This is a genomic window from Saccharopolyspora shandongensis (genome assembly GCF_900106995.1).
Lineage (GTDB): Bacteria > Actinomycetota > Actinomycetes > Mycobacteriales > Pseudonocardiaceae > Saccharopolyspora > Saccharopolyspora shandongensis.
Genome location: NZ_FNOK01000017.1, coordinates 108,623 through 159,442, shown reverse-complemented (window position 1 = coordinate 159,442; position 50,820 = coordinate 108,623). Strand labels below are relative to the sequence as shown.

The window sequence follows — 50,820 nt, the reverse complement described above, 5'->3', positions numbered from 1 at the left end:
TTCGTGATCCTGCGCGGCGGCATCGACGACTCCGCCAGCGGCGAGGCCGCACTCAAGGAGCTGCGCGAGCACGTCTCCCACGAGATCGGCCCGATCGCCAAGCCCCGCCAGATCATGGTCGTGCCCGAGCTGCCCAAGACCCGCTCCGGCAAGATCATGCGGCGGTTGCTGCGCGACATCGCGGAGAACCGCGAGGTCGGCGACGTCACCACGCTCGCCGACTCGTCCGTCATGTCGCTGATCTCCAAGGGCCTGAACAAGTCCAGCGACGACTGATCGACACGTCCGACGCACCAGGGGCGCCCTCCCGCACGGAGGGCGCCCTGCTGTTCCCGACGGGCTCTTCGATTCGCATGCGGCGCCTTGACCTGGGAAAACCCCGCCTCGATCTTGATTGCGCCGACAACCACGCGCGCCGCGGATGTTAGGATCCCGACAAAGGTGTGCCGGGAAGACTGGTCGGCGTCGCAGTTCGTGCTATCCGCGATCGGAGCCGCCAGTGTCGAAAGCCGCCCGCCACCAGTCCGCCAAGTCGGCTCGAACCTTCGACTTCGGCGCCTACCTGCGGACCGAAACCGTCGGCGGCCTGGTCCTGCTGGCCGCGACCGCACTCGCGCTGCTGCTGGCGAACTCCCCTGCGGCCGGGCTCTACCACGCGGTCCGCGATTTCGAGATCGGGCCGCAGTTCCTGCACCTGAGCCTGTCCGTCGGCGACTGGGCCAAGGACGGCCTGCTCGCGATCTTCTTCTTCGTCGCCGGGCTGGAGCTCAAGCGCGAGCTCGTGGTCGGCGAGCTCTCCAACGTCAAGAGCGCTCTGCTGCCCGTGATCGCCGCGATCGGCGGCATGATCGTGCCCGCGGCGCTCGCCTTCGCGATCGGCCACGGCGCTCCCGGCGCGCACGCCGCGTGGGCGATCCCGGTCGCGACCGACATCGCCTTCGCCCTGGGCGTGCTGTCGCTGACCGGCTCCTGGATGCCCACCGCGGCGCGGGTGTTCCTGCTCAGCCTCGCCGTCGTCGACGACCTCGGCGCGATCGTCGTGATCGCCGTGCTGTTCACCGACGGGCTCAGCGTGCTCGCGCTGATCGCGGCGGTCGTGCTCTGCGTCGTCTACTGGTACCTGCAGCGCAAGCGGGTCACCACGCCGTGGCTGTACGTGCCGCTGGCCGTGGCCACCTGGATCGCGGTGCACACCAGCGGCATCCACGCGACGATCGCCGGCGTGGCGCTCGGGCTGCTCACCCGCGTCCGGCGCGACCCGTACGAGCCGGCTTCGCCGGCGATGCGCCTGGAGCACCGGCTGCAGCCCTGGTCGGCCGGGCTGATCGTGCCGGTGTTCGCGTTCTTCGCCGCCGGCGTGCCCGTGGACGGCGAGTCGCTGGCCGCGATCCGCGAGGACCGGGTCGCGATCGCGGTGATCGTCGGCCTGGTGGTCGGCAAGCTGATCGGCATCTTCGGCAGCTCCTTCCTCGCGGTGAAGCTGGGCATCGGCGCGAAGCCTGAATCGGTGCATTGGCGCGACATGGCGGCGCTGGCGATGCTCGGCGGCGTCGGCTTCACGGTCAGCCTGCTGATCGCCGACCTGTCGCTGACCGGCGTGGCCGCGGAACGGGCCAAGGCCGCGGTGCTGATCGCCTCCGCCATCGCATCGCTGCTGGCAGCGGCGGTGCTGCTGCGCCGCGGCCGCAAGATCAAGAACGGCGACGGCACCGACGACGCCTGAACTCCACGCCCAGCCCCGGGAGACCGCAGTTTCAATTGAAACTGCGGGCCCGAGGTCCGGCACGAGGTTTCAATTGAAACTGCGGAACACCTGGCGCCGCGGGTCACTCGCGGGTAACGCACCGCGAGTCGCCCGGTGGCGTGCTGATCGCGCGTGGCACGATGGGGCACGTGAACAGCGCCCAGAAGAGCACCAACGGCAGCCGTGACGGTGCGGGGTGGACCGCGGTCACGTCCATCCCGCTGTCCGAAGAGGGCACTGCTCCCGACGGGCAGTCCATCGGAGCGTTGGTGCGCGATGCCACGACGCACCTGTCCACTTTGGTCAGGTCCGAGGTCGAGCTGGCCAAGACCGAGCTCGCCGGTGAGGTCAAGAAGGCCGTCAAGGGCAGCGTCTACTTCATCCTCGCGCTGACCGTGCTCGGCTTCAGCCTGTTCTTCCTGTTCTTCACGCTGGCCGAGGGGCTGGCCCAGCTCGGCCTGTGGCGCTGGGCGGCCTTCGGCATCGTGTTCCTGGTGATGCTGCTGGTCGCGGGCCTGCTGGCGCTGCTCGGCTACACGCGGGTGCGCAAGATCAAGGCGCCGAAGCGCACCATCGAAACGCTCAAGGACACCACGAAGATCGCCAAGCGCCACCACGACGAGGAAACCCCGGCCGCGTCCTGACGCTTCCGCTGATCACGGAGCCTTGACCGTCCACTCCGGCCGCTCCGGATGAGGCGCGGGCTGCCGCCCTTCGATGCCGCGGTGCCGATGTCGAAATCGGCGCAAGCCGGAGGTCCCGAGGGACCCGCGGATCAGCTGGTGCAGGGGCCGGTGTCGACCTCCGTGGTCAACTTCGGCGCCGCCGTCACCTCGTCCGCCACTTCCTCCGCCGTGAGCGCGAAGCCCGTTTCCGGGTCGTCCACCGCCGCGCCGAAGACCACGCCCACGACCTTGCCGGACGGGTCGATCAGCGGCCCGCCGGAGTTCCCGCTCTGTACCCGGCCGCGCACCGTGTAGACGTCGCGGACCACGGTGTTCGCGTCGTAGATGTCCGGGCCGCGCAACCTGATCCGCTCCCGGATGCGGCCCGCCGACGCCGTGTAGGGCCCGTCCAGCGGGTAGCCCAGGGCGATCACGTCGCTGCCCGGGCTGACCGGTCCCGGCACGAAGGTCATCGCGTCCGCGTCCAGATCCGGCACCGCCAGGATCGCGACGTCCACGTCCGGCTTGTAGAGCACGACCTTCGCGTCGAACTCGCCGCGACCGATCTCGATCGCCACCCGGTCGGTACCCGCGACCACGTGCGCGTTCGTCATCACCCGGTGCGGCGAGATCACGAAACCGGTGCCCTCCAGTGCCCGCGCGCAGGACGTGGCCCGGCCCCGGACCTTCACCACGCTGGTCCGCGCGTTGCGCACCGCCTGGCTGTTGGCCAGCGCCGGATCCGGCGGCGCGATCTCCGCGACCGGGGTCTCCGAGAAGGGCTCCAGCGCCTGCGGAAAACCGGACACCCCGAGCATTTCGCGCAGATCGTCGGGCAGCGCCTTGGCCGAGGCGGGCATCACCGAGTTCACCGCGGTCAGCACCTTCGACCGGCTTATCGCGGCCGCCAGGCCGGGCATCGCCGACGCCGACGTGAACGGCAGCGCGATCAGCCACGCCACCACGAGCACCGCGACGAACTGCAGGACCGCGCCCAGCGCGTTGTCCACGCCGGTCAGCTTCGGGGAGGTGATCCGGTCCCGCAGCTCCCGGCCGGCCCACATGCCGAAGGTCTCGCCGAAGGCGACCAGCAGCACCACGATCCCGACGCCGAAGGCGAGGCGGGCGACCGGGCTGTCCAGGCGGTCCAGGATCAGCGGCGCGACCTTGAGTCCCACCACCGCGCCGACGAACACGCCCAGGAACGAGAACAGCGCGGTGACCAGGCCGCTGCGAGCCCCCGACACCGCGGCGAGCAGCGCCAGCAGCACCACCAGCAGGTCGACCCAGTTCACCCGCTCACCTCAATCTCGCCGACGATCGGCGGCGCCCCACGGTCCCACAACCCGGCCTCGAAGCGATCCCGCGCGTGCTGGCAGACGAGAACAGGTTCTCAAACCGTTCACGAACGCCCGAAGCCGATGTCCTCAGCCTCCTCCGCGGCCCGCCACGCCTCGTCGAGTTCTCGCACGTCGGAGCGGTTCCATCGACGAGACCAGCCGGCCAGGTCCAGCAGCCCCGACAGCAGGCCGCCGGTGAAACCCCACACCAGCATCCCGGGCACCAGGAACGCCGGGCTCGCGTGCCGACCGGTCAGCTCCACCCGCAGCCGGTTCGCCGGATCGGTGAGCCAGGAGATCGGCACCCGGGCCACCGCCGCCGTCTCGCCGGGATCCACCGGCGAGACCGGGGACGGCTCGGCCCAGTGCGCCAGCACCGGGGTCACCCGGAAACCGCTGTGCGCCACGTGCAGTTCCGGCAGCGTCGCCACCGGGCGGACGCCCTCCGGCCGCAACCCCACCTCCTCGACGGCTTCCCGCAGCGCGGCGTCGACCGGCCCGCGATCGACATCGTCGAGCGAGCCACCCGGGAAAGCAACCTGGCCGGGATGCGAGCTCAGCCCGTCGGCGCGGCGCAGCAGCAGCACGTCCGGGCCGTCGGCGCCCTCGCCGAAGAGCACCAGCACCGCGGCCGGGCGGGCCTCCGCAGGCGGGTTCTCACGCGGCCAGCCGAAGTGCCCCGGATCGAGGTCGGCGGACCGCTCGACCAGGCCGCGCAGCCAGTCGGGCAGCTCCGCCGGGTCGACCAGCGGGCCCGTACGCCGGTTCACCTGGCGCTCCCCAAGGTCCGGTCGACGGCGGCGCGGATCTCCTCCGGGCTCTTGAACGCGACCGGCGGATCGATGCGGCGCACCTCGCCGGAGGCGGTCACCACGTAGCTGATCGGCAGCACGTTCGGCGCCTTCAGCGCGGCTCTGATGCGGTTGTCCCCGTCATGCACGTTGGGGAAGTGAACGCCCAGCTGGGTCAGAAGGTCAAGACCGTCCGCCGGATCGCTCTGCACTTGGACGCCCAGCACCCGGATCGCGCCCGGCTGCTCGGCGTAGGCCTGCAGCGCGGGCAGCTCGGTGCGGCAGGGCGCGCACCACGTCGCCCAGAGGTTGATCAGCGTCGGGCCACCCGCGACGGCGGAGCCCACGTCGGCGGGCCGCCCGTCGGCCAGGCAGCTGCCGGTGATCCCGGCCAGCTCCGCCGGGCCGCCTTCGGCCGCCGGGCAGGGCTGGAGCGCCGCCGCCGCTCGCTGCGCGGGGTCGATCGCGCGGGCCGCCGGCGGCGGAGTGGGCGCGGCGGTCTGCTCCTGCTGCTGGTCGGCTCCGCGCGGCCAGAGCGCGATCACGCCCACCACGGCGAGCACGACCACCACGATCGTCCAGCGGATCTCGTTGCCGTAGGCGCGCAGGTTCACGCCACCGGCTCCTTCGCCGCGGCCTGTTCGACGGTGCTCTCCGGGACCTCGTCGACGACCCCGGCCAGCGCCAGCAGCCGCGGCGTCTCCGGGCCGCGGACCAGCTTGGCCGCCGGGGCGGGTTCGGTCGGGCCCAGCCCGTACGACGGGCAGTCCTTGGCCAGCAGGCAGGCGCCGCAGGCGGGCTTGCGGGCGTGGCAGACGCGGCGGCCGTGGAAGATCACCCGGTGCGAGAGCATCGTCCACTCCTTGCGCGGGATCAGCTCACCGATGGCGTGCTCGACCTTGACCGGGTCCTCCTCCGCGGTCCAGCCCCAGCGCCGGACCAGCCGACCGAAGTGGGTGTCCACCGTGATGCCCGGGACGTCGAAGGCGTTGCCGAGGATCACGTTGGCCGTCTTGCGGCCGATGCCCGGCAGCTTGACCAGCTGCTCCAGCTTCCGCGGCACCTCGCCGTCGTACTTCTCCACCAGCGCCGCGCCCAGGCCCATCAGCGACGCGGCCTTGTTCCGGTAGAAGCCGGTGGAGCGGATCATCTCCTCCAGCTCGGTGCGGTCCGCCCCGGCGTAGGCGGCGGCCGTCGGGTACCGCCGGAACAGGGCCGGGGTGACCTCGTTGACCCGCTTGTCGGTGCACTGGGCGGACAGGATCGTGGCGACCGCCAGTTCCAGGGGCGTCTCGAAGTCCAGCTCGCAGTGCGCGTCCGGGTACGCGTCGGCCAGCGCCCGCAGCATCCGGCGAGCCCGCCGGACCAGCCGCAACCGGGTCTCACCGCCCGAGCCGGCGGCGGCCTTCTTGCGCTTGTTCCGAGCCAGGTCTGACACCCCACCAGACTACGGATCCGATCGCTTCCGGAAGCGGCCGCACCGGCACGGTGCCCGACTCACCGGGGTGTGTCGGGCGCCGGGGGTCTTGCGCGCCCGGATAGGCTGCGCTGCGACACGGTCCGGGCACCCCACCGGATCATGCGAATCGATCGTCACGAAAGGTGGCCGCATCGTCACGCTCGCCGGGAACCCGACCCCGGTTGCACCAGCCCCGAAGGTATGAGCGAGGATTTAAATCATGATGGCTGCCTGGTTCGTCATCGTCGTGCCGCTCGTGATCATGTTCTTCACCCTCTTCATGGAGCGCGTGGAGGCCCGCCTGCGGCACGTAGCGGTGCAGGAGAACGAGGTGGAGGAGCTGCTGGAGAACGCTCGCCCCGACGAGGTGCGTGCGTTGTTCCGGCAAGGTATTGGACGCGCGCTGGAGTTGTTCCAGCTTCGCAGGGTGGGACGCGCCGGTAGGCTGCGTACTCGCCGTTCCCGCGACCAGTCTTAGAATTTAACTGGTAGTGATCGGCGGCACACCGCTAGATTCGCACTCGCGGGTCCGGCACCACAGACAGCCGCCGCGTCTCAACATGGAGGGACGAGGTGGACGAGACACTGGCCCGGGCCGGCATCTTCCAGGGCGTTGAGCCGGCCGCGGCAGAGGCACTGGCCCAGTCGCTGGAACCGGTCGAGTTCCCGCGAGGACACGTGATCTTCGCCGAGGGCGAGCCGGGAGACCGGCTTTACATCATTCAGTCCGGCAAGGTGAAGCTCGGACGCAAGTCGCCGGACGGCAGGGAGAACCTGCTGGCGATCATGGGCCCGTCGGACATGTTCGGCGAGCTGTCCATCTTCGATCCGGGGCCGCGCACCTCGACGGCGACCACCGTCACCGAGGTCCGCGCGCTGAGCATGGACCGCACGGCGCTGCGGCAGTGGATCGCCACTCGCCCGGAGATCGCCGAGCAGCTGCTGCGCGTGGTCGCCCGTAGGCTGCGCCGGACCAACGGCATGCTGGCCGACCTCATCTTCACCGACGTGCCGGGCCGGGTCGCCAAGGCGCTGCTGCAGCTCGCGCAGCGATTCGGCAGCCAGGAGGCCGGCCTGCTGCGGGTCACCCACGACCTGACGCAGGAAGAGATCGCGCAGTACGTCGGCGCATCGCGGGAGACCGTGAACAAGGCGCTGGCGGACTTCGCGCACCGCGGTTGGCTGCGGCTCGAGGGCAAGAGCGTGCTCATCCTCGACCCGGAGCGGTTGGCCCGCCGCGCCCGCTGACGACAGCGACGCCGCGAACTGACGCGCGTCGGCCGACGGGCCCGGGTTCGTTCCCGGGCCCCTCAGTCGACGCGCGTTTTTTCGTGTCCGAAAGCAACCCACCGGACACCTGCCCCGTGTAAACCTTGATCGGTTGACCGACGAGTTGGGGGCGACATGCACTGGATCGGCTACGTCGGGGCGGCGATGCTGCTGCTCCTGGGGATCGCGATCATCCGGGACCGGATCAAACGCCGGCCCTCGCGGCGCCGCGCGCGCATGCAGCGCAACCGCGACTACGCCGCGCGCCGGCGGCTCAGCTCGACGAGCAGCAGCGGCTACGTCGATTCCGGCGGCACCTCACACCACCACCATCACCACCACGGCGACTCGGGTTGGGGGCACGACTCTGGCGGCGGCTGGGACTCCGGCGGCGGCAGCGACTCCGGTGGGGGTGGCGACTCCGGCGGAGGTGGCGACTCCGGCGGCGGCGGTGGCGACTGAGATTCCTTCACTTTTCGTGTCCGGGTCGCAACCCAGAGGTGGCGCCGCGCGTCCCACCTCGGACCGGGGACCGGACCGAACTGAGGGGATCGAAGAGGTGGAACCGGCCTTGATCCAAGCATTGGTCCTGCTCGCCGTGGCCGCGGGCGCCGGACTGGTCATGGCGGTGATCATCGCCTCCACGTCGGGCAAGGACGGTGGGCCTCGTCGTTCTTCCGGCGCGACCGTCACCTCCGCGAGCTACGTCGACGCGAGCAGCGATTACGGCAGCAGCGGGAGCGGCGTAAGCGGTGAAAGCGGCTTCAGCGGCGACAGCGGGAGCGGCTTCGGCGGCGACAGCGGGGGTGGCGGCTTCAGCGGTGGCGGTGACGCCGGTGGGGGCGGTGGCGGCTTCTGACGCCCGCGCCTGCTCCGGGCGCATGTGAAGGGGCTGGGCGCCGCCCCCGACGCGGCGCTCCAGCCCCTTCACATGTGCGTGGTTCGTCCCCCGACGACCAACCACGCTCCCCCGATCCTCCGATGCGTCGGCCCCGAATCCTTGGCACCAGAGGAAAGTCCTCTTGTCGAAGATGCTGGACGGCCGATGCCACCAGCAACCCCTCTCACCTTCCAGGACGCGGCTGCGCCCACGCCGGTTGCAGAGTTCACCCGGATTGCGTAGCCGCTCTAATTTGAGTGTGCCCTGTTTCGGCGCCGGGCGAACCGGGTAGAAGGTCCTTTCCTGGCTCGCGTGAGGCGGATTACCCGAAACCGAGTTGGTACTGTCGTACCAAAATTGGAATACTGGTTCGCGTGTCCCAATCCATGTCCCTCACCGACTACCGCACCGCCCTGACCGCCCCCGGCGCCCGCGGGCCCGTCATCACCTCGTTGCTCGGCCGCCTGCCGATCGCGATGGTCGGCCTCGCCCTGATGCTGTACGTGCAGCGCCAGACCGGGTCGTTCGCGGCGGCCGGACTGGTGTCGGCGGGCGCGCTGATCGGCGTCGCCTGCGGCTCGGTCGCGCAGGGCCGGGTGATGGACCGGGTGGGACCGACCATCCCGCTGTACGTGATGTCCGGCGTGTTCGCGGCGCTGGTGACCATCGAGGTGGTGGTCATCGAGCTGCACGCCCCGGTGGCGCTGATGACCGCGCTGGCGTTCCTGGTCGGGATCAGCGAGCCGATGGTGGGCCCGGCTTCGCGGGCGCTGTGGGGGCGGCTGCTGCCGCCCGGCCCGGCGCGGGACGCGGCCTACTCGTACGAGGCGATCAGCATGGAGGTCTTCTTCATCCTCGGGCCGGGCCTGGCCGGGCTCATGGTCGCGATGCCGTGGCCGGGGACCGGGGTCGTCGTCGGTGCCGCGTGCATGGTCGTCGGCAGCGTCGGCTTCGCCTCCACCCGCGCCGCGCGCAGCCACCGCCCGGAGCCCACGCCCGATGCCGGCGGGAGCCTGCTGGGGGCGATCGCCAGCCCGGGGATGCGGACCGTGGCGCTGGCCGCGCTGGGCTTCGGCATCCTGATCGGCTTCGTCGAGGTCGGCGTGCCCGCGGCCGCGGTGGCAGCGGGCCACCCGACGGCCGGTGGCCTGCTGCTGAGCCTGCTGTCGGTCAGCTCGGTGATCGTCGGCGTCGCCTACGGACTGCGGCCCTGGCCGCGGCCGATGCACCTGCGGCTGCCCGCGCTGCTGTTCGGCTTCGCCGTGCTGCTGACGCTGCTGGCCGTACCGTCGACGCTGTGGGGCCTGTGCCTGGCGCTGCTGGTTGCGGGCAGCCTGATCACGCCGCAGTCCACCGCGCACTCGGTGGCGATCGAGATCGCGGCGCCCGCGGGCACCGCCACCGAGGCGTTCGGCTGGGTGGTCACCTCGGTGACGCTGGGCGCGGCCATCGGCCAGTCCATCAGCGGGCAGCTGGTCGAGATCAGCGGCCCGACGGCCTCGTTCCTGACCGCGAGCGCGGTCGGCGTCGTCGTCGCCGGCATCCTCTGGCTGCGCCGCGGCACCCTGGTCCCGGCCACCTCCCGCGCCGACCTCTCCCTCGCCGGCAACTGACGTTTCAGATCTCGTGAGTGCTTTGGGGTGCTGTGGCGCTCCAAAGCACTCACGAGCCATCACCTGCGGAAACGTTGTGCGGGTCGGGTTGTCGGTGCGGCTGGCTAGCTTGCGCGCATGGAACTCGACCTCACGGCGCCGACCCGGACGCTCGCGCACGCCGCCAACGATCTCGTTCGCCTGCTACCCGGGCGGGTGCTCGACCCGGTGCTCAGCGGCATCGTTCTCGAAGCCACCGCGGATGGCGTCGTGCTCGCGGGCACCGACCGGGAGCGCAGCATCCGGCTCAGCCGCGGGGCGCGGACGCACGCCGAAGGCCGCGTGCTCGTGCCCGCCCGCCCCTTCGCCGAGACGCTGCGCAACATCGACAGCCCCGAAGTCCGGCTCGTCGTCGAGGGCCGCAAGCTCGCGCTGCGCACTCCGAACGCGCGCTTCGCGCTCCCCTTGCTCGACCTGCTGTCCCACCCCGGCGTCCGCGAGGCTCCGCCGCGCGTCGGCGTGCTCGACGCCGACTTCCTGCCGCTGGCCGCCGTCGCGGCGTCCACCGCGTCGCGCGACGACGCGTTGCCGGTGTTCACCGGCGTGCACGTCAGGCAGCTCGGCGAGCGGCTGGTGTTCGTCGGGACCGACCGGTTCCGGATGGCCGTGGCGAGCGCGCCGTGGCGGTCCGAGGTGGCCGAGCTCGACGTGCTGGTCCCGGCGAACCTGCTCGCCGAGATCGCCAAGCAGGCCGACGACGCCGAGATCGTGCTGCACGCCGACGCGGACCGGGTCGGCATGAGCTGGCCGGCGGCCGAAGTCAGCAGCACCGTGCTGGACGCGCCGTTCCCGAGCGAGGCGCGCCACCTCGCCGACGCCTTCGACGGCACCGTCGACGTCGCGGCCGCCGACCTCGCCGGGGCCGTCCGCCGGGTGACGCCGTTCGCCGGGGCGCAGGGCACGGTCCTGCTGGAAGTCGGCGACGCCGAGGTGCGCGTGCGCGCGGCGGACCAGCAGTTCGGCGACGCCGAGGAGGCGATCAAGGCCACCACCAGCGGCGATCGCATCACCACCGCCTACCAGCCCCGATACCTCTCGGATGCGCTGCAGGCGTTCGGCGCGCAGACCGTCCGCATCGGCCTCCGTGCGGGCAACCGCCGTTCGACGGTGATCACCGGCGCGGAGCCGGACCCGTCCGGCGCCGAACTGCACTACGTGCTGATGCCCAAGCGGACCTGACGGTCAATCCCGGAGCTCGCCCCGTTCTCGCAGGTAGGCGAGTTGGGCTTGGACGGTCCACTCCGCCGCGGGCCAGACCGACCGGTCGACGTCCGCGTAGACGACCTCCACCACCTGGCGCGGCGTGACCTCCGGGCCGTGGTCGCGGACTGCCGCGCGGACCTGGTCGAGGCGCTGTTCGCGGTGCTTCAGGTAGGCAATCGCGATCTCCTGGGCGTCGGGCAGCTCCGGGCCGTGGCCGGGCAGCACCCGCAGGCCCGGCGGCAGGTCGGCGAGCAGGCGCAGCGACGCGAGGTAGGAGCCGAGGTGGCCGTCCGGTTGCGCCACGACCGTCGTGCCCCGGCCCAGGATGCTGTCGCCGGTGAACACGGCCGGTTCGTCGTGGTCGGCGACGAAGCACACCGAGTCGGCCGTGTGGCCCGCCGTGGCGACCACGCGGAGCTCCGCGCCGCCGGCCTTGATGATCTCGCCGTCGCGGAACGCCTCCGCGCCCCGGCACAGCGCCGGGTCGAGCGCGCGCACCGGTGCCCCGGTGAGCTCGACGAACTGCTCGACGCCGTCGGTGTGGTCGCCGTGGTGGTGCGTGAGCAGCACCAGCGACACCGGGCCCTGGTCGGCGACTCGGCGCACGTGTTCGGCGTCGTCCGGGCCCGGGTCGATCACCACGCAGTCGCCCGCGCCCGGGGCTCGCACCACCCAGGTGTTGGTGCCCTCCAGCGTCATCGGCGACGGGTTGTGCGCGAGCAGCACCGACGCGTACGGGGTGACCTGGCGCAACGTTCCGTAGGCCGGGTGCTCCATCACTTCGCCTCCTCGAATCCGGGCTCGCCCGGCAGCACCGCATACCACCGGTCATTGCGGCGCACCAGCTTCGGCATGACCTTGCCGAGGGTGCGCTCCACGGCCAGCGCCGCGGGCAGACTGCCGCACTCGGCGAGCTCGCCGAGCGTGACGCGGGTCGGCGGGAGCAGGTGGCAGCGGCCCGCCTCGAAGTCCGCCAGCGCCTGCTGCGGGGTGGACCAGTACGCCTCGGACGCCTCCGAGGTGACCGCGTCGGCCCGCTGACCGGCGGGCATCGCGGCGAGGAAGAACCGCGTGTCGTAGCGGCGTGGCTCGCGCTCGGGCGTCACCCAGTTCGCCCACGGCCTCAGCAGGTCGGCGCGCAGCACCAGCCCCTCGTCGGCGAGGAACTTCGCCAGCGACATCTCGCGGGAGACCAGCGCGGCGCGGGCCCCGGCGTAGTGGCTCGTGTCGCCGACCACCGCCGTCGGGTCCGGACCGGCAAGCAGCACACCGGATTCCTCGAACGTCTCGCGCACGGCCGCGCACACCAGGGCGCGGGCCACGTCCGGCGTGCAGCCGAACCGGTCGGCCCACCAGTCCGCGTCGGGTCCGGTCCACGCCACCGACGCGTCCGCGTCGCGTTGATCGACGCCGCCGCCGGGGAACACCGTCATGCCGCCGGCGAACGCCATGCCCTTCACCCTGCGCTGCAGGAACACCTCCGGGCCCGCCGCGCCCTCCCGGAGCAGCATCACGGTGGCCGCGTCCTTGGGCGCGGCCGGCTGCGTGGGGAGCTCATCGGACACGAATCCCGTTGGCAGGACGCGATCTTCGGGCAGTTGCACCATGCGGGTCACCCTATGCCGGAAAACCACTAGAAGGTGATTCCAGAATTGATTTTTCGCACGGAGAGCGCAGCGCCCCGGTCACCCGCCCGTCGCGTTCGGACCCCCAACTGCTGTAACCGCGATGGATCAACGGCACCATTGCGGCATGGACGAAGCACTGCGAGTCGGCGTGGTCGGAGCGGGTCCCTGGGCGCACCGGGTGCACGGGCCCGGCCTGTCCGCGCACCCGGGAACGCGGTTGGCGGCGGTGTGGGCGCGACGACCGGACGCGGCCAAGACCTTCGCCGAGCCGTACGACGCGGCCGTCGTCGACGGCTTCGACGAGCTGCTCGAATCGGTCGATGCGGTGGCCTTCGCGGTACCGCCCGCGGTGCAGGCCGAGCTCGCGCCGCGAGCGGCTCGCGCGGGCAAGCACCTGGTGCTGGAGAAGCCGCTGGCCGCTGATCCGGCTGGTGCCCGCGAGATCGTCGAGGCGGTGGACGAGGCCGGGGTGGCCGCGCTGCTGATGCTCACCCGCCGGTTCGCGCCGGAAGTGCAGGAGTGGCTGGCCGGAGTGCGCGGGCTCGACGGTGTGCAGGGCGGCACGGGGCGGTGGCTCGCGGGCGGGCTGCTGGCGGGCGACTACGCCGCGTCGGAGTGGCGCCAGGAGCAGGACGGCGCGCTGATCGACGCGGGGCCGCACGCGATCGACCTGCTCGACGCGGCGCTCGGCGAGATCGAGCAGGTGCACTTCGCGCACCGCAGCAGCGACGGCCTCTGGCAGCTCGTGTTCGGCCACGCCGGCGACCTGACCAGCACGTTGACCCTGTCGCTGCGGATGCCGGTGCAGCCGGCGATGGTCGACTTCGCGGTGTACGGCGAGCACGGCCAGGCGCCGCTGCTCGGCCGCCGGACGGCCGCGCGCGAGTGCTACGCCCGGATGCTCGACGACCTCCTGGTGATGATCCGCGAGGAGCGCACGGAGCACCCCTGCGACGTCCGCCGGGGCCTGCACCTGCAGCAGATCCTCGCCGACGTCCTGGCCAGGCTGGGGTGAACGGACCGTTCGCCTCGATGGACGAGGTCAACGGGCCGTTCGCGCCATCCTCTCAGGACGAAACGGCGCTCCTGGCGGTGGGCTAGGAGCGCTGTTGCTGGGGCGTGTAGGCCTGGTTGTTGACCGGGGCCGCGCCGATCGGCGGGAAACCACCGGTGCCGCCCGGCATGGTGGACGTCCAGCCCTCCTCGCCGTTGCTCGCCCCGTTCTGCCGCCGCGAGCCGGACCGGTCCTGCTCGCGCTGCGCGAGCTCTTCGTGCAGCTTGCGCAGCAGGTTGCGCTCCCGGTCGGTCAGCTTCGCGTCGACCGCCGGCGGCACCCGCATGGCGCTCGCCTCGGCCTGCGCCTCGGCGGCTTGCGCCAGCGCCGGTTCGGGCTCCGGCCGGCTCACCGGCCGCGCCGGCTGCGGGATCGAGCGCTCCGGCTCCGCCGGCCGCTCCTCCACGACCCGGCGCGGCTGCTCTGCGGGACGCTCGGCCGGACGCTCCTCGCGAGCGGCCGGACGCTCTTCCCGGGCGGCGGGGCGCTCTTCCCGGGCGGCGGGGCGCTCCGCGGGCGGCGCGGACGGCGCGTCGAGGTGGACGCGGTGCGCGGCCGCGAGGGCGTCCCGGTGGTATTCGGGCAGCTCGGCGCCGCTGTCGAAGACGTCGACGGAGCAGTTGATGCCGGCCCGGCGCAGGGCTTCGATCAGCTGGTAGGCCACCGCCGTGGTGGAGCCGTCCGGGCTGACCTCGGCGAGCAGGATGCGCCGGGGCACCGCGCCGTAGCTGGCGCCCGCCGGCGTCGTCCGCGTGGCGCACCACAGCCCGCGCACGCCCTGGAGGCGCGCCGCGACCGGCGCGAGCGCCGCCAGCAGGTCTCCGTCGTCCTCGGCCGGTTCGCCGAACCGGTGCTCGTCGGCCGGCACCGAGTCGACCACGTTCACCCGGTCCGCGAGGACCTGCGTCGAGCGGGTCTCGTCGAGGATCCGGCGCAGGTGGTACTGCTCGCTGGCGTTCACCGGGATGCGGCCGGCCAGCAGGCAGCCGGTGAGGTATTCGGCGGCGGCGCCCGGCTGGCCGATGCCGAGCAGTTCGCGGGCCGAGTTGATCCCGTCGTCGTCCACCCGGCCCGTCATGGCCAGCAAGAGGTTGTGCAGCCGGTCCACCGGCCCGGCCCCCTCAGCCACGTCCACCACGCACGCCTCCTTCAGGATGTCGGCCGCTCAACCGCGGCGGCCGGCGAGTTCTTCGGCCCCCGTGCACACCAGCACCGACTCGGCGAGCGCGGCGTGGTGGTACGCGGCGGGTTCCAGGTCGGGCGGGAGCACCTCGACGCAGGGTTCGGGTTCGCCGAGCGCCCGCAGAACGCGCTGGATCTCCCCGGTCAGGCCGACGACGTCGGCGGACGCGGTCACCAGCACGACCAGCTTCGCCGCGACGCCGTCGGTGCGCCGCCAGCTGCTGCGCACCTCGCGGACGCCGGGGCGGCCGCGCAGCGTGGCACCGAGCACCAGCACCGCGGAGTCGCCGACGCTGTCCGTCGGCCGTTCGCCGCTGAAGGTGTAGTGCGGGGCTTCGGCCGGGTCGGCCGGGAGGACGGCGTTGACCATCGCGGGGTCGGCGCCCAGCGGGGCCAGCGCGTTGGCCAGCAGCTGGTGTTCGGCGTCGTCGAGCGCGATGCGCTCCCGGACGAGCGTGCCCGGCAACATCCTCGCGACCACGTCGGCGGCGTCTCCGGCCAGCCAGTCGCGGAAGCGCCACAGGTGCCGGTCGGGCAGTCGGCCGGCGAGCCGGAGAAGTAGTTCGTGGCACAGCAGATCGGTTTCGCGCACCGCCACGTCGGCCCCTCCCAAGGCTCGTACTCCATCGACGCGGGTGTCGCTCGCCGCCCCCCCGACCAGCTACACCCGTCCAGGTGAACTTTGGCCGCGATAACCGGATCAATCAAGCCCTTGAACGGTCTTTTCGCGACACACTGGAATCGATCTACCCCTATTCGGGTTACGCCAGATCTGACGAACCCGAGCAGGAGATGATCGCAGCGTACTGGTCGAAGGCGGCGCCGCGCGTCCGAGCCGCCGAAATCGGGGCCGGCGGTATTCGCCGACGACCCGCCGTGACGTGTACGAAACGCGGCGTCACCCGAAATCGGGCAACGCCGCGCAAATGACGTAGCGGACGGCCATTCGGCCGCACTCCGCCTATTCGACCTCGACGATCAGCTCCACCTCGACCGGGACGCCGAGCGGCAGTTCGGCGACGCCCACCGCCGAGCGGGCGTGCTGCCCGGCCTCGCCGAAGATCTCGCCCAGCAGCTCCGACGCGCCGTTGATCACCCCGGGCTGCCCGGTGAAGCCCTCTGCCGAGGCCACGAACCCGACGACCTTGACGATCCGCACCACCGAGTCCAGGCCGACCAGCGCGTCCACCGCGGCGAGCGCGTTGAGCGCGCAGATCGCGGCGTGCTGCTTGGCCTCTTCGGCGCTGATCTCCGCGCCGACCTTGCCGATCCCGGCGGGCTTGCCGGCGACCATCGGCACCTGGCCGGACGTGTAGACCAGCGAGCCGGTGCGCACCGCGGGCACGTAGGCCGCGACCGGCGGCACCACCTCCGGCAGCGGGACGCCCAGTTCCGCGAGACGATCCGTCCATCGACCCATGTCAGGCCCCCTTCGGTCGCTTCAGGTAGGCCACCATCTGCTCGCCGGTCGGGCCGGGCAGGACGGAGACCAGCTCCCAGCCGTCCTCGCCCCACTGGTCGAGGATCTGCTTGGTCGCGTGGATCAACAGTGGAACCGTCGCGTACTCCCACTTCTGCATGCGTGCAGCTTAGGAGACCGGCCCATCCGCCCTCCGCGCCGCCGCGCTCACGCTCCGGTCTTGACGGGCAAACCCGCCTCGACCCAGTCCTGGATGCCTTCGCGGTACTTGCGGACGCCGGTGTAGCCGAGCCGCTCCAACCTCGTGGCGACGGCCTGGCTGTTGCCGCAGGCGGCGTTCGAGCAGTAGACGGCGATGGCGGCGTCCTTGTCCGGCAGCAGCTCGCCCGCCTTCGCCGCAACGTGGTCCTCGGTCAGCGCGATGGCTCCGGGCAGGTGCTGCTGCTCGTAGTAGGACCCGCCGAGCGCGTCGACGACCGTCACCTCCCCGGCGTCGATCCCCCGCTTGAGCTCGTCCCTGCTGATCAGCTCGGTCATGACAACCTCCTCGATTTATCCGGACCACGGTCCGGTTACGTCGCTGAAGTTACCGGACCACGGTCCGGTTGTCGAGTACGATTGCCGCCGTGAACGATGCGACCGACGAGCTGCACCAGATCGCGAGCCGACCACCGCAGGAGCGCGCCGACGCCGCCCGCAACCGGCAGCGCGTGCTGTCCGCCGCCGCCGGCCTGTTCGCCGAGCACGGCGTGGACGGCGTGACGATGGACGCGGTCGCGCAGGCCGCGGGAGTCGGCAAGGGCACGGTGTTCCGCCGCTTCGGTGACAAGTCCGGGCTGGTGGCCGCGCTGCTCGACGAGCGGGAACGAGCGCTCCAGGACGCGGTGCTCACCGGACCGCCGCCGCTCGGGCCCGGCGCTGCCGATGCGGAACGCGTGCTGGCCTTCCTCGACGCCTACGTCGACTACCTGGCCGAGCACCTGGAACTGGTCCGGCTCTCGGAAACCGCCGCGCAGGGCGCCCGGTACCGCATCGGTTCCTACCGGTTCTGGCACCGGCACCTGACCCTCCACTGCGGCGCGGCAGCGGATCCGGAGCACCTCGCGCACGCGCTGCTGGCAGCGGTCGACGCGGACCTCAACTTCACCCTGCGGGAGGCGGACTACAGCTGGGAGCGGCTGCGCGCGGGCGTCCGCGACCTGGCGGAGCACGCCCTGCGCTGATCGGCGCCGATCCCGCGGCGTGGCGGGAGTACGCGGTCGGCAGACATCCGGGGAACGCGGCACTTACGCTGATCGTGTGACCGACTGGGACGGGGAACTGAATCACGCCCGACTGCACGTCGTCAGCGGCAAAGGCGGCACCGGCAAGACCACCGTCGCCGCCGCGTTGGCCCTCGCCCTGGCCACCGGCGGTCACAAGGTGCTGCTGATCGAGGTGGAGGGCAGGCAGGGCATCGCCCAGCTCTTCGACACCGCGCCGCTGCCCTACGCCGAGGAGTGGATCGCCGCGGCGCCCGGCGGCGGCGAGCTCCGCGCGCTGGCCATCGACGCCGAGGCGGCGCTGCTGGAGTACCTGTCGATGTTCTACAACCTCGGCTTCGCCGGCCGCACGCTGCGCAAGATGGGCGCGATCGAGTTCGCCACCACGCTCGCGCCGGGCCTTCGCGACGTGCTGTTCACCGGGAAGATCAAGGAATGCGTCGGCCGGACCGACGAGCGCGGCCGCTACGTCTACGACGCGGTCGTGGTCGACGCGCCACCGACCGGCCGGGTGGTCAAGTTCCTCGACGTCACCCGCGCGATGGCCGACCTCGCCAAGGTCGGGCCGATCCGCGACCACAGCGACGGCGTGGTGCGCCTGCTGCACTCCAGCGACACCGCCGTGCACCTGGTGACGCTGCTGGAGGAGCTGCCGGTGCGGGAAACCCTGGAGGCGGTCGCCGAACTCGACGCGGCCGACCTGCGACCGGGCGGCGTGGTGTGCAACCGCGTCCGGCCCAACCGGCTGCCGGCCCGCTCGGTCGCCGCGGCCGCGAGCGGCCGGGTGGACGCGGAGCGGGTGCGCGCCGGGCTGGCCACCGCCGGGCTCCAAGTCGACGACGAGACGCTGGACGGGCTGGTGCACGAGGCGGTCGAGCACGCCATCCGGACGCAGACCGAGGACGACGCCCGCGCGCAGCTCGCCGACACCGACCTGCCGACCGTCTCGCTGCCCGACCTCACCGGGATCGACGTCGCCGAGCTCTACGAACTCGCCGAGATACTCTACGAACACGGCATCCGGAGCCCACGATGAGCGAACCGCTGCGCCCCGCGCAGATCGACGTCGACGCGTTGCTGGACGACCCGAACACGAACATCGTCGTCTGCTGCGGCTCCGGCGGCGTGGGCAAGACGACCACGGCGGCGGCCCTCGCGGTGCGCGCCGCCGAGCGCGGCCGCAAGACCGTGGTGCTCACCATCGACCCCGCCAAGCGGCTGGCCCAGGCGCTCGGCCTGCGGGAACTCAGCAACCAGCCCAAGCAGGTCGTGCTGGAGGACTTCGAACCGGCCGGCGACCTCAACGCGATGATGCTGGACATGCGCCGCACCTTCGACGACATGGTGCTCGCGCACGCCGGCCGGGAACGCGCCGAGCAGATCCTGAACAACCCCTTCTACCAAACGATCTCCACGTCGTTCTCCGGCACGCAGGAGTACATGGCGATGGAGAAGCTCGGCCAGCTCTCCGCCACCGGCACCTGGGACCTGATCGTGGTGGACACGCCGCCGAGCCGGTCGGCGCTGGACTTCCTGGACGCGCCGCAGCGGCTGTCGACGGTGCTCGACGGGCGCCTGATCAAGATGCTGTCCAGCCCGGCACGGGTCGGCGGCAAGGGCCTGCGCAAGATCGTCGGCGCAGGGTTCGGGATGTTCGCGAAGGCGGTGTCGACCGTGATCGGCGGGCAGCTGCTGGCCGATGCCGCCGCGTTCGTGCAGGCCTTCGACTCGACCTTCGGCGGGTTCCGGGAGCGCGCCGACCAGACCTACCGGCTGCTGCGCTCCCCTGGCACCGCGTTCCTGGTGGTCGCCGCGCCGGAACCGGACGCGCTGCGGGAGGCCGCCTACTTCGTGGAGCGGCTGGCCGGGGAGGGGATGCCGCTGGTCGGCCTGGTCGCCAACCGCACCCACCCGGTGCTCGCCGGGCTCGCCGGTCCCCGGGCGGCCACCGCCGCCGAGGAGGTGGAGCAGGCCGGCTCGGCGCCGCTGGCCGCGGCGGTGCTGCGGGTGCACGCCGACCGCGTCGCGGTGGCCGAGCGGGAGAAGCGGATGCTCGCCCGGTTCACCCGGGCGCATCCGGAGGTGTCGCTGATCGGCGTCCCGGCGCTGCCGTCGGACGTGCACGACCTGGCCGGACTCCGGGAGATCGGCCGGCGACTGGCCGGTGAATAGCAAAAGTCGGTTCGGCCAATCCGCCGTGGCGAATTGACCGAACCGACCTCGAACGGACTAGCTCACTTGATACTCGGTGATATCGGCGTAATCCTGCCGGGCGGCTTCCAGCAATTCCCGCCAGTTCCGGACGTCGGGCCGGCGCCGCAACAACGCACGCCGCTCCCGCTCCGTCATTCCGCCCCACACACCGAATTCGATCTTGTTGTCTAGTGCCTCACTGAGGCACTCGGTACGGACCGGGCAGCCGAAGCAGACCATTCGCGCCTTGCGCTGCTCGGCACCCCGGACGAACAATTGGTCCGGATTCTGGTCACGGCATGCGGCGTTTACCCGCCAGTCCCCCTGCTCGAACATAGAGTTCCCCCAGCTCCTCACTGGATCGTCGGCGACCGTTTTCGTCCGGAGCCCCCCGGCACCGGATGTTGTGCTCAGAACTGCTTCAACCACAACAGTGCTGTCGCTGGACGTAGACGGACTGTAGAGCCCGCTGGTTCCACAACCAACCAACGGTTGTCGCTCCGTTATCTTTCTTGCTCATCACATCGGGCGGATCTACGCCGTAACACTCCGTCACGAAGCAACCCCGTTTTAGGCTGGCAAAGTGCGTGTCCGAGACGGCTTGTTGAAGTTGTTCGGCCTGTGTGTGCTGGCCGGAGTCCTGGTGGCCGGCCTGTTGTTCCCGGCGGCGGGATCACTCGGAGTGGTCTCCAACCGCGCCAGCGACGCGGTCAACAGCATCTCCACCGACCTGATGACCAAGGAACCGCCTCTTGTGACGACCGTCACAGACCGGGATGGGTTGCCCATCGCGTACCTATTCGACCAGAACCGGACACCGGCCCAGCCGGACCAGATCGCCGACACCATGAAGGCGGCGATCGTGGCGATCGAGGACCGGCGGTTCTTCGACCACCACGGCGTCGACTGGGCGGGCACCATCCGCGCCGCGGTGACCAACCAGATGTCCGGCGCGATCGCCCAGGGCGGCTCGACGCTGACCCAGCAGTACGTGAAGAACTACATGGTCCACGTCGTCGCCGGCGACGACCCGGTCAAGCAGGCCAAGGCCATCGAGCAGACCCCGGCGCGGAAACTCCGCGAGATCCGGATCGCGCTGCAGCTGGAGAAGCAGCTCAGCAAGGAGGACGTGCTCGCCCGGTACCTCAACGTGGTGCCCTACGGGAACCAGGCGTACGGGATCGCGGCCGCCTCGCGCACCTACTTCGACACCACTCCCGACCAGCTGACCATCGCGCAGGCCGCGCTGCTGGCCGGCATGGTCAACAGCCCGAGCGCGCTGAACCCGCAGAACAACCCCGGCGAAGCGCTCAACCGCCGCAACCTGGTGATCAAGGCGATGGAGGACCAGCGCCGGATCACGCCGCAGGCCGCGGAGGAGGCCCGCAACTCGCCGCTCGGCCTCGTGCAGCCGCTGAACAGCCCGCCCAACGGCTGCGTCGGCGCCGGGCCGTCGGACGGCTTCTTCTGCAAGTACGTGATCGACTACCTGGAACGCGCCGGGTTCACCGAAGAGCAGCTCAAGCGCGGCGGCTACACCATCCGCACCACCCTCGACCCGCGCGCCACCGACGCGGCGAAGGCCGCCGCCGAGCGCGGCGTGCCGAAGACGACCAAGGGCATCGCCAACGTGATGAGCGTGGTGGAGCCGGGCAAGGACAAGCACCGGGTCCGCGCGCTGGTCGCCAACCGCGACTTCGGGCTCGACGCGTCCAAGGGCCAGACCGCGTACGCGCTGCCCAGCGGCGTGGTCAAGTTCGGCGCGGGCTCGATCTACAAGGTGTTCACCTCGGCGGCGGCGCTGGAGAAGGGGATGGGCATCTACAACACCATCCAGGCGCCGGGTTCCTACACGTCGTCGGTGTACAAGAACGGCACCGCGCCCTACACCGTCGGCAACGCCGAAGGCGTGCGGCCCGGCCCGCGCACCCTGCAGATGGCGTTGGCGACGTCGCCGAACACCGGTTTCGTGGCGCTGCAGGAACGCGTCGGGCTCGCGCAGACGGTGGACATGGCGACCCGGCTCGGGATGCGCGAGACGCTGCTCAGCCACACCGCGGGCGGCGATCCGCTGGCACCCGGCGGCGCCAACGGGCTCTCCCAGGCCGACCAGGTCAAGCAGCGCAACATCGGCGCCTTCACGCTCGGCTACGCGCCGACCAGCCCGCTGGAGCTCAGCAACGTCGCCGCCACGCTCATGAGCGGCGGCGTGTGGTGCCCGCCGACGCCGATCGAGCAGATCCTGGACCGCAACGGCAACCCGATGTCGATCACCGAGGACCCGTGCGAACAGGCCGTGGACGAGGGCCTGGCGAACGCGATGGCCGTCGGGATGAGCCGCGACGACCAGCCGGGCGGCACCGCCTACGCGGCGGCCAACGGCGCCGGCTGGAACCGCCCGCTGGCCTCGAAGACCGGTACCACCGAGGCCCACCAGTCGGCCGGGTTCCTGGGCGCCACCCCGCAGTTCGCGGGCGCGGTGCTGACCTTCAGCGACGGAACCTCGCCGCAGGGCATCTGCGACTCCGACCCGCCGCGGTTGTGCGGGGTCAACGGCGGGAACATCTACGGCGGCAAGGTGCCGGCGCGGACCTTCTTCGACGCGATGAAGGTCATCCACGAGGGCCTGCCCGTGGTGCCGCTGCCGCCGACGACCAGCCGGTACGAGAACGGCGGCGACGAGTTCCAGGTGCCCAACGTCGTCGGCATGGACCGCACGCGGGCCTCCGAAACGCTGCAGAAGGCGGGCTACCAGGTCCAGGAGCGCTCGGTGAGCAGCACGCGCAAGCAGGGCACGGTGACCAGCCAGACGCCCCGCGGCTTCGCGCTGCCGGGCGAGCTCGTGACGATCTCGGTGAGCACCGGGTACGTGCCACCGCCGTCGCCGGAGAGGCCGCCGCCCGGCGCGCCGCAGCAACCACCGCCGCAGCCACCGGGCGACCGGCCACCGCAGCAGCCGGACCAACCCGTGCTGCCGCCGGGCATCTTCCCGCCGTGACCGACCGGTCCGGCCGCGAGTTCCATTGAGATTGGACCTTCGATTTCAAGGGAACTTGCGGATCACCGGCGGGAACTCCAGTTTCAATTGAGCGTTTTTCATCCTGGTCGGCCCGCAGTCGCGGGTCGCAAAGGTGCACGTCGATGGGGTGTCGCATGCGCCGCAGGCGCATAACCCACCTACGACACTTGCACCGCCGCGGGTTCTCAGAGGCTTCCTGGCGAGAACGGCCCTGACGCCGTGTATTGGACATACATAAGTCAGGGCACCCACAGACCAGGGAGCCTCTGAGGTTCCGCCACCCGCACCGCCACGCAAAACGAGGTTGGAAAAACCTCGATTGAAACTGCGGTCGCGCGATCGGCCGGGGCGGCGGTTCTTAGACTCGGAGGCGTGACGAACACGCAGGCGAGCACCAGGCGCGCGCGATCCCGATACCGGTTGCTGGACGTGCGGGCGACCGAGCGCATCACGCCTCGGATGGTGCGCGTCACGCTCGGCGGCTCGGAGCTCTCGGACTTCGTCAGCAACGGCAGCGACCAGCGCATCAAGCTGTGCCTGCCGCAGCCCGGCCAGCCGATGCCGCTGGGCCGGACCCGCGCCGAGGTGTTCGCGCTGCCCCGCGAGCAGCAGCCCCGGCAGCGCACCTACACCGTCCGCTGGTTCGACCCGCAGCGACAGGAGCTGGCGATCGACTTCGTCGTGCACGACCACGACGGGCCGGGCAGCACGTGGGCGACGCAGGCCGCGCCGGGCGAGCAGATCGTCACCGTCGGCCCCAGCCCCGCGTACCGGCCGCAGCCGGATGCCGATCCGCTGGTGCTGGTCGGCGACGAGACGGCGCTGCCGGCGATCGCGGCGATCCTGGAGGAGTTGCCCGCCGAGGCCCTCGTGCAGGTGTTCGCCGAGGTCGCCGATGCCGCGGAGGAGCAGTCGCTCGGTTCCGCCGCCGACGTCAGCTGGCACTGGCTGCACCGCGACGGCGTCCCGGCGACCGAGAGCACGCTGCTCGTGGATGCGCTGCGGTCCGCCGAGCTGGGCCCGGACCCGCACGTGTGGATCGGCGCGGAGGCCGACGTGGTGCACCAACTCCGCGAGCACTGCCAGCGGGAACTCGGCCTGGACCGGCGCCGCCTCTACGCCCTCGCCTACTGGCGCCGCGACGCCGCGGGCGACTGACGCTCGCCCGCACTTCGGGGGTTTTGCGGCTGGCTAGCCCGTTTCGGTGATCGCGGAGTTGACCCTGTTGTCCCGGGTTGCCTTCCGGGGCCGGGAGATCACCGGCCCTCGGCTGCTCGCCCTATTGGCGAGCGACCTCCGCAGTGCCCGAGCGGTGCGGGAACAGCCGCCGCCCGTCGACCTCGTACCGACGCGCCAGCGGTGGCGCGGCATCGCGACGGTTTCAGCCGGCCAGCTGGGCCTTGACCAGCGCCGCGACCTTGCCACCTTCCGCACGGCCCGCCACCTTGGCGTTCGCCGCCTTCATGACCTGGCCCATCTGCTTCATGCCCGGACGCTCGCCGAGCTCGCCCTCGACCTCCGCGACCGCGTCCCGCACGATCTGCGCCAGCTCGTCGTCGCCGAGCGGCTGCGGCAGGTAGCCCCGCAGGATCTCGGCCTCGCCGACCTCGGCGTCGGCCTGCTCCGCGCGACCGGCGCCGCGGAACGCCTCGGCGGCCTCGTCGCGCTTCTTCGCCTCCTTGTTCAGCACGCGCTGCACCTCTTCGTCGGTGAGCTCGCGCGCCTGCTTGCCCGCGACCTCCTCCTTGCCGACGGCGGCCAGCGCCATCCGCAGGACCCCGGTGACGACGGTGTCGCGTTGCTTCATCGCGGCGGAGAGGTCCGCCCGCAGCTTGTCCTTGAGCTCGGCCATGGGGTGATTATCCCGCTGCGCGCCGGGCCGCCCGGCGTCAGGCCGCAAGCCGCCCGGGGCGGTGTCGTCGTAGGGTTGGTGAGGTGAACAAGTTCGGGCGGATTCTGCTCAGCACGGGCGCCCTCGGCGCCGCCGCGGTCACCTACTCGGCCGCGATCGAACGGCGCCACTGGACGCTCCGGCAGGCGACGCTGCCGGTGCTCTCCGAGGACGCGGCACCGCTTCGCGTCCTGCACATCTCCGACCTGCACATGACCCCGAACCAGCGGTCCAAGCAGCGGTGGGTGTCCGAGCTCGCCGAGCTGGACCCGGATCTGGTGGTCAACACCGGCGACAACCTGGCGCACCCGCAGGCGGTGCCCGCCGCGCTGCGCGCGATGGGCCCGCTGCTGGACAAGCCCGGCGTGTTCGTCTTCGGCAGCAACGACTACTACGGGCCGACCAAGAAGAACCCGGCCCGCTACCTGGTGCCGTCGCGGAAGGCGAAGCGGATCCACGGGGAGCCGCTGCCGTGGCGCGACCTGCGGGCGGCGATGACCGAGCGCGGCTGGCTGGACGCGACGCACCGCAGGCACGAGATCGAGGTCGCCGGGATGCGGATCCACCTGGCCGGGCTCGACGACCCGCACCTGCACCTGGACCGCTACGACCTGATCGCCGGCCCGGTGCCGTCCGACGCCCACCTGCGGCTGGGCGTGACGCACTCCCCCGAGCCGCGGGTGCTGGACTCGTTCGCCGAGGACGGCTACGACCTGGTGATGGCGGGCCACACCCACGGCGGGCAGCTGCGGCTGCCGGGCTACGGGGCGCTGGTGACCAACTGCGAGCTGGACCGGTCACGGGCGCGCGGCGCGTCAACCTGGGGCGAGCACATGCACCTGCACGTGTCGGCCGGGCTGGGCACCTCGCCGTACGCGCCGGTGCGTTTCGCGTGCCCGCCGGAGGCGACCTTGCTGACGCTGCTGCCCCGGACCGCAAAACCGGTCCCTACCAGCAACAACATCGATAAGAGGACCCCGTTCGGAGCGGGTGAAAGCATCCGCTAGACTATGATCCAGCGGTTGAACGAGCACCCGAGATGTTCACCGCTGGAAGATCGGGGTGTGGCGCAGCTTGGGAGCGCGCTTCGTTCGGGTCGAAGAGGTCGTGGGTTCAAATCCCGCCACCCCGACAGGTGAAAGGGCCTGGTCGGAACTTCGCAAGAGGTTCCGACCAGGCCCTTTCGCTATGTTCAGAACCCCGTCTTGGGAGAAGATCCTGGAATCGTCTCCCCTTCGGCCTGGGGCCTGAGGAACATCCGTGTCGGATCGTGAGCTAAGGGTTCTGGCGGCTTGCCGCTGCGTTGACCTGTGGTTGGCACCCCACGGTTCGTCCACGCCGAGGGCCGCAGCAGGTCATCGACCAGGGCATGGGCTGACCGTCACCGGGTGAACAACACGCTCCCGGAATTCCTTGAGCGTATTGCCGGAGGGCATCGGGAGCTGAGCGGTCCCACCGGCGGGCAGGATGAAGTCCTGATCGGAGTTCCCCCTCCACGGGGCCTTCCGGAGAAAGCCTGGGCGCTGATCGCCAGGCGGGCCACTCGCCTCACTCACCCGATCGTCAGCGGGCGGCGACCACGCACTCGGTGCGCAGCAGCCGCCTGGACTTGCGCGCGTGATGCCGGGTCCGCTGCCGATCCAGTCCAGGAAAGGCTCAGCGTGTTCCCGGTCGGATTCCGTGCAGCCGGAGAGGCGTCCTGGCGTTCATCGGTCTTCCTTCCTGGCCACGCGGCCTGGCTTCTCGTTCCAGAAGGAGAAATCGGTTGACCGTTCGCCTTTGACCGACTTCACTGCCGTGCACCCCAGCACCTGCCGAGTGGTGGCATCACCCCAGGTCAGGTCCGCGCGGCCACCAAGATCTTCGCCGAGGCTCGCACCGGCTGGTTCGCCTTCCTCGAACAGGTCGCGCGGGACGCGCAGCAGTCGGGCGAGATGGCGGCCGACGCCGAGGTGCCGCAGCTGGTCTTCGAGCTCGCCGCGTTCCTGGAGATGGCCAACGCCGAGTCCGTCCTGCACGACGAGATCACCTGCTACGACAAGGCGGCCAACGCCATCCTGAACCGCCTGCGCGGCGTGGCCACCGACCCGTCCGCGCTGCCAGAACGGCGGCGTTCTCAGTGAGGCGACCGTTTCCCGCCAGACTCCGCCTCGGGACGCGATGACCATCGAGGCATGACCTTCCGCGTGTTGCCCATCGAACCTGACGTGCTCGACGAACTCCGCAAGCTCGACGACGCCGGGCGCGAACTTTCCGTCCGCATCGAAGACGCGAAGGACGGCGCTCCGCTGCGCTGCTGCCTGCGGCGCGCCCAGCCCGGCGAGCGGATCGCGCTCGTCTCCTACTCGCCGCTGCGGCGTTGGGCTCGGGAGACAGGGGCCGAGCCGGGCGCTTACGAAGAGGTCGGGCCCGTGTTCATCCACGCCGAATCCTGCGACGGCCCGGCTTCGCCGGAGTGGCCCGAGGAACTGCGCGGCAGCCGCCGCGTGCTGCGCACCTACTCCGAGGACGGCCACATCCTCGGCGGCTGCCTGCTCGACAACAACACCGAGCTCTCCGAGCGCACCGCCGACGATCTCCTGATGGACCCGGAGGTCGCGCTGGTGCACGTGCGGGCGGTGGAGTTCGGCTGCTTCTTCTTCGAGGTCCGGCGCTGAGCCGCCTGCCTGCTCCGCAGTCGGCCGCTCCATCGGGCAGTATCGGGGCGTGAGCACCTACCCCGAGGCGAAGATCCCCAAGACGCTGTTCGACGACCCGGATCGGGAGGCCCGCTGGCGGGCCCGGTTCAGCGCGCCCCGCGTGTCGCTACCCGACTGGGCGCGGGACGCCCCGCAACGCAGCCTGTACGTGTCGAACTTCAGCGGCACCTGGGAGATCTACACCTGGGACCGCGACGCGGACAAGCACCGCCAGGTCACCGACCGTCCACAGGGGACTTTCCACGGGACGTTGTCCGCCGACGGCGAGCAGATCTGGTGGTTCGACGACACCGACGGCGACGAGTTCGGCAGCTGGGTCGTCGAGCCCTTCGCCACCGGTGAGTCCCGGCCCGCCCTGCCGGGCACGCATCCCGGGTACCCGGCGGGGCTGGAGCTCGGTTCGTCGGTGATCGGCATCGGGATGTCCACCGACGACGGCGTGACGGTGTGGGTGGCGCGCGACGGCGGGCGGCCGGAGGTGCTCTACGAGCACGAGCAGGACGGCGGGCTGTCCGCGATGTCCTGGGACGAGTCGATTGTCGTGATCTCGCACTCCGAGCACGGCGACAGCCGCCACCCCGCGCTGCGGGTGCTGCGCGTCGACGGTTCCGAGGTCGCCGAGAAGTGGGACGGCCCGGGCAAGGGCCTGGACGCGCTGGCGTTCGCGCCGGTCACCGGCGACCCGCGGCTGCTGGTGCTGCACGAGCGGCGCGGCAAGGAGGAGCTGCTGGTCTGGGACGTCGCCGAGGACACCGAGACCGAGATCAAGCTCGACCTGCCCGGCGAGGTCTCCGCGGACTGGTACCCGGACGGCAAGGCGCTGCTGATCGCGCACACCCACCACGCGCGGACCACGATGCACCGCTACGACCTGGCCGCGGACAGCCTCACCGAGCTGCCGACCCAGCCGGGCACGGTGGCCGGGGCGTCGGTGCGCCCGGACCACTCGGTGGAGTACGTGTGGTCGTCGGCGGCGACGCCGTCGCTGGTGCGCACGGTCTCGCGGGACGGCGACGACCGGGTGCTGCTGACGCCGCCCGGTGAGCGCCCGCCGGGCTCGGAGGCCGTCACCGACGTCTTCGTGGAGGTCCCGTACGGGCCGAACGAGACCGTGCACGCGCTGGTGGCGCGCCCGGCCGACGCCGGAGACGGGCCGCTGCCGACGGTGTTCAACCTGCACGGCGGCCCGCACGCGGCCGACGAGGACCGGTTCTCCGCCTACCGGGCGGCCTGGCTGGACGCCGGGTTCGCGGTCGTGGAGATCAACTACCGGGGCTCGACCGGGTACGGCTCGGCGTGGCGGGACGCCATCGAGGGCCGCCCGGGCCTGACCGAGCTGGCCGACGTCGCGCGGGTGCACGACTGGGCGATCGACGCGGGCCTGACCACGCCGGCGCTGAGCGTCGTCGCGGGCGCGTCGTGGGGCGGCTACCTGACGCTGCTGGCGCTGGGCACGCAGCCGGAGCGGTGGGCGGGCGGCGTCGCCGGGGTGCCGGTGGCCGACTACGTGTCGGCGTACGCCGACGAGATGGAGCCGCTGCGGGCCTACGACCGGGCGCTGTTCGGCGGGTCGCCGGAGGACGTCCCGGAGATCTACGAGAAGGCTTCGCCGATCACCTACGTGGACGAGGTTCGGGCGCCGGTGCTGGTGCTGGCCGGGGACAACGATCCGCGCTGCCCGATCCAGCAGATCCTGAACTACCTGGACCGGCTGGGGCCGCGGGAGATCCCGTTCGAGTTCTACCGCTACGACGCCGGGCACGGTTCGCTGGTGGTGTCGGAGACGCTGCGCCAGGTGGCGGCGGAGATCCACTTCGCCCGCCGCGCCATCGGCCAGGGCTGACCCCTCCCCCCTGGCCATCCCACCCCCACTGCTCCCCGGGTCTCGGAGGTCCCCAAGTTTCCATTGGGACTGGGGATCCGGTTCCAGCGGAAACCTGGGGCGCAGTTTCAATTGAGGGTTTTCCATCCTGGTCGGCCCGCAGCCGCGGGTCGCAAAGCTGCACGTCGATGGGGTGCCGCATGCGCCGCTGGCGCATAACCCACCTACGACACTTGCACCGCCGCGGGTTCTCAGAGGCTTCCTGGCGAGGACGGCCCCTCCTGATGTATTGGACATACATCAGGAGGGGCACCCACAGACCAGGGAGCCTCTGAGGTTCCGCCACCCGCACCGGCACGCAAACTGAGGTTGGAAAAACCTCAATTGAAACTGCACCGGAACGGGACTCGGGTTCCGCGGGTGGGATGGTCGGCGGGGTTCGTCTGGTGACGTGGGGTTCGGGTCAGAGTCGTTCGGCCCGGACCACGTCGAGGTTGTGGAAGGTCGGCGCCTCGTCGCAGAGGTCCCGCATCTTGCGGGACAGCGCATCCGTTTCCGGTAGGCGCGAATTGCGCATCGCCTCTTCGTAGGACGGGAATTCGACGAGTTCGTAGTAGCTGCCCGGGTGCTCGTGGTCCTGGGTGAGCAGCGCTCGCTTCGCCGTCCGCTTGCCGCCGGTGGCCTCCTCCCATTCGTCCAGCAGCTCGTCGAGCTGGTCCCGCTTGCCGGTCTTGAACTCGATGAGCTGCACGAAGTTCATGCCGTCCGGCTCACCGGCCGGGGTCTCGTCCACCAGCAGTTCCCGGATCTGCTCGCGCAGCTCCGGGGTGTCCTCGTGCCGGTGCACCGTCACCGCGTGTTCGGTGGCGGCACGCAGCACCTCTTCCTCCTCGCCGCTGATGGTGAGCGAGCAGTTGATCTCGCTCGGGTACTTGCGGCAGTCCGCTATCTTCCTGGCCACGGCGGATCTCCTGGTCTGCGAATCGGATTGCGCAGCCACGCGAGTTCGCGCTCGTACTGCGGGTCCGGTCGGGTGGCGATGCCCTGCACCAGCGGCGCGCGCACGTGTGCGGACGGCCAGTACCAGTCGGCGCGGCGCACCACTAAGCCCGCCCGGTAGAGCTGCGGCATCACCTCGACGTTGAGGCGGCAGCGCCGGCAGCCGCGCAGCATCTCCTGCGCCCGGTCCTGCGCCTGCCCCACGACGCCGGGCGCCCGGGTGTGTTCGAGGAACAGCAGTTGGCCGACCGGCCGCAGCACCCGGCCGATCTCGCTCAGCGCCGTCTGCGGTTTCGCCGTGCAGCACAAGGCGAACCGGCAGACCACCACGTCGAAGGCGCCGTCCGGGAACGGCAGGTCCGCCGGATCGCCGTCGACGAACTCGGGCCCCAGGTCCGGTCGCTCGCCGCGCAGCTCCGGTTTGGCGGCGAGCATCGCGAGGTAGCAGATGTGGCGGTAGACCAACAGGTCTTCGATGAGGAACGCGCCGATGTCCAGCACCCGCCCGGCGGCCCGCTTCCCGGTCAGCACCCGGAACCGCTCGATCATCTCGATCGGCGGTGCCACCCCGGCTCGCTTGTAATGGCACACGGTGGCAGAGCGGACGGCGTCGCCCGACGTCATGTCCGCAGCATGGGCACTCGCGGGGACAGATCGCCAGAGACTTCCGGCCCGAGGCTGCTAGTCCGATCAGGCTACATCCCTGGCCCATTGATGCTCGAAGTTGCAAAAATCTAGGTCATTTCGCGCAATATCGAAAAAAGAGGTGGCGATGGGAAGCGTTAACCGGCGGGGATTCCTTGGCTCGATCGCGCTCGGCGGCGTCGTCTTGGGCAGCGGCATGGTCGTCGGCACCAACCGGGTCGTCGCGCAGGCCCGGCAGCGGTCCGGGCTGACCGTGCGCGGCGACGAGTTCCTGCTCGACGGCGAGCCGTTCCAGATCATCGCCGGCGAGATGCACTACTTCCGCACCCATCCCGACCACTGGCGCGACCGGCTCGCCCGGATGCGCGCGCTCGGCCTGAACACCGTGGACACCTACGTGGCCTGGAACTTCCACGAGCCGCGGCGCGGCGCGGTCGACTTCACCGGCTGGCGCGACCTCGTCCGGTTCGTCGAGACCGCCGCCGAGGTGGGGCTCAAGGTCGCCATTCGGCCGGGCCCGTACATCTGCGCGGAGTGGGACTTCGGCGGGCTGCCCGCCTGGCTGCTGGCCGACCCGGATCTGCCGCTGCGCTGCGACGAGCCCGCCTACCGCGACCTGGTCGACGAGTGGTTCGGCGAGCTGCTGCCGCGGCTGGCGCCGTTGCAGGCGACGCGCGGCGGCCCGGTGATCGCGTTCCAGGTGGAAAACGAGTACGGCAGCTACGGCAACGACCAGGCGCACCTGGACCACCTGCGGAACACCATGCGCGGCAACGGGATCGACAGCCTGCTGTTCTGCTCGAACGGGCCGTCGGAGTGGATGCTGCGCGGCGGGAACCTGCCGGACGTGCTCGCTACCGTGAACTTCGACGGCGACCCCACCGAGCCGTTCGCGGCGCTGCGCCGGTACCAGCCGAAGGGACCGTTGTGGTGCACGGAGTTCTGGGACGGCTGGTTCGACCAGTGGGGCAAGCCGCACCACACCACCGACCCGGTCAAGACGGCCGCTGACGTCGAGAAGATGTTGGCCGCCGGGGCATCCGTGTCGCTGTACATGGCGGTCGGCAGCACGAACTTCGGTTGGTGGGCGGGCGCGAACTTCGACGACGAGAACGGCACCTACCAGTCCACGATCACCAGCTACGACTACGACGCGCCGATCGGCGAGGCCGGCGAGCTGACCGCGAAGTTCCACCGGATCCGCGAGGTCATCGCACGCCACGCGCAGGTTCCGGACGAGCCGTTGCCCGCGCTGCCACCGCGGCTACCGGCGCAGCGCGTGCGACCGAACGCGGCGGTCGGGCTGCTGGAGTCCCTCGACGCGCTCAGCAAGCCGATCCACCGGCCCGCGCCGGTGCACATGGAGGCGCTGGGCCAGCCGTACGGGCTGATCCACTACCGGACGCGCGTGCAGGGGCCGCGCGAGACGGCCGGGCTCCGGGTGCGAGGGTTGGCCGACCGGGCGCTGGTCTTCGCCGATGGCGAGCTGCTCGGCATGCTCGACCGCAACGATCCGAAGGGTTCGGTGGAGGTGCCGGTGCCGCGCGAGTCGGTGCAGCTGGACCTGCTCGTCGACACCGGGGGCCGGATCAACTACGGGCATCGGCTCAACGATCCCAAGGGCATCACCGACCGCGTCCTGCACGGCTCGCAGGCCCTGTTCGGCTGGGAGATCCGGCCGCTGCCGCTGGACGACCTGTCCGGCCTGCGGTTCCGGCCCGGCGCCGCGAGTGGTCCCGCCTTCCACCGGGCGGTGCTGCGGATCGGCGAGCCCGCCGACGGCTTCCTGGCGCTGCCCGGCTGGGAGAAGGGCATGGTGTGGCTGAACGGTTTCCTGCTCGGCCGCTACTGGTCGATCGGCCCGCAGCGCACGCTCTACGCACCGAGTCCATTGTGGAGGGCCGGGGAGAACGAGCTCGTCGTGCTGGAGCTGCACCGGCCCGGCGACTCGATCGAGCTCCGCTCGGAGCCCGACCTGGGCTGATCAGCCGGGAGCGTGGGCCGCTGCGGGTCAGTCGGGGCGTTGCCCGGGGAGCACCTCGCCGCGGAGGATCCAGGTGCCGCCACGGCGGACCCAGTGCAGCGGCTCCGGTTGCGGTGGCCAGGCCAACAGATAGCGGTCGTACAGGTCGTTCATCGTCCGCACGTGCTCGACAAGCGCGCGCAGCCAGCTTTCGGTCCGCATGCCGTCACCCCAGTTCGAGGTCGTACCGCAGCTCGTCGAGCCGCTGACCCCACTGCCGGACGGGATTTCGCTCGGTGCAGCGGAATCCCGCTTCCCGGTACAGCCTGGCGGCCGATTCCAGCGAGTCGACCGTCCACAGCTTCACCCGCTCGAAGCCTCGGCCGCGCGCGTGATCGAGCACGGCGTGCAACAACTTCCGGCCGACCCCGGCACCCCGCGCGGCCGGATCGACCAGGAACCAGCGGAGCTGCGCGACGCCGTCGCCTTCGTCGGTCAGCGCGACGGTGCCTACGACGTCGCTGCCGCACTCGGCGACCCACAGCCAGCCGGGTTCGGCGCCCGGCTCGTCCCGGGCTTCGCCCAAGGCGGCGGCGAAGGTCGCGAGACCGTGCGCGACGTGCGCCTCGAAGCGCTCGTCGAAGTCGTGCTCCCGCGCGTAGAGCTCGCCGTGCATGGCGAGCACGGTGCCCAGGTCGCCGGGGCGCGGGCCGATCCGGATGCTGATCTTGGGCGACATGCGCGACTCCAGTAGACTGAAACAGTCGTTTCACTCGTAGGCTAGCAGCCTGACCAGCAGCGGAACAGAGGGCGACGATGACCCAGCGGGACGACGGCCGCCGCGGCGAACTGCTCGCGAAACTCCTGGACTACTCCGCGACGCACGGGCTCTCCGAGGTGTCGCTGCGGCCGCTGGCAGCGGCGGTCGGCTCCAGCCCACGGATGCTGCTGTACTTCTTCGGCTCCAAGGAAGAGCTGGTGCGGGAGGTGCACCGGCACGCCCGCGACATCCAGCTCCAGCTCCTCGCCGACACCATCGGCGACTGCTCGGACCCGACCGAGGTGCTGCGCGCCCTGTGGCGGTGGCTCAGCGATCCGGCGCACCACAACATCATCCGGTTCTTCTTCGAGAGCTACGCCCGCTCGCTGCACGCCCACGGCGGCGCCTGGGACGGCTTCGGCGAGGCGAGCGTCCGCGAGTGGTTGCCCCGGCTCCGACAGGCGCTCGGCGGCTCCGACGCCGAGGCGACGCTGGCTCTCGCGGCGCTGCGCGGCCTGCTGCTCGACCTGCTCGCCACCGGCGACACCGACCGCGTCGAGGCCGCCTTCGAGGATCTGCTGCGCTCGCTCTGAGCGCCCGGATTGTGAGATGGCCGGAGCCTCGGAATACCTCGTTCCGCCAGGGCGTCGGAGCTGGTCGTGAGTCATCTCTTCGAACCGATCAAGCTTCGCGACGTCGTCGTCCGCAACCGCGTGTGGGTCGCGCCGATGTGCCAGTACTCGGCCGTCGACGGCCTGCCCGGCGACTGGCACCTGGTGCACCTCGGCCAGTTCGCCACCGGCGGGGCCGGACTGATCATCACCGAGGCGACCGCGGTGGTCCCGGAAGGCCGGATCAGCCCTGGGGACACCGGGCTGTGGAACGACGACCAGGTCGCGGCGTGGCGGCGGATCAACGACTTCCTGCACGCGCAGGGCGCGGCGACCGGTGTGCAGCTCGCGCACGCCGGGCGCAAGGCGTCCACGACCCCGCCGTGGGAAGGCAGCAATGCGGTGCCGGCGTCCGAGGGCGGCTGGGAGACGGTCAGCTCGACCGGCAACGCCTTCGGCAACCTGCCCGCGCCGCGCGCGCTGACCGAGGCCGAGATCGCCGAGCTGCCCGAGCAGTTCGCCGCGGCCGCGCGCCGGGCCGAGGCGGCGGACTTCGACGTGATCGAGCTGCACTTCGCGCACGGCTACCTGGCGCACCAGTTCTACTCGCCGCTGGTCAACGACCGGACCGACCGCTACGGCGGCGACTTCGAGAACCGCGTGCGGGTGCTGCTGGAGATCACCGACGCGGTGCGCGCGGCCTGGCCCGCGGACCGGCCGCTGCTCGCCCGCCTCTCGGCGACCGACTGGGCCGAGGGCGGCTGGACCGGCGAGGACTCGGTCCGGCTGGCCGGGCTGCTGGCGGAGCGCGGGGTGGACCTCGTCGACGCGTCGACCGGCGGCGCGGTGCCGAAGGCGGACATCCCGATCGGCGCGGGCTACCAGGTGCGATTCGCCCGGCAGATCCGCGCGGAGGCGAACGTCCCGACGGCGGCGGTCGGCCTGATCACCTCGCCGGAGCAGGCGGAAGAGATCGTCTCGTCGGGGTCGGCGGACGCGGTCCTGCTCGGCCGCGAACTCCTGCGCGACCCGCACTGGCCGCTGCGCGCGGCCGACGCGCTGCACGCGGACAACATCTGGCCGAAGCAGTACGAGCGAGCCCGCCGAGTCTGACCCGTCGCGAAGAACCGGAGACCGGGCACGTGTGTGTCGGGGCATGTCGCGCCCGGTCACCGGGATGGGGGAGGTCACCGCGCCAGCCCTGCTCGGGGTTCGTGACATGAGGTGCGCCGTTTTCGCGCGAAACCGGCGTTTCGCACGCGTGGCGGCGCCGTTTTCGCGCGAAAACGCCACCTCCACCCGGAAGTGTCAGGACCGCGCGGCGAGGTCGTGAGTGTTTTGGAGTGTCATCGCGCTCCAAAACACTCACGAGGCCCAGCTGGACCTTGGGGTCACTCCGTGGCTATCGCTGTCAGGACGTCGGTCCTGGCCGCTCGGCGGGCCGGCCACATCGCCGCCAGCACCGCGCAGATCGCGATCGCCACCAGGGACGCCGCGATGACCTCGGTCGGCATCGTGAAGTCCCACAGGCGCTGGCCGAACATCGCGTGCTGCATCACCGCCCCCACCGGGACGCCCACCAGCACCCCGAGCAGCGCGCCGAAGATCGACACCACCGCGCTCTCCACCCGGATCGTCCGGCGCACCAGCAGCCGCGTCGCGCCCACCGCGCGGAACACGCCGATCTCGCGGGTGCGCTCCGCGACCGAGAGCATCAGCGTGTTCACGACGCCGAACACCGCGATGACGATCGCGACGCCGAACATGGCGTACATCAGGGCGAAGGCGAACGCCTGCTGGTCGACGCCCTCCCGGACCATCGACTCCCGGTCGCCGATGGTCACGTCCGGCCGGTCGTGGAAGGCGTCCTCGATGCTCTGCCGCGCGGCGGCGGGATCGGGCCCGGCGGCGTACACCGTCGTGACCTGCTTGCGCAGGGATTCGGGCGCCAGGCCGACGTCCAGGAAGAGGCTCGCCCCCAGTTCCGTCGCGTCGTAGACGCCCACCACGCGCTGCGTGACCGAGGTCTTGGCGTCCAGTTCCAGGGTGACCTCGTCGTTCATCCGCAGGCCCAGCATGTCGGCCTGGTTCTGCGAAACGACCACGCCGCGCGAGAGATCCGTGCTGCCCGCGATCAGCTTCGGCGTGAGCACCGTGCCCAGGGCGGCGGGTTCGATCGCCGAGATCCGCCGCACTGTCTCGCCGCCCGGGTACGCGAGCTTGATGAGCACGTCGCGGCTCCCCGCCACCTCGGTGACGCCCGGCAGGCCGGCGGCCTTGCGCAGCTCGGCCGGGCTGAGCGCGGATTCGCCGCCGGCGGCGGACTGCAGGACCGTCGTCCGGTCCGGCAGGTTCGCGCGGGTCGTCGAGGCGATCAGTGTGGCGAACGTCGAGCTGATCGTCGCGAACGAGCACACCAGGGCCAATCCGATGGTGATCGCCGTCGCCGTGCCCGCGGTGCGCCGCGGATCGCCCGCCGCGTTGCGCAGCCCGAGCCGCGTGGCAGGCCCCGACCTCGCGAAGGTCCGCGCGAGCGGGCGCAGCACCAACTCCGCGAGCTGCGGCGCGAGCACGATCACCCCGATCACGCCGATTACCGCGCCCACCAGCGCGATGATCCGCGCGGCGTTCGACGAGCTGGGATCCGCCGTGGCGGCGATCAGCCCGGCGGCGACGAGGAGGCAGCCGAGACCGAGGAAGTTCCTGCTGCGCTTGACCCCTCGCGGCACGACCGCGTCCAGGCGCAGCGCCGCGACGGGCGGCACGGCGGCCGCGCGCCGCGCGGAGCCGTTGGCGGCCAGCACCGTCACCAGCACTGCGACGGCGTAGCCGAGCAGGACGGCGAACGGGCTGACGGTGAACGCGACTTCGTCGTCCGGGCGCAGCGCCGAGAGCAGCGGCGGGGCGATCGCCACCCCGGCCAGCGTGCCGATCGTGCCGCCCGCCACGCCGAGCGCCACAGCTTCGGCGGCGATTCCCACCCTGACCTGCCGCTTCCGGGCGCCGACGGCGCGCAGCAGGGCGAACTGGCGGGTCCGCTGGGTCACCAGCACCGCGAAGGTGTTGGCGATGACGAACATGCCGACCAGCAGCACGACCGCCGCGAACGGCAGCATCGTCACCCGGAGGTCCTGCACGTCGGCGGCCGACTGCTCGGCGAGCGCGTCGGCCAGGGCGCGGCCGGTCGTCACGTGGAGGTCGTCGGGGACCAGTGCGCGCACGGCGTTCTCGATCGCTCCGGGATCCGCGCCGGTCAGCTCGATGCGGTGGAAGCGGTCGCCGAGCAGGCTCGCCGCGGTCGCTGGGTCGTAGGCCACGACCGGCACCGCATCCGAGGGATCATTGGAGTCCACTATGGACTCCGGACCTAGTTGGCGATAGCCGAACAGCCCGGTCACCTCGGCCTCGTCGACCTTCCCCTCGGACAGCAGGATTCGCCCGGTATCGCCCACGGCGAGCCCGGCGGTCCGCGCCTCCGACGCGTTCAACGCGACCTGCCCCGGCCCGGCGGGCGGGCGGCCCGCCACTAGCTCGAAGCGCTCGCCGCCGCTCCAGTTCGTGCCCGCCCGGTCCAGGACCGTGCCGGTCTGGACGAGCTTGCCGTCGCGGCCGACGATCCCCGCCCGGCCGACGATCACCCCCTCGGCGCGCGCCACCCCCGGCACCGCGGCCAGCCGGTCCCGGTCCGCGGTCGCGAGCACCGGCTCCTTGCTGGGGCTTTGCACGGAAACGCCGACGTCGTGACGGATTTCGCGGGCGGCGAGGGTGGCCGCGATGGAATCGGTGACCACCCAGCTCCCGACCGTCGCGGCCACGCCGAGCGCGATGGCGAACAGCGCCATCGCCAGCCGCGCCCGGTGCGCGAGCAGGTCGCGCAGCATGGTCCTCAGCATCGGGATGCGGTCCTCTCCATCGACTTCATGCGCTCCAGCACGCTGTCGGACGTCGGCGCGGAGATCTCGTCCACGATCCGGCCGTCCTTGAGGAACAGCACGCGGTCGGCGTGCGCGGCGACGCTCGGTTCGTGGGTCACCAGCACGACGGCCTGCCCGAGCTCGTCGACGCTGCGGCGCAGGAACCCGAGCAGCTCCGCGGCGGTCGCTGAATCCAGGGCGCCGGTCGGCTCGTCGGCGAAGACCACCTCGGGCCGGATGACCAGGGCTCGTGCGCACGCCACTCGCTGCTGCTGGCCGCCGGAGAGCTGGCTGGGCCGGTGGTGCAGCCGGTCCTGCAAGTCGACCGCCTCGACGACCTTCCGCAGCACGTCCCGGTCGGGCTTGCGACCCGCGAGGTCGAACGGCAGCGTGATGTTCTCCAGCGCGGTGAGCGCGGGCAGCAGGTTGTAGGCCTGGAACACGAATCCCACGCGGTCCCGGCGGAGCATGGTCAGCGCGTCGTCGCGCAGGCCGGTGAGTTCGGTGTCGCCGATCCACACCCGGCCCTCGTCGGGCTCGTCCAGGCCCGCGACGCAGTGCAGCAGGGTCGACTTGCCGGAGCCGGACGGGCCCATGATCGCGGTGAGCTCGCCGTGCCGGAACGCCACGTCGATGCCCGCGAGCGCGGTCACCCGGGAACCTCCCGCGCCGTAGTGCTTCGCCAGGCCCGTTGCCCGGACGGCCGATTTCGATGTCATGGCACGGCATCGTGCGCGCCCGGGCCGCTCCCGCGCGTCACCGGAAAGGCCACGACCGGCGCTAACTTTGGTTACGCCAGGCCTGAACTTCGGTGGGACGCCGCAGCGAACCGGCCCGGCTACGGTCGTGGTGTGGCGAAGCGCATGCAAGTGGTGCTGCTGGCGGCGGTGGTCGCGGCGGGGACGTTCGTGCCGGTCAGCGGCGGCCCGATCCCTTACCAGCTAGCGATTTCCGGCGCGCCGCCGATCTTCGGCGTCCTGCTGTCCGCCGTGCTGGCGGCCGCATCGGTGATCTGCGTTCTGCTGCTGCCGCGCACGCCCTGGCCGACGATCGCGATCGGGCTGGGGGCCTGGCTGCTGATATCGGCCTGGGTAGCGCTGTGCGTCGGCTCGTACCTCGCCGCCCGCACGATCCGTGAAACGCGGTGGCTGATCGGCTGCTTCGCGGTGGCGAGCGCGGCGGTGCTCCTGCCGACGGCGATCGGCCTGGCCTTCGGGCGAGCGGATCTGGCACTGGGCGACATGCTGTCCGCTCTCGGCGGCGTCGGCTTGTTCGTCGCGCTGCCATTCGTGCTCGGCCTGTGGAACCGCTCCCGCCACGACGTGCTGGAGGGCCTCCGCGAGCGCAGCGTTCAGCTGGAGCGCGAGCAGGCCGCCCGCGCGGAGCAGGCGCGGATGCAGGAGCGGGCGCGAATCGCCCGGGACATGCACGACGCCGTCGCCCACCGGGTGTCGCTGATGGTGCTGCACGCGGGCGGGCTGGAGGTCAACGCCGCGGACCCGGGCACCGCCGCGACCGCCGAGCTCATCCGCACCACCGGCCGGGAAGCCTTGGCGCAGCTCAGGGATTCCATCGGCGTCCTCAAGAGCGCGACCTCGGACGCCCGCCTCGGGCCGCAGCCGACGCTGGTGGACCTCGACGGCCTGCTCGATCGGTCCCGGGAAGCCGGCATCCCGGTGCACCGGCACGACGAAGGGGCACCGCAGCCGCTGCCCGCCCTGGTGGAGCAGGCCGTGTACCGGGTGGTGCAGGAGGCGCTCACCAACGTCCACAAGCACGCCGGAACGGCTCGCACCGATGTCGAATTGCGTTACCTGGACTCGGTTCTGGAGGTCGACGTGATCAACGAAGCGCCGCGGACACTGGTCGAGCCGCTGCCCGGCAGCGGCATGGGGCTCGTCGGCCTGCGGGAACGCGTCGAGCTGCTCGACGGCTCGTTCGCGGCCGAACCGAGCGCCGACGGCGGGTTCGCGGTGTCCGCCCGGTTCCCGCTGGAGGAGCGCGCGTGATCCGGGTACTGGTGGTCGACGACGAGGCGCTGGTCCGGGTCGGGCTGCGGATGATCCTGGAGCCGGCGGCGGACATCGAGGTGGTCGGCGAGGCGGGCGACGGCGGCGAAGCGATCACCGCCGTCGCGAAGCACCGGCCGGACGTGGTGCTGATGGACGTCCGCATGCCGGGCGTGGACGGGCTGACCGCGCTGCGGGCGCTGCGGCGTTCGCCGACGCCGCCCAGGGTGATCATGCTGACGACGTTCGACCTGGACGACTACGTGCACACCGCGCTGCGCAACGGCGCGGCGGGATTCCTGCTCAAGGACACTTCGCCGCGCGACCTGGCCAACGCCGTCCGGATCATCGCCGAAGGCAGCGCCATGCTCACCCCGAGCATCACCAAGCGGCTGATCGACACCTTCGCGGAGCTGGAACCGCCGGGAGCCGCGGCGGCGCGGCAGCGGCTGGCGGCGCTGACCGAGCGGGAGGGCGCCGTGGTGCGCGCGGTGGCCAGGGGCCTGTCGAACGCCGAGGTCGGGGCCGAGCTGGCGATGAGCGAGGGGACGGTGAAGGTCCACGTCAGCCGGGCGCTGGCGAAGCTGAACCTGTCGAACCGGGTTCAGCTCGCGCTGCTGGTCCGCGATGCGGGCCGTTGAAGGCCCGTGCGCACCGGTCGGGGCGCACGGGCCTTCGCGCGGCTATTCGGCGAGCTGGGCCTGCCACATCCAGTGCGACTTCTCGAGCTCCGCGGCGATGCCGATCAGCAGGTCCTGGGTGACGAGGTCGGTCTTGTCGGTCTCGTCGATGCGGGCCCGCAGCCGGCGGATCAGCTCCGCCAGCGCGGCCACGATCGCCGCGACCACCTCGCGGTCGCTGCGCCAGTCCGAGTCGAACTTCGGCACGCCGGAGCCGTCGGCGACGGTCGCGGCACGCCCGTCGGGCGAGACGCCGATGGTGGCGGCGCGCTCGGCGACGTCGTCGGCGAAGCCGCGCGCGGTGGTGACCAGTTCGTCCAGGTGGAGGTGCACGTCGTGGAACAGCCTGCCGACGACGTTCCAGTGCGCCTGCTTCGCCACCAGGTGCAGGTCGATGAGGTCCAGCAGGGTGCCCTGCAGCACCTTGCCGGTGATCTCCCGGTCCTGGTCGGCCAGCGGGCTGGAAATCGGGGCCTTCTTGACGGTCTTCTGGGCCATGGGCTGGGCCACCTCCTCGAGCGCGAGCAGACCTCTCGAGGGTCCTGCCTCGGCGGTGCCCTCGCACTTCGAAGCCCCGTGCCCAGCCGTGAGATCAGTCCACGGCAGTTTCAATTGAAACTGGGTTCATCAGTTTCAATGAGCGTTTTCCATCCTGCTCGGCCCGCAGTCGCGGGTCGCAAAGGTGCACGTCGATGGGGTGTCGCATGCGCCGCAGGCGCATAACCCACCTACGACACCTGCACCGCCGCGGGTTCACGGTGCCCACCCCTTTGGGGTTCCCTCGGCGAGGACGGCCCTGACGCCGTGTATTGGACATACATAAGTCAGGGCACCCACAGACCAGGGAGCCTCTGAGGTTCCGCCACCCGCACCGCCACGCAAAACGAGGTTGGAAAAACCTCAATGGAAACTGGTGACCTCCGTGCCTGGCGGAGCGTGGTGCGGGCGGCCGGGAGCAGCAGGGGTCAGGCGCGGTTGGCGAAGTCGACGACCTGGTGGCCGATGGTGCGCAGGACGTTCGCCACCTTCTCGTCGGCGCACTCGCCGCCTGCCTCGAACTGCGTTTCGGCCGAGTTCACCGCGCCGCCCAGCGGTGTCGGCCAGCCGCGCAGGGCGTGCACCACCGAGCGGAGCGCCTGCAGCGTCGTCACCGTCGCCTGCCAGCCGTAGGCGATGCCGATGCAGCCCACCGCGCGGCCGTCCAGGTAGGGGCGTTCGTCGCCGCGCAGGTCCTCGGCGTAGTCCAGGGCGTTCTTGATCAGCCCGGAGATCGTCCCGTGGTAGCCCGGCGAGGCGAGGATGACGCCGTCCGCCGAGCGCAGGGCGTCGACCAGCTCCAGCGCGTTGTCGGTGCGCTCGGTCAGCTGCGGGTCGTAGAACGGCATCACCAGGCTGCTGCCGGTGATCGCGTGGACCTTGGCCCCGGCCTCACGAGCCCCGGCGAGCGCCGCGTGCAGCACCCGCTCGGACTGCGAGTCCGGCCGCACCGATCCGCCGATTCCCACCACGGTCACCGTCATGCGTTCGATCCTTTCACCCGCTGCCCGCGTCTGTCCCCCTCCAGCGGGGCTGCCCGCCACGCTAGAACTTCGAGCGCGCTGGAGGTCAAAGCCACCTGGCCGTGTCCCGGGCCACAGCTACCTGCGGGTAACCTCAAGCACCACTTGTCGCCTTCCGGGGAGGTCAACGCCGATGTCGAAGGTCCTCGAACTGGTGCAGCCGACGTTGGAGGCCGCGGTCGTCCGCGGCGTTTTCGCACTCCCGAAGCCCGCGCGGCGGCTCCTCGCGGGACGTGCGATTCGACTGGATGACCAGGAACTCGCGCTCGATGCTCAACTGCTGCTCAAGTTGATGCGGCTGGCCGGTCACGAGCAGCTGTCGGCGGCCACCCCCGAGATCGCCCGCGCCAGGATGCGGCGGTCGACCAAGATCACCGCCGGTCAGGTGCCCGGCGTGGTGGTGGCGGACCGCCGGATCCCGACCGCATCGGGCGACCTGGCGGCGCGGCTGTACCGGCCGCGCGAGCTCTCCGAGCCGGGTCCGCTGCTGGTCTTCTTCCACGGCGGCGGCTGGGTCATCGGCGACCTGGACAGCCACGACGACCTGTGCCGGTTCCTCGCCAAGCACGCCGGCATCCGGGTGCTGTCGGTGGACTACCGGCTCGCGCCGGAGTTCCCGTTCCCGGCCGCCCTGGACGACGCCATCGACGCCTACCGGTTCGTCGTCGAGAACGCCGCAGAGCTGGGCACCAGCCCCGACACCATCGCGGTCGGCGGAGACAGCGCAGGCGGCAACCTGGCCGCCTCGGTCGCCCTGCACGCCACCCGGTCCGGCCTGGCGAAGCCGGTGTTCCAGCTGCTGATCTACCCCGCCGTCGACGCCACCGCGCGGCGCCGGTCGCGCGAGCTGTTCGCCAACGGATTCCTGCTCACCGACGGCGACATGGACTGGTTCATGAACCACTACGCGCCGGAGGAGGACGTCCGCCGCGACCCGCGGCTGTCGGTGCTGCTCGCCGAGGACCTCAGCGGGCTGCCGACGGCGCACGTCGTCACGGCGGGCTTCGACCCGCTGCGCGACGAGGGCGAGGAGTACGCGCGGCGGCTGGCAGAGGCCGGGGTGCCGGTGATCGCGCGGCGGTTCCCGGACCTGATCCACGGCTTCGCCAACCTCCGCTCGATCGGCGGCCGCTTCCAGGAGGCGCTGTTCGAGATCGTCGGCACCCTCCGGGCCGGACTGGAACTCCAGAAGGCCTGATGGCAGGCCTATGAGCACCCGTGGACGCCGATGGATGCGGTTAGCGGGGCCGCCTGTCAACTAATCGGGTGAAGGCGCCGGTTTCGCGCTTGGTCTCAAGGGGTCGGTGCAACATCTCTGAAATGATCTTGGTGGAGGTGTTGCGGGTGTCGGTGGTCGAGCGGCATGGCGGTGAGGTGTGGCGGCTGTGGCAGGAGGGGTTCGGGCAACGGGAGATCAGTCGTGAGCTGGGGGTTTCACGCAAGTCCGTGAGCAGGATTGTGGTGCCGTCGGGCGGGATCCCGCCCGCACCACGCCGTCGGGCGGTGAGGGCGTTGAGTTTCGCCGAGCGGGAGGAGATCTCCCGGGGGCTTTCGGCGGGGAAGTTCCTGCGGGAGATCGCCCGCGAGCTGGGCCGGGACGTGTCGGTGATCTCGAGGGAGATCGCCCGCAACGGCGGGCACCAGGCGTATCGGGCAGCCGAGGCCGACCAGGCCGCGTGGCAGCGGGCAAGGCGGCCGAAAACGCCGAAGCTGGCCGGGAACCCGCAGCTGGCCGCGGTGGTGGCCGACGGGCTGGAGCAGCGGTGGGCGCCGCAGCAGATCGCTGCCACACTCCGCCGGGACTACCCGAATGATCCGGAGATGCAGGTGTCCCACGAAACGATCTACCAAAGCCTGTTCGTCCAGGCCAAAGCTACTCTGAAGACGGAGCTGGCCCAGTACCTGCGGCGTAAGCAGCGCCTGCGGCGGCCCCGCGCGGCCGCGGCCCGGGCCGCGAAGAACACCAACGGGCGTGGCCAGATCCCCGACCGGGTGCCCCTGTCGCAGCGCCCGCCGGAGGCCACCGACCGGGCCGTGCCCGACCACTGGGAAGGCGACCTCATCCTCGGCTCCCGTGGCAGTGCCGTGGTCACCCTGGCCGAACGCCACTCCCGCTACCTGCTGCTGATCGCCCTACCCCACGGCAAGACCGCCGAGGCCGTCCGCGACGCCCTCGCCCACGGCATCACCCGACTGCCCGCCCTCCTCGACCACGACCTGCGCCACCACCACCGGCTCAACCCCGCCGCACCACGGAAATCCGCAGTCGACCTCCCACAACACTTGTCCATACAGGACATGTGGAAATCGGTGACGTGGGACCAGGGCAAGGAAATGTCCCAACACGCCCGCTTCACCATCGACACCGGCGTTCAGGTCTACTTCTGCCCACCCGGCCAACCCTGGCTACGCGGCACCAACGAGAACACCAACGGCCTCGCCCGCGACTACCTCCCCAAAGGCACCGACCTCCGCCCCTACACCCAAGAAGACCTCGACAACATCGCCCACCAACTCAACACCCGCCCACGCCAGACCCTCAACTGGATGACACCATCAGAAGCACTAGCCCAAGCGCTTGGTGTTGCACCCACCCCCTGAAAACACACGCGAAAACGGCGCCTCGCAGGCGTGGGGAACGCCGTTTTCGCGCGAAAACGGCGTCTCGACGCGGGCAGAACGCCGGTTTCGCGCGAAGCCGTCACCCGACGGGCATCATCCGGACCGGCTCGTCAGCGGCCGAGGAGTTCGCGGAGGCGGTTGAGGAGGTCTTCCCGGTTGGCGCAGCCCAGGCGTTGCTTTATGCGGCTTATGTGGTGCTCCACCGTCTTCGCCGAGATGAACAGGCGCTTGCCGACCTGCTTGTAGGTCAGCCCCGCCAGCACCAGCTCGGCGACCTCCTTCTCCCGCTCGCTGAGCAGGTCGGTGTCGCCGCCGCGCACCGCCCGCGGCCGCGGCGGCTTGCCCTGCAGGGCCCGCGCGCATTCCAGCAGCGCGAGCATCGCGCGCCGGTCCTTCGTGTGGATCGCCGCCTGGCCCGCCAGGCGCGCTCCGTCCCAGGCCAGCCCGGCCGAGTGCAGCCCTCGCGATGCCTGCTCCACCTCGTCCTGGTCCACCTGGCCGGTGAGGATCCGCAGCCACACGCGGGCGGCTTCGGCCATCGCCGCAGCCAGCGGGTTGTGGTGCGCCATGCCGTCCAGGTCGGCCGCGAGCTGCCGCGCGTCGTCCAGGTCTTCCAGCACGATCGCGGCCTGCAGGCGCTTCCAGGTGAGCATCGAAGTCCACAGTGGAGGATTGCCGAGCCGTTCCAGCAGGCTGCGCGCCTCCGCCAGGTACGGCGCGATCCAGTCGAGGTCGCGCAGTCGCGCCGCCGCGACCACGAGTTCACCCAGCGGCAGCAGGGCGAACAGGTCGACGGAGTGCTCGGCGACGGCCTGCCTCGCCTGACCGCGGGCGGCGGCGAGGGCTCCCATGTCGTTGTCGCGGCTCGCGATGCCCGCCTCGATCGCGGTGGCCAGCAGCCGGTCGCGCGCCGCCGGACCGGCCGCGGCCTGGAGCTTCACGCGGGCCGTCACCGTGTCGCCGCGCACGAGCGGCAGCCACGCCGCCAGCAGCCGGTGCCGGTGGTGCAGCAGCGGGCCGCCCGCACCGGCACCGATCGCCCTGTCCAACGTGGACTGCGCGACCTCCAGCTCACCGCAGTGCAGCGCGACCAGGGCGGCGATCGCCGCCGGGCTGTCCGGCACCAGGACCCCGCGGCCCACCGGCTCCGAAAGCGACGCCGATCGCACCAATGTGGACAGTGCCGTCGCGGCCGAGCCGACGACCGATTCCCGGACTCCGGCGGCGAGTTGCGCGGCGGCGCCGGTCATCGACGTCGGCGGTCCGGCGTCGTCGGAGGAGCTGAGCAGCTCGTCGGCCTCGCCCAGCCGGCCGGAGCCGATCAGGCCCAGCGCGGCGAACGCCCGGTCGCCGGGCCAGCGCAGCTTCCCCACCGACCACCGGCACAACTCGGCCGAACGCTCCAGCAGCCCGCGGTGCGCCAGGACGCTCGCCGCGACCTGCACGCCGAGTTCCCTGTCCGGCACCGCGTCGTCGACGATCACCTGATCCGCCAGGCGCAACGCCTCGTCGAGGTCGCCGGCCACGGCGGCGGCGCGCGCCTGCCGCGCGGCCACCGACACCACCGGAATCCCCGCCGACACCGCCGCGGCGAACAGCGGCCGCGCCAGGTGCGGGGCATCGCGCAGGGCCTCGTCGCCCGCCTTCTCGAACGCCGCGGCCAGGGTCGCTTCCGGCAGCAACGCGATGTCGGCCCCGAGCAGCGGACTGACCAGCGGCAGCACCGAACCGCCGCGGGCCAGTTGGATTTCGACCAGGCGACGGGTCACCCGGAGCCGCTGTTCCCACGGCGCCAGCCGCAGAGCCGCCGCCCGGACGATCGGCAGCAGCACGTCGTCGGCGCCGACCAGACCGGCGGCTCGCACCGCGAGCAGCGCGGAGCCGACCTCCGCCGGGTCGAGGTCGAGCAGCGCGGCGAGCAGATCCGGGTGCGGGGTCGCACCGATCGCCATCGCCGTCACGCATTCCCGACCGGCCTCGCCGAGCTGGTCCAGGTCGTGCTGGAACTGGTCGAGCGCGCGCGGCGGCAGCTCCGCCGCGCCCGGCTCGGCCGCCGCGAGCACCCTGCTCACGTAGCGCGGCACGCCGCCGGTTTGCGCCTGCAGCCAGCCGATCCACTCCGGCGCGACCGCTCCGGCCTGCGCCGCGATCTCGTCCCGTCCGAGCGCGGCGAGCAGCACCGGGGCGCCGAGTTCGCCGATCAGCTCCGCTAGCGCCGCGGGCCGCGGGCTCGGCCGGTAGGCGACGACCAGCCGCGTGCCGGGCCGCCGGGCGACCTCGCGGAGCTCGCCGAGCACCGCATCGTCGAGCCGGTGGGCATCGTCGACCAGCACCGCACCCTCGCCTGCCCGGTCGAGCGCGTTCGCGCCGAACACCGGGATCCCCGCGTCGTGGTAGGTGCGGGCGAGCTGCTCCAGCAGCGCCGTCTTCCCGTATCCGCCCGCACCCTGTATTCCGGCGACGAGCGACGCGGCCGGATCGGCGGCGATCACCGACCGCAGCCCGGCCGCGTGCCCGTCCGGCAGCAGGGCGGGACGCGATGTCGTCGAGTGGTTCACGCCTGGAGTCCTTGTCATCCGGGTCACTGGCGCATGTGTTGAATCGCGCTGAGGACGCCGCCGAGCGGCGCGTTGTTGGGCAGGAAGAAGGTGAGCAGCAGTCCGCCGATGATCAACACGGCGGCGATCGACATTTTAATGATCTTGATCCGTCGTGCCCGGTCCTCGTCCGGCGGTTCCAGCGGCAGCGGCTCCACGTCGACCGGCGGGCGCGGCGCCTCCACCGGTTCCGCGTCGTCGTCGAACGACTCCTCGGACCCCTCGATGCGCATCAGCACGCTGGTCTCGGCCACCGAACCCTGGTCGGTGTCGGTGGAAAGCACCTGCACCGCCGCCAGCGCCGCCCCGCCGGCCGCGGCCAGCTCGGGCGCGACGTCGACCTGCGGCGGCAGCTGCAACCGCTCGGCCACCAGCTGCTTCAGCAGCGGCGTGCGCGCGGTTCCGCCCGCCAGCACGACGGAATCGAGGTCGTCCGTCGAGAGCGTGGCCGACTGCACCGCCTGCAGGATCAGCTCGGGAACCCGCTCCAGGTGCGGCCGGGCGAGCTGCTCGTACCGCGAACGGGACAACGCGAATTCCGTGCGCACACCGGGCAATTCCACCCGCAGCTGCACGCCTTGCTGGTGCGACAGCGCTTCCTTCGCCCGGACGCACTCCGCGCGCAGGTGCGCGAGGGCGGCCCGCTGGTTGAGATCGGCGAGGTCCAGCGCGTCCAGCCGGTCGCCGAACTCGGCGCGCACGGCGGCGAAGATCTCGTCGTCCAGGTCCTGGCCGCTGGGGTGGTCGGAGTTCAGCGGCGACCCGACGACCTCGAACCCGCGCTCGCGCCGCCGCAGCACCGTCGCGTCGAAGCCGCTGCCGCCGACGTTGGCGATGACGATCGGCTCGTGCTCGGCGACCCGTTGCTTGGCCGCGTAGTCCAGGGCGACGGCCATCGGTTCGGCCACCAGCGTCACGTCGGTCAGCCCGAGCTGGGCCAGTGCTTGGTGGGCGAGCCGGGTGCGGTGCGGGCCCCAGGTGGCGCTGTGCGCGATGGCGATGTGCTCGGCGGGATGTCCCTGCCGGTGGGCGACCGCGTCGGCCACCCACTCCACCATCGACGCGACCAGCCGCTGCGCTGGGATGAACTCGCTGCCCACCAGCAGCGGCAGGTCGTCCCCGAGCCGCCCGGTGAAGCCGCGGGCGACCCATTCGTGGTGGGTGATCTCCTGCCGCTGGGCGGCTTCACCAGCCACGAACGAACCGTCCTGCACCTTGCACAGCACCGTCGGCACCACCGGCCCGGCCCCCAGCGGGACCGGCACGGCCGCCGACCACCGGCTGCCGTCTCGGCGGGCGATGGCGGCCGTGGTCGCCGTCGCGCCTAGATGAATGCCCAGGACGTAAGGCATGCAATCCCTTCGTGTTACCGAATCGGCCACCATCGAGCGATGCCCGCGTGGCCCAGGGTGGACACAATTTAACGCGTACTCGGTTACGCACAGGTGCCAGATGCCCCAACCTACCCCCCAACGAGCCACCTACTGGATCCCCTAATAGAGGTTCAAATAACTAGGAGTCGTACCCGATGGCTAGGGGGCCCCGTCGCCCTAACGTGATCAACAGCGGAGTGAGGGACCACGCAACCTCACCCGGACACCCAGCCGAGTAACCGCTGAGCATCGGGAGGCCCAACGATGGTGAACCCTCAGCACGCGGCCGAGTCCTCCACTCCCAGCCCGGGGACGCACTCCACCACCGGCCCGTCGGGCGAGCCGACGCTGCACGAGTTCCTCACGCGCCTCGTCAGCGACCCGGCAGCCCGATCGGCCTTCGACGCTGATCCGCAAGCCACGCTGGATCAAGCCGGCCTCGGGGGCATGACCGCGACGGATGTACTTCAAGCCACGTCACTGGTCCTCGACTACGCGCCGGTCGAGGTCGTGACCGAGTACGACCGCTCACTCCAGAGCAGCGTCGAGAAGTTCGCTGCGAGCACCCAATACGTCGCGATCAACCAACTGCATCCCGCACATCCGAACGAGCAGGAAGACCTGAGCATGCTGAAGAACCCCGCCCCCGCCGAAGACTTCGGTAAGAACGGCGACGTCGAGCCCACCATCCCGTCCGTCCCGGCCGTTCCGGCGACCCCGGCTCCGTCGAACAACGTCGACATCGACGTGCGTGAGAACCACACGGACTCGCACAACTTCATCAGCATCCACGACATCGCCAGCGGCAACGACATCGCCAACGGCAACATCATCGGCAGCGTCGTGGGCAACACCGTCGGCCAGGTCGGCGACAGCCTCGCCCTGGGCGACGTCACCAACGTGGTGGGCAACTCCGTCAGCGAGGTCAACCAGACCGCGACGCACGTCTTCGACACCAGCGTCGACCTGACCGCGGGTGCCGCCACCACCGTGTACGGCGACGTCACCAACGTGGTCGACAACTCGACCAACATCGACGTCCTCAACGTCGTGAACGAGGCCCCGGTCGTCGGCGACATCGCCAGCAACATCACCAACGTGCTGGGCGACGTGACCACCAACGTGACCTCCGGCGACGTCACCTCGATCGTCGCGAACGCCCCGGTCGTGGGCAACGTGGTCGGCGACGTCACCTCGGTCGCCACCAACATCCCGGTCGCCGGCGACCTGGTCACCAACGTCGCCGGTGGCGACATCACCAACGTGACCGACAACGTGACCGGTGTCCTGGGCAACGTCCCGGTCGTCGGCGGCGTCGTCGACACCGCGGTCGACACCGTTGGCGGCATCGCCGGCGGCGACACCTCCGGTGTCGTCCACGCCCTGCCGATCGACGACGCGACCGCCGCCCTGCCGCTGGCGGCCCCGCAGGACCTGCCGGTCGTCGGCGACGTCGCCGGTGGCGCTCTCGACACCGTGACCAGCGCCCTGCCGCTGGACGGCGTGCTCTGAACGCAGTGAGCAACTGAATGCCGGGATCCGCGGAATCGTGGATCCCGGCATTCTTCGCCTTTCGCTCGGAAAACTTGCACTTTTGGCACTCCCAGTGCACGCCTGGGATGTGAGTTCAGCCGTTTGGGTTTCTCTATTCGTCCCGGCACGCCACAATCGACGCCGTGATCGAGACGGCGTTGGTGGAACTGATCGATCGCGCGACTGCGGAATGCGCCGAGCAGCAACGCGCTGATCTGCACGGAAGGCTGCGGCAAATCCGCACCCGCGTGCTCGACCCGACCCAGCTCGTGCTGGTCGTCGGCGAATCGAAGCAGGGCAAGAGTGCCCTGGTCAACGCCATCGTGAACGCGTCCGTGTGCGCCTCCGGCGACGACGTCACCACCGTCGTGCCCACCCTCGT

Annotated in this window: 52 protein-coding genes and 1 tRNA gene (1 of these 53 running past the window's edge); 30 read left to right on the top strand and 23 right to left on the bottom strand. The window is 71.2% G+C overall.

The window, feature by feature from the left end; genetic code table 11:
- The 3 genes from BLW84_RS20025 to BLW84_RS20015 form a co-directional block, all read left to right on the top strand.
- The coding region (locus BLW84_RS20025; RefSeq protein WP_425441727.1) for an AMP-binding enzyme at positions 1-276 on the top strand (276 nt) is incomplete at its 5' end.
- Between the two features lie 223 nt (positions 277-499).
- Entirely contained in the window at positions 500-1,723 is a 1,224-nt protein-coding gene (gene nhaA / locus BLW84_RS20020; protein ID WP_093267407.1) for a Na+/H+ antiporter NhaA, read from the top strand.
- Positions 1,724-1,884: 161 nt separating this feature from the next.
- Positions 1,885-2,388 (top strand): phage holin family protein, encoded by a 504-nt coding sequence (locus tag BLW84_RS20015; RefSeq protein WP_093267433.1) that lies wholly within the window; start codon positions 1,885-1,887, stop codon positions 2,386-2,388.
- A 131-nt stretch (positions 2,389-2,519) separates the two neighbouring features.
- Here the strand turns inward: BLW84_RS20015 and BLW84_RS20010 are convergent, their stop codons facing one another.
- The 4 genes from BLW84_RS20010 to nth form a co-directional block, all read right to left on the bottom strand.
- A complete protein-coding gene (locus BLW84_RS20010) occupies positions 2,520-3,704 on the bottom strand; it encodes a MarP family serine protease (protein WP_093267406.1) in 1,185 nt (394 codons plus the stop codon).
- Between the two features lie 107 nt (positions 3,705-3,811).
- On the bottom strand, positions 3,812-4,519 hold the full coding sequence (locus BLW84_RS20005) for an NUDIX hydrolase (protein ID WP_093267405.1): 708 nt from the start codon (positions 4,517-4,519) through the stop codon (positions 3,812-3,814).
- A complete protein-coding gene (locus BLW84_RS20000) occupies positions 4,516-5,154 on the bottom strand; it encodes a TlpA family protein disulfide reductase (protein WP_093267403.1) in 639 nt (212 codons plus the stop codon). The genes BLW84_RS20005 and BLW84_RS20000 overlap by 4 nt, the downstream gene beginning before the upstream one ends.
- Positions 5,151-5,978, bottom strand: coding sequence for an endonuclease III (nth, locus tag BLW84_RS19995; RefSeq protein WP_177226568.1), 828 nt, complete (start codon positions 5,976-5,978; stop codon positions 5,151-5,153). Before nth ends, BLW84_RS20000 begins: the two co-directional genes overlap by 4 nt.
- Positions 5,979-6,222: 244 nt before the next feature.
- Between nth and BLW84_RS19990 the strand changes: the two genes are divergently transcribed.
- The 6 genes from BLW84_RS19990 (at position 6,223) to dnaN (ending at position 10,979) form a co-directional block, all read left to right on the top strand.
- Complete coding sequence (locus BLW84_RS19990; RefSeq protein ID WP_029535541.1) at positions 6,223-6,477, top strand: hypothetical protein; 255 nt, start codon at positions 6,223-6,225, stop codon at positions 6,475-6,477.
- A gap of 95 nt (positions 6,478-6,572) precedes the next feature.
- Positions 6,573-7,247 (top strand): Crp/Fnr family transcriptional regulator, encoded by a 675-nt coding sequence (locus tag BLW84_RS19985; RefSeq protein ID WP_093267402.1) that lies wholly within the window; start codon positions 6,573-6,575, stop codon positions 7,245-7,247.
- 156 nt (positions 7,248-7,403) lie between these two features.
- Positions 7,404-7,730 (top strand): hypothetical protein, encoded by a 327-nt coding sequence (locus BLW84_RS19980; RefSeq protein WP_093267400.1) that lies wholly within the window; start codon positions 7,404-7,406, stop codon positions 7,728-7,730.
- A 109-nt stretch (positions 7,731-7,839) separates the two neighbouring features.
- Positions 7,840-8,127, top strand: coding sequence for a hypothetical protein (locus BLW84_RS19975; RefSeq protein WP_143061002.1), 288 nt, complete (start codon positions 7,840-7,842; stop codon positions 8,125-8,127).
- 395 nt (positions 8,128-8,522) lie between these two features.
- Positions 8,523-9,761: an MFS transporter gene (locus BLW84_RS19970; protein WP_425441726.1), complete on the top strand. Its 1,239-nt coding sequence runs from the start codon at positions 8,523-8,525 to the stop codon at positions 9,759-9,761.
- A 117-nt stretch (positions 9,762-9,878) separates the two neighbouring features.
- Positions 9,879-10,979, top strand: coding sequence for a DNA polymerase III subunit beta (gene dnaN, locus BLW84_RS19965; protein WP_093267395.1), 1,101 nt, complete (start codon positions 9,879-9,881; stop codon positions 10,977-10,979).
- 3 nt (positions 10,980-10,982) lie between these two features.
- Here dnaN and BLW84_RS19960 read toward each other — a convergent pair whose 3' ends face one another.
- Both BLW84_RS19960 and BLW84_RS19955 read right to left on the bottom strand, forming a co-directional pair.
- Positions 10,983-11,780, bottom strand: coding sequence for an MBL fold metallo-hydrolase (locus BLW84_RS19960; RefSeq protein WP_093267393.1), 798 nt, complete (start codon positions 11,778-11,780; stop codon positions 10,983-10,985).
- On the bottom strand, positions 11,780-12,610 hold the full coding sequence (locus BLW84_RS19955; RefSeq protein ID WP_177226567.1) for an NUDIX hydrolase: 831 nt from the start codon (positions 12,608-12,610) through the stop codon (positions 11,780-11,782). Before BLW84_RS19955 ends, BLW84_RS19960 begins: the two co-directional genes overlap by 1 nt.
- Positions 12,611-12,755: 145 nt before the next feature.
- Here BLW84_RS19955 and BLW84_RS19950 point away from each other — a divergent pair, with 145 nt between their 5' ends.
- Positions 12,756-13,646 carry a Gfo/Idh/MocA family protein gene (locus BLW84_RS19950; RefSeq protein ID WP_093267390.1) on the top strand — a complete coding sequence of 297 codons (891 nt, stop codon included), beginning with the start codon at positions 12,756-12,758 and terminating at the stop codon, positions 13,644-13,646.
- 82 nt (positions 13,647-13,728) lie between these two features.
- Here the strand turns inward: BLW84_RS19950 and BLW84_RS19945 are convergent, their stop codons facing one another.
- Positions 13,729-14,823: a flagellar biosynthesis protein FlhF gene (locus tag BLW84_RS19945; protein WP_245761254.1), complete on the bottom strand. Its 1,095-nt coding sequence runs from the start codon at positions 14,821-14,823 to the stop codon at positions 13,729-13,731.
- A 27-nt stretch (positions 14,824-14,850) separates the two neighbouring features.
- Complete coding sequence (locus tag BLW84_RS19940; protein ID WP_093267389.1) at positions 14,851-15,465, bottom strand: hypothetical protein; 615 nt, start codon at positions 15,463-15,465, stop codon at positions 14,851-14,853.
- A 77-nt stretch (positions 15,466-15,542) separates the two neighbouring features.
- Here BLW84_RS19940 and BLW84_RS46285 point away from each other — a divergent pair, with 77 nt between their 5' ends.
- A complete protein-coding gene (locus BLW84_RS46285; protein WP_143061001.1) occupies positions 15,543-15,797 on the top strand; it encodes a hypothetical protein in 255 nt (84 codons plus the stop codon).
- Between the two features lie 31 nt (positions 15,798-15,828).
- On the opposite strand, the gene BLW84_RS19935 is transcribed toward BLW84_RS46285, so the two are convergent.
- From BLW84_RS19935 to BLW84_RS19925, 3 genes are read right to left on the bottom strand one after another with little or no spacing between them, the layout of a single operon-like run.
- Positions 15,829-16,287 carry a RidA family protein gene (locus BLW84_RS19935; RefSeq protein WP_093267387.1) on the bottom strand — a complete coding sequence of 153 codons (459 nt, stop codon included), beginning with the start codon at positions 16,285-16,287 and terminating at the stop codon, positions 15,829-15,831.
- A 1-nt stretch (position 16,288) separates the two neighbouring features.
- The gene (gene sp36 / locus BLW84_RS19930) at positions 16,289-16,447 is read right to left on the bottom strand and encodes a Sp36 family protein (protein ID WP_093267385.1); all 159 of its coding nucleotides are present in this window, start codon (positions 16,445-16,447) and stop codon (positions 16,289-16,291) included.
- 47 nt (positions 16,448-16,494) lie between these two features.
- Positions 16,495-16,824, bottom strand: coding sequence for a rhodanese-like domain-containing protein (locus tag BLW84_RS19925; RefSeq protein ID WP_093267384.1), 330 nt, complete (start codon positions 16,822-16,824; stop codon positions 16,495-16,497).
- Positions 16,825-16,913: 89 nt separating this feature from the next.
- Between BLW84_RS19925 and BLW84_RS19920 the strand changes: the two genes are divergently transcribed.
- From BLW84_RS19920 to bagB, 3 genes are all read left to right on the top strand, one after another.
- Positions 16,914-17,510, top strand: coding sequence for a TetR/AcrR family transcriptional regulator (locus tag BLW84_RS19920; protein ID WP_245761253.1), 597 nt, complete (start codon positions 16,914-16,916; stop codon positions 17,508-17,510).
- A 76-nt stretch (positions 17,511-17,586) separates the two neighbouring features.
- A complete protein-coding gene (gene bagA, locus BLW84_RS19915) occupies positions 17,587-18,585 on the top strand; it encodes an ATPase BagA (protein WP_093267382.1) in 999 nt (332 codons plus the stop codon).
- The gene (gene bagB / locus BLW84_RS19910) at positions 18,582-19,721 is read left to right on the top strand and encodes an ATPase BagB (protein WP_093267381.1); all 1,140 of its coding nucleotides are present in this window, start codon (positions 18,582-18,584) and stop codon (positions 19,719-19,721) included. Before bagA ends, bagB begins: the two co-directional genes overlap by 4 nt.
- Before the next feature lie 57 nt (positions 19,722-19,778).
- On the opposite strand, the gene BLW84_RS19905 is transcribed toward bagB, so the two are convergent.
- Complete coding sequence (locus BLW84_RS19905; RefSeq protein WP_093267379.1) at positions 19,779-20,078, bottom strand: WhiB family transcriptional regulator; 300 nt, start codon at positions 20,076-20,078, stop codon at positions 19,779-19,781.
- Positions 20,079-20,325: 247 nt separating this feature from the next.
- On the opposite strand from BLW84_RS19905, the gene BLW84_RS19900 reads away from it, so the two are divergent.
- On the top strand, positions 20,326-22,740 hold the full coding sequence (locus BLW84_RS19900; RefSeq protein ID WP_177226566.1) for a transglycosylase domain-containing protein: 2,415 nt from the start codon (positions 20,326-20,328) through the stop codon (positions 22,738-22,740).
- A 393-nt stretch (positions 22,741-23,133) separates the two neighbouring features.
- Positions 23,134-23,919, top strand: coding sequence for a siderophore-interacting protein (locus tag BLW84_RS19895; RefSeq protein ID WP_093267378.1), 786 nt, complete (start codon positions 23,134-23,136; stop codon positions 23,917-23,919).
- Between the two features lie 223 nt (positions 23,920-24,142).
- Here the strand turns inward: BLW84_RS19895 and BLW84_RS19890 are convergent, their stop codons facing one another.
- Positions 24,143-24,613, bottom strand: a complete 471-nt coding sequence (locus tag BLW84_RS19890) for a GatB/YqeY domain-containing protein (protein WP_093267376.1) — start codon at positions 24,611-24,613, stop codon at positions 24,143-24,145.
- Between the two features lie 83 nt (positions 24,614-24,696).
- Here BLW84_RS19890 and BLW84_RS19885 point away from each other — a divergent pair, with 83 nt between their 5' ends.
- The 5 genes from BLW84_RS19885 to BLW84_RS19865 all read left to right on the top strand — a co-directional run bounded on the left by BLW84_RS19885 (position 24,697) and on the right by BLW84_RS19865 (position 29,194).
- On the top strand, positions 24,697-25,659 hold the full coding sequence (locus tag BLW84_RS19885) for a metallophosphoesterase (protein ID WP_093267375.1): 963 nt from the start codon (positions 24,697-24,699) through the stop codon (positions 25,657-25,659).
- A gap of 51 nt (positions 25,660-25,710) precedes the next feature.
- A tRNA-Pro gene (locus BLW84_RS19880) sits at positions 25,711-25,784 on the top strand.
- Between the two features lie 679 nt (positions 25,785-26,463).
- On the top strand, positions 26,464-26,775 hold the full coding sequence (locus BLW84_RS50340) for a TetR family transcriptional regulator C-terminal domain-containing protein (protein ID WP_425441728.1): 312 nt from the start codon (positions 26,464-26,466) through the stop codon (positions 26,773-26,775).
- 51 nt (positions 26,776-26,826) lie between these two features.
- On the top strand, positions 26,827-27,309 hold the full coding sequence (locus BLW84_RS19870) for a DUF1203 domain-containing protein (protein WP_093267372.1): 483 nt from the start codon (positions 26,827-26,829) through the stop codon (positions 27,307-27,309).
- A gap of 49 nt (positions 27,310-27,358) precedes the next feature.
- Complete coding sequence (locus BLW84_RS19865; protein ID WP_093267370.1) at positions 27,359-29,194, top strand: S9 family peptidase; 1,836 nt, start codon at positions 27,359-27,361, stop codon at positions 29,192-29,194.
- A 442-nt stretch (positions 29,195-29,636) separates the two neighbouring features.
- Here the strand turns inward: BLW84_RS19865 and BLW84_RS19860 are convergent, their stop codons facing one another.
- Together BLW84_RS19860 and BLW84_RS19855 are read right to left on the bottom strand one after the other, a co-directional pair.
- Positions 29,637-30,134 (bottom strand): DUF1059 domain-containing protein, encoded by a 498-nt coding sequence (locus tag BLW84_RS19860; RefSeq protein WP_093267369.1) that lies wholly within the window; start codon positions 30,132-30,134, stop codon positions 29,637-29,639.
- Entirely contained in the window at positions 30,119-30,796 is a 678-nt protein-coding gene (locus BLW84_RS19855) for a class I SAM-dependent methyltransferase (RefSeq protein ID WP_093267367.1), read from the bottom strand. The genes BLW84_RS19860 and BLW84_RS19855 overlap by 16 nt, the downstream gene beginning before the upstream one ends.
- A gap of 148 nt (positions 30,797-30,944) precedes the next feature.
- On the opposite strand from BLW84_RS19855, the gene BLW84_RS19850 reads away from it, so the two are divergent.
- Positions 30,945-32,801, top strand: coding sequence for a glycoside hydrolase family 35 protein (locus BLW84_RS19850; protein WP_177226565.1), 1,857 nt, complete (start codon positions 30,945-30,947; stop codon positions 32,799-32,801).
- A gap of 27 nt (positions 32,802-32,828) precedes the next feature.
- Here BLW84_RS19850 and BLW84_RS47540 read toward each other — a convergent pair whose 3' ends face one another.
- Both BLW84_RS47540 and BLW84_RS19845 read right to left on the bottom strand, forming a co-directional pair.
- Complete coding sequence (locus BLW84_RS47540) at positions 32,829-33,002, bottom strand: hypothetical protein (protein ID WP_177226564.1); 174 nt, start codon at positions 33,000-33,002, stop codon at positions 32,829-32,831.
- A 4-nt stretch (positions 33,003-33,006) separates the two neighbouring features.
- Positions 33,007-33,519 carry a GNAT family N-acetyltransferase gene (locus BLW84_RS19845; protein ID WP_093267366.1) on the bottom strand — a complete coding sequence of 171 codons (513 nt, stop codon included), beginning with the start codon at positions 33,517-33,519 and terminating at the stop codon, positions 33,007-33,009.
- A gap of 77 nt (positions 33,520-33,596) precedes the next feature.
- Here BLW84_RS19845 and BLW84_RS19840 point away from each other — a divergent pair, with 77 nt between their 5' ends.
- Positions 33,597-34,133: a TetR/AcrR family transcriptional regulator gene (locus tag BLW84_RS19840; RefSeq protein ID WP_093267364.1), complete on the top strand. Its 537-nt coding sequence runs from the start codon at positions 33,597-33,599 to the stop codon at positions 34,131-34,133.
- 66 nt (positions 34,134-34,199) lie between these two features.
- Positions 34,200-35,264 carry an NADH:flavin oxidoreductase/NADH oxidase gene (locus BLW84_RS19835; protein WP_093267363.1) on the top strand — a complete coding sequence of 355 codons (1,065 nt, stop codon included), beginning with the start codon at positions 34,200-34,202 and terminating at the stop codon, positions 35,262-35,264.
- A 278-nt stretch (positions 35,265-35,542) separates the two neighbouring features.
- On the opposite strand, the gene BLW84_RS19830 is transcribed toward BLW84_RS19835, so the two are convergent.
- A complete protein-coding gene (locus tag BLW84_RS19830; protein WP_093267361.1) occupies positions 35,543-38,044 on the bottom strand; it encodes an ABC transporter permease in 2,502 nt (833 codons plus the stop codon).
- Positions 38,038-38,784 carry an ABC transporter ATP-binding protein gene (locus BLW84_RS19825; protein WP_093267360.1) on the bottom strand — a complete coding sequence of 249 codons (747 nt, stop codon included), beginning with the start codon at positions 38,782-38,784 and terminating at the stop codon, positions 38,038-38,040. Before BLW84_RS19825 ends, BLW84_RS19830 begins: the two co-directional genes overlap by 7 nt.
- Positions 38,785-38,916: 132 nt before the next feature.
- On the opposite strand from BLW84_RS19825, the gene BLW84_RS19820 reads away from it, so the two are divergent.
- Together BLW84_RS19820 and BLW84_RS19815 are read left to right on the top strand one after the other, a co-directional pair.
- Positions 38,917-40,074: a sensor histidine kinase gene (locus BLW84_RS19820; protein ID WP_218157377.1), complete on the top strand. Its 1,158-nt coding sequence runs from the start codon at positions 38,917-38,919 to the stop codon at positions 40,072-40,074.
- Positions 40,071-40,715: a response regulator gene (locus BLW84_RS19815; protein WP_093267358.1), complete on the top strand. Its 645-nt coding sequence runs from the start codon at positions 40,071-40,073 to the stop codon at positions 40,713-40,715. Before BLW84_RS19820 ends, BLW84_RS19815 begins: the two co-directional genes overlap by 4 nt.
- A gap of 42 nt (positions 40,716-40,757) precedes the next feature.
- Here the strand turns inward: BLW84_RS19815 and BLW84_RS19810 are convergent, their stop codons facing one another.
- Together BLW84_RS19810 and BLW84_RS19805 are read right to left on the bottom strand one after the other, a co-directional pair.
- Positions 40,758-41,252: a Dps family protein gene (locus tag BLW84_RS19810; RefSeq protein WP_093267357.1), complete on the bottom strand. Its 495-nt coding sequence runs from the start codon at positions 41,250-41,252 to the stop codon at positions 40,758-40,760.
- 467 nt (positions 41,253-41,719) lie between these two features.
- Positions 41,720-42,274 carry an NADPH-dependent FMN reductase gene (locus BLW84_RS19805; protein ID WP_093267355.1) on the bottom strand — a complete coding sequence of 185 codons (555 nt, stop codon included), beginning with the start codon at positions 42,272-42,274 and terminating at the stop codon, positions 41,720-41,722.
- A gap of 172 nt (positions 42,275-42,446) precedes the next feature.
- On the opposite strand from BLW84_RS19805, the gene BLW84_RS19800 reads away from it, so the two are divergent.
- Both BLW84_RS19800 and BLW84_RS19795 read left to right on the top strand, forming a co-directional pair.
- The gene (locus BLW84_RS19800) at positions 42,447-43,511 is read left to right on the top strand and encodes an alpha/beta hydrolase (protein ID WP_093267354.1); all 1,065 of its coding nucleotides are present in this window, start codon (positions 42,447-42,449) and stop codon (positions 43,509-43,511) included.
- A 122-nt stretch (positions 43,512-43,633) separates the two neighbouring features.
- The gene (locus BLW84_RS19795; protein ID WP_093267352.1) at positions 43,634-44,914 is read left to right on the top strand and encodes an IS30 family transposase; all 1,281 of its coding nucleotides are present in this window, start codon (positions 43,634-43,636) and stop codon (positions 44,912-44,914) included.
- A gap of 131 nt (positions 44,915-45,045) precedes the next feature.
- Here BLW84_RS19795 and BLW84_RS19790 read toward each other — a convergent pair whose 3' ends face one another.
- The gene (locus BLW84_RS19790; RefSeq protein ID WP_245761252.1) at positions 45,046-47,493 is read right to left on the bottom strand and encodes a LuxR C-terminal-related transcriptional regulator; all 2,448 of its coding nucleotides are present in this window, start codon (positions 47,491-47,493) and stop codon (positions 45,046-45,048) included.
- 23 nt (positions 47,494-47,516) lie between these two features.
- Positions 47,517-48,884, bottom strand: coding sequence for an Hsp70 family protein (locus tag BLW84_RS19785; protein WP_177226563.1), 1,368 nt, complete (start codon positions 48,882-48,884; stop codon positions 47,517-47,519).
- A 285-nt stretch (positions 48,885-49,169) separates the two neighbouring features.
- Here BLW84_RS19785 and BLW84_RS19780 point away from each other — a divergent pair, with 285 nt between their 5' ends.
- Both BLW84_RS19780 and BLW84_RS19775 read left to right on the top strand, forming a co-directional pair.
- A complete protein-coding gene (locus tag BLW84_RS19780) occupies positions 49,170-50,417 on the top strand; it encodes an IniB N-terminal domain-containing protein (protein ID WP_093267351.1) in 1,248 nt (415 codons plus the stop codon).
- A gap of 164 nt (positions 50,418-50,581) precedes the next feature.
- Positions 50,582-50,820, top strand: the beginning of a protein-coding gene (locus BLW84_RS19775) for a dynamin family protein (protein WP_093267349.1). It continues 1,567 nt past the right edge of the window; the window shows 239 of its 1,806 coding nt (coding positions 1-239); it begins with the start codon at positions 50,582-50,584; its stop codon lies off the right edge, out of view.

Coding starts and splice junctions, on each gene's coding strand:
- BLW84_RS20015 (WP_093267433.1), top strand. CDS start 1,885: ATGGGGCACGTGAACAGCGCCCAGAAGAGCACCAACGGCAGCCGTGAC.
- BLW84_RS19990 (WP_029535541.1), top strand. CDS start 6,223: ATGGCTGCCTGGTTCGTCATCGTCGTGCCGCTCGTGATCATGTTCTTC.
- BLW84_RS19980 (WP_093267400.1), top strand. CDS start 7,404: ATGCACTGGATCGGCTACGTCGGGGCGGCGATGCTGCTGCTCCTGGGG.
- dnaN (WP_093267395.1), top strand. CDS start 9,879: ATGGAACTCGACCTCACGGCGCCGACCCGGACGCTCGCGCACGCCGCC.
- BLW84_RS19960 (WP_093267393.1), bottom strand. CDS start 11,780: ATGGAGCACCCGGCCTACGGAACGTTGCGCCAGGTCACCCCGTACGCG.
- BLW84_RS19955 (WP_177226567.1), bottom strand. CDS start 12,610: ATGGTGCAACTGCCCGAAGATCGCGTCCTGCCAACGGGATTCGTGTCC.
- BLW84_RS19950 (WP_093267390.1), top strand. CDS start 12,756: ATGGACGAAGCACTGCGAGTCGGCGTGGTCGGAGCGGGTCCCTGGGCG.
- BLW84_RS19935 (WP_093267387.1), bottom strand. CDS start 16,287: ATGGGTCGATGGACGGATCGTCTCGCGGAACTGGGCGTCCCGCTGCCG.
- sp36 (WP_093267385.1), bottom strand. CDS start 16,447: ATGCAGAAGTGGGAGTACGCGACGGTTCCACTGTTGATCCACGCGACC.
- BLW84_RS19925 (WP_093267384.1), bottom strand. CDS start 16,824: ATGACCGAGCTGATCAGCAGGGACGAGCTCAAGCGGGGGATCGACGCC.
- bagB (WP_093267381.1), top strand. CDS start 18,582: ATGAGCGAACCGCTGCGCCCCGCGCAGATCGACGTCGACGCGTTGCTG.
- BLW84_RS19905 (WP_093267379.1), bottom strand. CDS start 20,078: ATGTTCGAGCAGGGGGACTGGCGGGTAAACGCCGCATGCCGTGACCAG.
- BLW84_RS19890 (WP_093267376.1), bottom strand. CDS start 24,613: ATGGCCGAGCTCAAGGACAAGCTGCGGGCGGACCTCTCCGCCGCGATG.
- BLW84_RS19870 (WP_093267372.1), top strand. CDS start 26,827: ATGACCTTCCGCGTGTTGCCCATCGAACCTGACGTGCTCGACGAACTC.
- BLW84_RS19855 (WP_093267367.1), bottom strand. CDS start 30,796: ATGACGTCGGGCGACGCCGTCCGCTCTGCCACCGTGTGCCATTACAAG.
- BLW84_RS19850 (WP_177226565.1), top strand. CDS start 30,945: ATGGGAAGCGTTAACCGGCGGGGATTCCTTGGCTCGATCGCGCTCGGC.
- BLW84_RS47540 (WP_177226564.1), bottom strand. CDS start 33,002: ATGCGGACCGAAAGCTGGCTGCGCGCGCTTGTCGAGCACGTGCGGACG.
- BLW84_RS19845 (WP_093267366.1), bottom strand. CDS start 33,519: ATGTCGCCCAAGATCAGCATCCGGATCGGCCCGCGCCCCGGCGACCTG.
- BLW84_RS19840 (WP_093267364.1), top strand. CDS start 33,597: ATGACCCAGCGGGACGACGGCCGCCGCGGCGAACTGCTCGCGAAACTC.
- BLW84_RS19830 (WP_093267361.1), bottom strand. CDS start 38,044: ATGCTGAGGACCATGCTGCGCGACCTGCTCGCGCACCGGGCGCGGCTG.
- BLW84_RS19825 (WP_093267360.1), bottom strand. CDS start 38,784: ATGACATCGAAATCGGCCGTCCGGGCAACGGGCCTGGCGAAGCACTAC.
- BLW84_RS19810 (WP_093267357.1), bottom strand. CDS start 41,252: ATGGCCCAGAAGACCGTCAAGAAGGCCCCGATTTCCAGCCCGCTGGCC.
- BLW84_RS19805 (WP_093267355.1), bottom strand. CDS start 42,274: ATGACGGTGACCGTGGTGGGAATCGGCGGATCGGTGCGGCCGGACTCG.
- BLW84_RS19800 (WP_093267354.1), top strand. CDS start 42,447: ATGTCGAAGGTCCTCGAACTGGTGCAGCCGACGTTGGAGGCCGCGGTC.
- BLW84_RS19795 (WP_093267352.1), top strand. CDS start 43,634: ATGATCTTGGTGGAGGTGTTGCGGGTGTCGGTGGTCGAGCGGCATGGC.
- BLW84_RS19785 (WP_177226563.1), bottom strand. CDS start 48,884: ATGCCTTACGTCCTGGGCATTCATCTAGGCGCGACGGCGACCACGGCC.
- BLW84_RS19780 (WP_093267351.1), top strand. CDS start 49,170: ATGGTGAACCCTCAGCACGCGGCCGAGTCCTCCACTCCCAGCCCGGGG.